Genomic DNA, 57,671 nt, shown 5'->3' with positions numbered 1-57,671 from the left:
CTCCGGGCAGTTTCTTTCCGTCTGTCGCGACCGCGGCTGGCAGGGTTACATTGTCAGTTCACACCCACGGCAAGAGCGAATTGAGGAAGGATCTTTCCGATCGAGCACCGGCCGGACCCGTCGATCAGGACGCGCGGGGTTCGCTACCACCTCTTCAGTGCGGTGTACCTTCTGCGGCTCATGGCTTCCGCCCTCCGTTGGCGTGCGGACGTGGTGGTCGTGAGCAACGCGAACTACTGGTTTCTTCTGAGCCTTCTTCCGATTTTTGGCACCAAAGTGGTGCCGACGCCTCACTGCGTGCTTTGGCCGAAGTACCACAAGCCGAGACGAATCCGAGCTGTGATCGCGTACAGCCCCTCGGTGTTCTCGCGAACGACGATCAGATCGATCTTCTTGTAGGGCGTCTTGATGCCGGGCAGCGTGTTCACCGGGCGCGCGCTCCCGAACAGCCCCAACTTTCGACAGTGGAATCCGATGACTCCGTTACTCCCGCCCACCGAATCGCCTGCTGGAACCGGTGCCCGAACGCCCGCACCCGACGAAATCGTCTCCTGCACGCGAGATGGAGGCAGTGCCCACTCTACGGACGGGCTCTCGCTTAGAAACCGCGCACTGACCGGGGCAATTTGGGTTCTTGTAGGTCACCTCGTCTCGCAAGTTCTGCGGTTCGGCTCGAGCCTGATTCTCACCCGCCTCTTGTTCCCCGAAGCGTTCGGGTTGATGACCTTAATCACCACGTTCTTGGTCGGTCTCCATATGTTCTCGGACATCGGGATCGGGCCGAGCATCGTTCAGAATAAGCGGGGCGAGGAACCGTCGTTTCTGAATACCGCTTGGACGATTCAAATTGTTCGGGGTGTGGTTCTCTGGGCGTGTTCGTGTTTTCTTGCTTGGCCGCTTGCGGCGCTGTACGGGCTCCCCGAGGTGGCCTGGATACTCCCCGTCGCCGCGTTGACGGCCGTGGCCCAGGGATTCAATTCGACCGCCCTGTTCACGAGTAACCGCCAACTTTCATTCGGCCGCGTCACCGCTATTGAGTTAGGAACACAAGGCGCTGCGACGCTGTTAATGGTAAGTCTTGCCTGGATCTACCACTCCGTTTGGGTCCTCGTGGCTGGGAATCTGTTCGCAGCCGTGGCGAAGGCGATACTCAGTCACGCGGTATTGCGCGGGGCGCGCCACCGGTTACATTGGGACCGGGAAGCAGCAGTTTCCTTGGTCCGATTCGGCCGGTGGCTCTTCTTCGGAACCCTGCTGACGTATTTCTGCCTGTCGGCGGACCGTCTCGTGCTCGGTTACTTCATGACTAGTACCGAGTTTGGGGTATATTCGCTTGCCTTCATCCTCTCGCAAGTCGTATTTAGTATGGTTCAGCATCTGTCGGATAAGGTCGTGTTTCCGGTTTACGCTCGACTCGGGAATTGTGGCCCGGAAGAATTGAGGGCCAAGGTGTATCGCTTGCGGCGGACCGTGCTCGTGGGAGCACTACCTCCCCTTTGCGTGCTCGCAGTCGGGGGCCCGGGTATCATTAACTTGCTTTACGATACTCGCTACCAGAATGCCGGTTGGATGCTCCGCATCTTGGCCATCGGTTCGATCATTCCGATCTCCACCGCCACGCTCAGCCCGTTGATTCTCGCGCGCGGTGACTCGTTTCGGCACTTGATCGTCTTGGCCTCGCGCTTGGCTCTAACAGTGGGAGCCATGATCACCGGGGGACTGATTGCCGGGTCCGCCGGCCTGATTATAGGATATGCCTTCTCTCCTGTACTACTCTATCCCGTGTTGGTCGTAGCGGCTTTCCGACCCTACGGCGTCTGGATGCCAGTGTTGGATCTGTGCGCCGTGATCGTTCCTGTCAGCTTTATTGCTTTGGGGTTGTGGATTTTTAACTGAAATGAGTGACCTCATCCCACACACACGTGAACACACCGCCTGGCCCCGGAGGGTGACCCTCTGCGGTTCTTTTGGTTTTCACAACGCCGGTGATGAGGCCGCGCCACTGGCGGTCGCGGATCTCGCGCATTCGATCGGGGCGGACATCGGATTCGATGTTGTGGGGCGCTTCGACCGTCCCGACATGCCGGACGTGATCGGACTGGGCGCACACGACAAGGCTCGCCAGGAACGCCTCCGCGGGCAGCCCGTCCTCTTCGTAGGCGGCGGTGTGGTCGAGTCAATGCCCCACTCCGTACTCGCCCGCTGCCGCCGGCTTGTCCGCGACTCTCGGCCGGCGCGAGTCTCTCTTTTTGCTGCGGCAGTTGAAGCCGACGTAAAATACCGCATGCTGGTGCGGTGGCAAATTCGTCGAGCATTAGGAGGGATGGCTCAACTATACGTTCGGGACGTTCTATCGGCGGAGGTACTTCGTCGCCTCGTTCCCAAGCGGACTGTCACGGTGACAGGTGACGTGGTTCTTTGGATGCAGGCCGAGCCAGAACTTCCGATCCCGGTTCGGTCGATTGGCCGGTACATTGCGGTGTCCCTGGCAGATGTCTGGAAAGGAACGCCGGGTTGGTGTGACTGGCTCGCGGCTCAACTCGCCCGGATCGCCCGCCGGCTCGACGCGGCGGTGGTCTTTGTCCCCTGCTCGGCCCGATTCAGTGACGATTGCGGTGAGCACGACCGCGTCGCCGGCCAATTAGCTGCTTTGAACCCGAACATACCGGTTGTCCGCATAGGGGACGGACTCGGCCCCCGGGGGGTTGCGGCGGTCCTCGGAGGAGCGGTCTTAGCGATCGGTATGCGGTTGCACGCCTGCGTGATGGCGTATGCACAGCGGACCCCTTGCGTCGGCCTGGCCTATCATCCTAAATTAATTGGCTTTGCCCGCACTACCGGGTGCGACCACTGGTTTATACCCACTCGCACCTTGGGGAAGCAAACGGCACCTTATGGTTACACTTTCGCCGATACCGGCCTTGCAACCACCGACCTCGAGTCCGTGGCGATGGACGCCCTTGAAAATACCTCGTACGAGCGCCTCGACGAACTACGTGGTCAGCTCGTCGAAGCGTTCGTTCGGTCTATCGCGAGCTAAATTTGTCTTCGCCCACTCGTTGGTCTCACAATGAGAATTACGTTCATCTGCCCGCCGTTCGACCTCAGCGGCGGGCAACGTGTCATAGCCACCTATGCGGAACACCTCCAGCGACGGGGACACCACGTTGTCGTGTTGGCACCACCACATCGGCGACGGAGCATCCGGGAGATCGCCCGTTCGCTATACTACACCCGTCGGTGGCCGGCCTATTCGATTTCGGCTCACATAAATCAGGTCGCGGTGGAGCGCCGCACCCTCGACCGGCATCGACCCGTCACGGATAGCGATGTCCCAAACGCCGATGTCGTGATTGCGACTTGGTGGGAGACGGCCGAGTGGGTGATGGCCCTATCCCCATCAAAGGGGACAAAGGCGTACTTCCTTCAACACCACGAGGTCTTCGACTATCTTCCCGTCGCTCGGTCCGAGGCGACCTGGCGGCTACCGATACAAAAAATAGTAGTCGCTCAATGGTTGGCCGACTTGGCGCGAGATCGGTACGGTGATCCCTCGGCACAGGTCGTGCGCAATGCGGTGGACCAAGACCTGTTCCACGCAGAGCCCCGGGGCAAAAATCTGGTGCCCACCGTCGGTTTGATGTACTCGACGGCCCCTTTTAAGGGATGCGATGTCAGCCTTGAAGCGGTCCGGATAGCGTCGGCGCAACTCCCTTCGCTGCGCCTCTTGGCCTTCGGATGCTCACCCATCAACCCACGATTGCCCTTACATCCTGGCGCCGAGTACCACCTCCAACCGCCTCAACAGCGGATCCGAGAACTCTACTCGCGTTGTGATGCTTGGTTGTTCGCGAGCCGTTCGGAGGGCTTCGGCCTCCCGATCTTGGAAGCAATGGCCTGCCGCACGCCGGTGATCGGCACGCCCGCCGGCGCCGCCCCGGAACTGCTCGCAGAAGGGGGGGGGTATTTGGTTCGACCTGAAGACCCAGAAGATATGGCCGCGGCGATTGTTCGATTGTGCGGTCTCCCGGATTCGGACTGGCGGATCCTATCCGAACGTGCCCACAGCGTCGCCACGAGATACACGTGGGATGATGCAACTGACCTGTTTGAAGGGGCACTCAGAACGGCAATGGAGAAGGGTTCTTCGCTCGGAGAACTTGCCACCTCCTGATCCCGTGCCGGAACGTCGAGCCAGTTCAGACTCGTCGCTCCGGTTACGCACACCCCAAAGGGGTTATGAGCGAGTTTACACCTTACTTGGTGGTCGTTTGGTTGGTCGTGATGCTCGGGGTGTTCCCGTCCTTCACCACCCACCGGGCCATCCTCGTGGTCGTTTTGGGGGGCACGCTCTTCCTGCCCGAGTTGCGCCAGGAAGTCGCCCTGGGGCCGTTTCACTTCTCGAAGTACCACGCGATCAACTACGCGGCCCTGCTGGGAGCGTTGCTCTACGACTCGGAGCGCCTGTTCTCCGGTGCGCCGCGCTGGACCGATCTCCCGATGGTGGTCTGGTGCCTGTGCCCCCTTCCCTCGGTGCTGACCAATGCCCCCCCCCCGGACGGGAGCCCGGCGATCCGGGACGCCCTCTCCCAGACGTGGGGTCAAACTGTCAGCTTCGGCATCCCGTACTTGTTGGGCCGGGTGTATTTCTCCGACACTGCCGCGGTCCGGGATCTCGCACTCGGAATCGCGTTCGCCGCCGCCGTGTACGCTCCACTGTGCCTCTATGAGGCCCGGATGAGCCCGCAACTCCACGCCAAAGTCTATGGCTACTCCCAGCACTCCTTTGCCCAAACGATCCGGTTCGGCGGGTACCGACCAATGGTCTTCCTCCCACACGGCCTCGCCGTGGGAATGTTCATGGTGTCGGCCGCGCTGATTGCGACTTGGATGTGGTGGACGGGGACACTCCGACCGGTGATCGAGGAGGGAGAAGAGACGGGCCTGCAGAGTTACATTCCGCTCCTCCTCGTGCCGATCGCCATTCTGCTGAAGTCAACCGGGGCACTCGTCCTCGGGTTCGGTGGTGGGCTCGTCCTCTGGCTCGCGAGCGCGACCGGAGCGCGCTGGTGGTTGCTCCTGTTGGCGGTCACACCTCCGGTGTACGCGGCGGTTCGTACCACCGGTGCGTGGTCCGGCGAAGCGCTGGTCGAAAGCGTGGCGGCGAACCTCGATTCCGACCGGGCGGAATCACTCGACTTCCGGCTGACAAATGAAAACCTTCTGGTAAACAAAGCACTCGATCGCCCAACGTTCGGCTGGGGCGGGTGGGGCCGCAACCGCGTGTTCGATGAAAAGAGCGGCAAGGACCTTACGGTTACCGACGGGCTGTGGATCATCGTTCTGGGAGATCGCGGGCTGGTCGGGCTCGTCGCACTGGGTGCGGTTCTTCTCCTGCCCATCGCCCGCTTCGCGCTCCTCTTTCCCCCATCGACATGGTCGACCCGATCTCTCGCCCCCACCGCGGCCTGTGCCGTGGTCCTCACACTTTGGTCCATTGACTCATTGATGAACGCGATGGTGCTGCCCGTTTATCTGCTGCTCGCGGGTTCCCTTATGGGGTTCGCTCTTGACGCTTCCGAAGAGCCAGACGAAGCCCCTCGTGCCGGTGAACTGGTTCCCGCTGAACCTGATGATGGACGCAACTGACAATGCCCGTCCATTCGCCGGACCGATCGCGCCGGCGGTCGTGCGACTCCGAGCCGCTGGGCGGTGCCCGCGGACCGGCCCTCGGCGACCATCGGCACCCGCCGGGTGCCCGCATCCCGAGCCGCCCACCCACCACACGTCGCCCCTGGATCCACTAAGCTCCACAGCACGTCCGCCTCGATTACAACCGGGTCGACTTTTGGGGGGCCGGGGTCATGTGGGATTTGTTCCCGGTACACGGTGTTGACGAAGTTCTGAACCCCGGATCGGACTCGGCCGGTGGCCCGCGCGATGGCCCCGTTCCGCACCATATCCTCGCTCACCCGAGCAACGCGGGCACGACGGGGTCGGAATCCGAACGGGTAGTTGGTTCGCTCATCCCGTTGGGCTAAGAATGTGTCGCCATTAAGGGCCACTACCCCGCCAGAAGCGCCCACTACCAATAACCCGGATGTCTGTCGGCACTTGGCCCGAGCTTCGATGGAGCCGTTCGTGCTCAATTCACGGCGGGAAGCCAAGGCCGCGCAACTGGTGGAAATGTACGACGATTTCCGGTGTGCGCGAGGAGCTGACTCTTCACGACTTGTCCCTCCGAGAATCGCGAATGGGATTCCTGGAGAGTAGGGGCAAAGTGCGGTCAAAATGTGTGCCGAAGCATGTGAATTCCGAAAACATCCTCAATTCTCGCCTGCCACCTTTTTCAAGCGTAATATTAGAGTAAAGCCTCCTTATTCCGAAGAAACCATGCTTCGAATCGTTCTGATTGGAACCCTGTTGACGCCAGCCGTGCTCCGCGCCGATGGCGGGCCGGCGCTAACACCGGACGACGCCGGCTACACCAAGACGGTCGAACCGTTCTTCAAGGCGTACTGCAATTCGTGCCACACGGGAGAGAAGCCGAAGGGCGATTTCCGTGTGGATGCCACCGCGCTCCCGAATAACTTCCTCGATCCCGGTGCCGCGGGGAAGTGGAAGGAAATCGTCAACGTTCTCGGGAGCCACGAGATGCCGCCGAAAAAGGCGCGGCAGCCGCTCCCGGCCGAAGTGAGTGCCGTCGTCGATTGGGTGACCGGGCAAACAGTTCGGGCCGAGTTGGTCACGCGCAGCAGTTCCGTGACGTTGCGTCGGCTGAACCGTGACGAGTACCGGAACACGATTCGCGATCTCGTTGGCGTCGACTTTGATGTCAGTGGGTTCCCCCAAGACCCCGCGGCCGGTGGGTTCGACAACAACGGCGGGGCGCTCACCATGTCGCCGCTGCAAGTCGAAATGTACCTCAACGCGGCCCGCCAGATCCTCGACCGGGCCTTGGTGGAAGGCGACAAACCGAAACCGGTCAAGTGGCGGTTCAACCCGAGAGTCGGGCCTGCCGACCGCACTCGCGTGCGCCTCGACGCGAAAAACAACGCCATCGTCAATGGCGGGCAGAACACACAAGAGGGCGACTGGGTCGTGATCCACCACGAATGGTGGAACAAGTCCGTCGGGGCACGGGAGTTCCAGGTGCCGACCGCCGGCGACTACGTGATCCGCATCCACGCCGCCGGGCGGGCCCCGGGCCGCTCTGAGGTCGTGAAGACCGCTGAAACGTACCTGGCCCAGCGCCGCGATGAAGCGGACAAGAAGAACCCGAAAGGGGCACAATACAACAAACTCGCGTTCGAGCGCGACCTCGAACACTTCAAGACGGACCGGATGTACGACTACGGCCCGCCGCGGGCGAAGGTGGTCCAGCAACTCGGGCCGCAACCGCGCACCCTGGCCGAATTCGACGCGAGCGGCACGAAGGACAAACCGAGAGTTCACGAGTTCACCACCCGATTCACCACCGAGACCGCGGGCGTCAGCCTCGAATACGCGTACCGCATTCCCCGCGTTCTGGAGAACTTCTGGTTCCAGGAGAAAGACGATTTCCCCCGTCCCGAGCTGATGATCGACTGGTTCGAAATCGAGGGGCCCGTGTTCACCGCCTGGCCGCCGCCATCTCACACGGGCGTCCTGTTCGACTCGCCCACCCGCCGCACGAACGAACGCGGGTACGCGTCGGAAGCCCTGGAACGGTTCATGCGTAAAGCGTACCGCCGACCGGTGGCCCCGTCCGAAGTGGCCGCGAAAATGGCCCTCTACGACGCGGCCCGCAAAGGGGGCGCCACGTTCGTCGAGGCCATGAAGCGCCCGCTCACCGCCGTCCTGGTGTCGCCGCACTTCCTCTTTTTGGTCGAACCGGCCGGCCCGTCGGTCGGTGCGGCGCGCCCGCTGACGGACCACGAGATCGCGGCCCGCCTCTCGTACTTCCTCGGGTCGAGCGCGCCCGACGCGGACCTGACGAAACTCGCCGACGCGGGCGCCCTCCGCGACAGGGCCGAGCGCCTGAAGCAGATCGATCGGCTGCTGGCCGGTCCGCGGCGCGAAGCGTTCGTGCGAAATTTCGCGGGCCAGTGGCTGAACCTCCGCGAGGTCGGTAACAACCCGCCGGCCCCGGACCTGTACCCGCAGTACGACCGGCACCTCGAGGACTCGATCGTCAAGGAGAGCGAGGCGTTTTTCCGCACCATCCTGGACGACGACTTGGACGCGCGGAACTTCATCAAGTCCGACTTCGTCGTAATCAACGAGCGGCTCGCCCGGTTCTACGGCATCCCCGGGGTCCGGGGGGACGAGTTCCAGAAGGTGCCCGTCCCGAAGGGCGTCCACCGCGGGGGCATCGTGACGCAGGCGTCCGTACTGACGACCACCTCGAACGGCACGCGGACGTCCCCCGTCAAGCGCGGAACGTGGGTACTCAAGACGCTCCTCGGGGTGGACCCGGGGCTCCCGCTGGCGAACGTCGGTGAGATCGCCCCGAAGGTGCCCGGGATCGATAAGGCGACCGTGCGGAAGCGGCTCGAGATCCACCGCCAACTCGACCAGTGCGCCCGGTGCCACAACAAGATCGACCCGCTCGGGTTCGCGCTCGAGAACTTCAATGCAGCCGGCGAGTGGCGCGAGCAGGAGGGCTTCGGGTACAAGGGCCGGGTCGGACAGAACGACCCGAAGATCGACGCGAGTGCCCGGATGATCGACGGCACGAAGATCGTCGGGGTCGACGGGCTCCAAGCCGCGCTGCTGAAGCAAGAGGACCTGTTCTTACAGTGTCTGGCCGGCAAAGTGCTGACGTACGCGCTGGGCCGCCAACTGGGGCTCGCCGACCAACCGACCGTGAAGGCCGCCGTCGCGCACATGAAGCGGAACGGGCGCACGTTAAAATCCTTGATCCGCTTCGTCGCCACGTGCGACCCGTTCGAGACGAAATGAGACGGGCCGCGTGCGCCGCGGGTTCACCTTCCACCGGAGCCTTAATCGTGTACCAGCAGCCCTTGTCCCGGCGCACGGTCCTTCGCGCCGCCGGCGCCGCGCTGGCGCTGCCGTTCCTCGACGCCATGCTGCCGCGGCTCCAGTCGGCACCGTCCACGTTCAAGCCGTGGGCCAAATCGTCGGTCGCCGCAGTGCCTCGGATGATCTGTTGCTACGTGCCCAACGGCGTCAACATCCTCGAGTGGGTGCCAAAGGACAGCGGCGAGAAGTACACCCTTTCGCCCACGCTCGAGGCGCTCAAAGACTTCCGCTCGGACGTCACCGTCGTTTCGGGGCTCGGGCACCCCGCGGCGCAGGGCGGGCACAGTGGGGCCGACACGTGGCTCACCGCCGCGAACCTGAAGGCGAAGCCCGGGGCCGACTACACGAACGGCGTGTCGGTCGATCAGCTCGCGGCCCAGCTCCACGGCAAGCAGACCCGGTTCCCGTCGCTCCAGCTCTCCGACATGTCCGGCACCGGCGGGGCCGGGCACAGTAACACTCTCTCGTTTGACGCGAACGGTACGCCGCTCCCGGCCGAGAACTCGCCCCGGCGCCTGTTCGATCGACTATTCGTTCCCGATACCGTTGGGGACCGGGCCGCAGCGCTAAAACGGCACGCCGAGCGGCGGTCGATCCTCGACGACGTCGCGGCCGAGTCCGCCGCGCTCAACGGCAAGTTGGGGGCAACGGACCGGCGGAAGCTGGACGAGTACCTGAGCAGCGTCCGGTCCACCGAGAAACAGGTCGAGCGGATGCAGAGCTGGGTGGACCGGCCGAAACCGAACGTCAAAGATACCGGGTTGCAACTCGGCAGCAAACCGATGGACGGCCACGACCGCCCCATGTGGCTCGACGTCATGCTGGAGCTGTCGTACCTCGCGTTCGTGACGGACGTGACGCGGGTCGTGACGTTCGAGTGGAGCCGCGAGGCGAGCGGGTACGGCGGGAGCGGGGAGAACCACCACGAGTTGTCGCACCACGGGGGGGACGCGGGGATGCTCAGCAAACTCGCGGCCATCGACCGCTTCCACCTGTCGAAACTCGGGCGGTTCTTGGGCCTGATGAAGGCCACCCCCGAGGGGGACGGCACGGTGCTCGACCGCACCGTGGTCGTGTACGGGTCGGGGATGAACAGCGGGGCCGGCGGAGAGCACTCGCCCAAGAACTTGCCGCTCCTCGTGGCCGGCGGGCGAAAACTCGGGCTGAAACTCGGTTCCCATTTGGCCCACAACCCGACCAAGTCCCCTCCCCTTTCGAGCGTCCTGCTGTCGGTGGCGCAAAAGATGGGAGTCGAAACCGACAAGTTCGCCGACAGCGCCGGTACACTCACCGGGTTAGTGTGACACCCGAGGCCGGCCCCCCGGTGCTCCTGCCGGGCAAGAATTTATTGAGTTCGTGACACCGTGGGTTTTCGTGATATTCTTTCTGGGTTCCGCTCTTCGGGAGCGTTCCTTTCGGAGCGAGATTCCGAAGAGTCTTTCGCAAGAGACGAGCCGCGTACCAGACACCGGGCTCCCGGGTAAGAACCCGGTGTAGTGAGATCCAGAACCGGATCGACCGGTTCGCTATTAGTCCAAACATAAAATCCAAGATGCAACAACACTTGCGACGGACGGTACGGTACGACTTGCCCCGAATCGGGTGGGGCGTATGAGCGCGGTGCGAATCATCATTGTCAACTACAGGACCGCCGGACTGACCGTAGATTGTCTCCGCTCGCTGGCCCCCGAGGTCAAAACTCTCGCCGACTGCCGCGTCGTCGTTGTCGACGGCGGGTCGGGGGACGGGTCCGCCGAACGCTTGGCGGCTACCGTGCGCGACGAGGGCTGGGGGGGCTGGGTCGAGGTGCTCCCCCTTCTCGAAAATCGCGGGTTCGCGGCCGGAAACAACGCGGCCCTGCGGCCCCTGCTCACAACCGCCCGCCCCGCGGATTATTTCTTGCTTCTCAACCCCGATACGGTCGTCCGCCCGGGCGCGGTTCGGGCGCTCGTCGATTTCATGGACGCGCACCCGACGGTCGGGATCGCCGGGAGCCGGCTCGAGGAGCCGGACGGAACCCCCCAGCGGTCCGCGTTCCGGTTCCACACCGTCGCGAGCGAATTCGAAGCGGGGGCACAAATCGGCCCCATCTCCCGCCTGTTGAGCTCCCGTCTCGTGGCCCCTCCGACCCGGGACGAGAACCATCCCACGGACTGGGTCGCTGGTGCCAGCGCGATCGTCCGGCGGGACGTGTTTGCCGCGGTCGGGTTGTTGGACGAGGGGTATTTCCTCTACTACGAGGAGACCGATTTCTGCCTCCGGGCGCGGCGGGCGGGCTGGCGGTGCTGGTACGTACCGGCGAGTCGGGTCGTCCACTTGGTCGGCCAGAGCTCCGGGGTCACGAACCCGAAGGATCCCCCGAAACGTGTCCCGCGGTACTGGTTCGACGCCCGGTCCCGTTACTTCCGCAAGAACTACGGCCTTCTGTACGCGGGGATGGCGAGCGCGGCGTGGCTGATGGGCTTCGCGCTACGGCGCCTTCGCGCGAGCGTCCAAAGCAAGCCCGATCTGACACCCGCTTACTTCGTCGGGGACTTTATCCGGTTCAACTTCTTACCCGTCTGAGTCGCGAGGAGGACACTTTGCCCCCGACACCGTCGCCTCCGAGCCCGGCCCTGCCGCACGGAAACAAAAACGAGAACCCGACCGGTATTGGTTTTCTCGGCCTGCTCGCCGAGGATTTCCGCACTCACGATCGCAACCTGTTCGAGCAAGGGTTCTGGGCCGTTGCCGTTCATCGGTTCGGGAACTGGCGGATGGGGGTTCCGCGGCCGTTTCGTCCCCCGTTCACGCTCGCCTACCGTTTCCTGTTCAAGTGGGTCGAGTGGACCTGCGGGATCACGCTGCCGTACACCACCAAGCTCGGGCGGCGGGTCCGGATCTGGCACCATAGCGGGATGATCCTCCACGCGCGATCGATCGGTGATGACGTCCATATTCGGCACAACACCACCTTCGGGGTCGCGCGGCGCGGCGAGAACTTGGACATCCCGGTAATCGAGGACCGGGTCGATATCGGGTGCGGCGTTTGTGTGCTCGGGGGCGTGCGGGTGGGTTGCGACAGCGTCATTGGGGCGAACGCAGTGGTTCTCACCGATGTCCCCCCGAGCGCCGTGGCGGTCGGGATCCCGGCCCGAGTGGTGCGCACCGACCGGGTGCCGGCGGGCACCACCGAACTCCAACAGAGCGGCGCCCTGATGACCGGCGCCCCGGACCCTGCGGTGTGACCTTGCCCGAGCCCCGTCCGCGCCTGAGTGGGGCGCGAGGGCGTTGAATCAGTCGGTCTTCATTTATGGTCAAACTTGGCGTCGTGATCATCGGGCGGAACGAGGGGGAGCGCCTCGTCCGCTGTATCAAGTCCGTGCTCGGGACGGCCGGGGCGGTCGTGTACGTGGATTCCGGCTCGGTCGACGGCAGCGTCGACGCCGCGCGCGTGCTGGGCGCGGACGTCGTACTCCTCGACACGTCCGTCGCGTTCACCGCGGCCCGCGCGCGGAACGCGGGTCTTGCCCGCCTTACGGAGACACACCCGGAAGTGGAGAGCGTCCAATTCGTGGACGGCGACTGCGAGGTAGCAGCGGACTGGATCGAGACCGCGCAGCGGGAACTGGACAAGCGGCCGGACGCGGCCGTGGTGTGCGGCCGGCGCCGCGAACGGTTCCCCGACCGCTCGATATACAACCGCCTGTGCGACGTGGAGTGGGACACGCCGGTCGGAGAGGCGTCCGCCTGCGGCGGGGACGCGCTGATGCGGGTTGCCCCGCTCCGGCAGGTCGGCGGGTTCCGCGGTGCGCTGATCGCCGGCGAGGAGCCGGAGTTGTGCGCCCGACTGCGGGGCGCGGGCTGGAGGGTGGTCCGTCTGGGTGCGGAGATGACCACCCACGACGCCGCCATGACCCGGTTCGGGCAGTGGTGGCGGCGGACGGTCCGGGCCGGGTACGCCTACGCCGAGGTGTCCCGACTCCACGGCTCCAATCCAGACCGCATGTGGGTTCGTGAGTTCCGAAGTAACTGGTTCTGGGGCCTGCTCCTACCACTGGTCGTGCTCAGTGTAGCACCCTTCTTCCCCGCCGCCGGTCTCCTCGCCCTCGGGTACGTCGTTCTGGGGGCGCGCGTCTACCGCGGGCGTCGGCGGCGCGGGGACGCGCCGCCCGCCGCACGGCTCTACGCCGTCTTCTGCGCGCTCGGCAAATTTCCACTCGCGCTCGGACAGGCACGGTACTACCGCGACCGGGTGCTGGGGCGCCCCCAAACGCTGATCGAGTATAAGGGAGCCCAAATGACCGCGGGTCCGCTCTGTGTCGCCTACCTTGTCAACCAGTACCCTCACGTCAGTCACAGCTTCATCCGGCGGGAGATACGGGCCGCGGAAGAAGACGGCTTGCGGGTGCTCCGGGTCTCCATCCGCCGCCCCTCGGTCACTCTGGTCGACAAGGGGGACCAGGAGGAGCAGTGGCAAACACAGGTGCTCCTCGACCGAGGGCTCTTGGGGTTAGCCGCAGCGTGCGCGTGGACCGCCGGTACGCGGCCGGTCCGGTGGGTCCGGGCGGCGGTGCTCGCCTGGCGCTTGGGCCGGCGCTCCGGGCGCCGCCTCCGGGCGGCTGTTTACCTCGCGGAGGCGTGTCTACTGGTTCGGTGGCTCCGCCGGGGGGGCGCGGAACACCTGCACGCGCACTTCGGCACCAACCCGACAGACGTTGCCGTTCTCGCCCGCGTGCTGGGCGGCCCGCCGTTCAGCTTCACCGTCCACGGACCCGAAGAGTTCGACCGGCCCGAAGCACTGTCTCTGGGGGACAAGATCGCGCGGGCGGCGTTCGTAGTCGCGGTCAGTTCGTTCGGACGGAGCCAGCTCTTTCGCTGGTGCCGCCCGAACGACTGGCCCCGGGTGCGGGTCGTCCGCTGCGGGGTCGACGCCGCGTTTCTGGACGGGGGGCCGATCCCGCCGACCGCCGAGCCGCGGCTCGTGTGTGTCGGCCGACTGGCCGAACAGAAGGGGCAATTGGTGCTGGTCGATGCCGCGGCCCGCCTCGCTAAGAGCGGTGTCGATTTTCAGTTGGTGCTGGCCGGCGACGGCCCGATGCGCCCCCAGATCGAGTCGGCGATCGCGGCCCACGGCCTGGGTGACCGGGTGCGCATCACCGGGTGGCTCAGCAACGACGCGGTGCGGGCGGAGATGGTGGCCGCTCGGTTGGTCGTGCTGCCGAGTTTCGCCGAGGGGCTCCCGGTGGTTTTGATGGAAGCCCTGGCCCTCGGCCGACCGGTGGTGACCACCTACGTCGCGGGCATCCCGGAACTGGTTCGGAACGGGGCAAACGGTTGGCTCGTTCCGGCCGGCGATCCCGTCGCCCTGGCCGAAGCGCTGGCGGAAGGATTGCGGACCGGAACGGCCCGTTTGGAAGACATGGGACGAGCCGGCGTCGAGGCCGTTCGCGCCGCCCACGACATCCGGCGGGAGGCCTCAAAGTTGGTCGAACTGTTCACGGAGACAAGCGGCCGAACCCCGGCCGCGCGTCCCGATAGTGTGGTTGCGACCGCTGGGGGGAAATAATGGGCTGGCTCGAACCGGTCGCCTGGGTCGTCGTCGTCGTCCTCGCGGTCCCGCTGATCGTGCTGGCCGTTGAGTGCTTCGCGGCCGTCCGCCGGGTGCGCCCCGCCCCGCTACCGGACGCATCCGCCCGTCCGCGGTGCGCGGTCCTCATCCCCGCCCACAACGAGGAACTGGTGATCGCCCGCACGCTGCTGGACATCAGCGCCCAACTCCGACCCGGTGACCGGGTCGTCGTCGTGGCCGACAACTGCACCGACGGGACCGCCGCGATCGCCCGCGCGCACGGGGTCGAGGTGGCGGAGCGAACCGACCCGACGCGCCGGGGTAAGGGGTACGCGCTGGCCTTCGGCCGCGACGCCTTGAGCGCTGATCCCCCAGAGGTCGTCGTCGTCATCGACGCGGACTGCACCGCGGGCGACCAAACTCTTCACCGACTCGTGGCCGAAGCGCGCGCCCGCCGGCGGCCGGTTCAGGGGAGCTACCTGATGGTCGCTCCCCCACAAGCCGGCCCGAACCGACAGGTCGCCGCGTTCGCCTTCCTGGTAAAGAATTTCGCCCGACCGCTCGGGCTCCGCCGCCTCGGTCAGGGGTGCCTGCTGATGGGCACCGGCATGGCGTTCCCGTGGGACGTGTTCAAGGGCGCGCCGCTCGCCCACGGTCACATTGTTGAGGATCTCGGACTGACCGTCGATCTGGCACTACTCGGTCTGGCGCCGGTGTTCGCGCCCGATGCCGAGGTCCGCGGAGAGTTCCCCATCGACGACCGGGCCGCGGGAGTGCAACGGCGGCGGTGGGAGCACGGGCACCTCCGGGTGATGCTCGCCGGCATCCCACAACTCCTGGCGACGGCGGTGTTCCGCCGTCGGTTGGGTCTCGTGGCGCTCGCCTTGGACGTCGGGGTACCGCCGCTCTCGGCGCTGGTGCTCACGGTCGGTGCGGTGCTCGCGATCCTGGGAATCTGGGCCGCCCTCGGGGGGCCATGGGCGCCGGTGGCGGCGCTCGGTGGCGCCGGGCTCTTCGCGGGCGTGGCCCTGGCCACAGTGTGGTGGAGATACGGCCGGGGCGTACTGCCCGCGAAGTCTTTGCTCCGCGTCCCGCTCTACGCGGCGCGGAAGATCCCACTCTACCTAAGATTCCTCGTCAAGCCGCAGCGGGACTGGGTCCGCACGGCGCGGGATCAACCGCACGACAAGACCTGACCCCTGTTCCCGATCACAGCGAACGCGGTCAACAAACGACCCACCGTACCTCAATCCAGTTGGTACGGGCTGTTCGGGTCTTTCTCGTGGCGGATCTCGTCGACGGGTTCCTGTTTAAGCCACCCGGCGTAGAGTCGGTTCGCGCCGTTGAACACCCACCCGTCCTTGTCGCCGACGTTCTTGTAGGCGTGGACCACCCCGGGGGGCACGATGAGCGCGAACGGAGCGTTCTCGCCCACTTCGCGCACCTCCTTCGCACCGAACGTGGGCGAACCCGTGCGCGCGTCCCACAGGTACACCCGGAACGCGGACGGCCCGGTGAAACAGAAGTAATCGGCCTGATCGATGTGCTCGTGCGGCCCGCGCGCGACGCCCGGCTTGGTCATCGACACGTAGGCCATGACCGGGTGGAATTGGGGCGGCACGAGGTCGTTGCGGAACAGTTCGACGAGCCACCCGCGCGGGTCCGTGAAGAACTTCAGCGGGATCCACGCGACGTCGTGGATCGGGCCGCGCTCGACGTACTTCGGCAGGGGAACGTTCATGCACTGGTCCCGTACTGGTTCACGATTCGTGTATGGTAGTCTGGTTTACGGGCGCCGGTAGCCGTCGGCGATGAGGGCCTGAATTCGCGGTTGGGCGGGCCGGCGCTCGGCGGGCACGGGGCGCCGGGGCCGGGGTCAAGATCGGGGCGAACGCGGTGCCCCTCACCGACGTCCCGCCGGGGCGACCATCGGCGTGCCGGTACGGGTTCTGCGGCACACAACGGAACCGGCGCGGCCGTGATCGAACCCCCGCAACCGGTCCCTGTCAACCCGGCCCTCACGAACCTGCCCCGACGCTCTCAGATGGGCATTTGCACCCGGAATGGACCTCCGTCATGGACGCGATCGAAGCCTTTACCCGAGCGCACGGATCGGCCCTGCGATGGATCATTGTCGCGGCTTGGGTCGCTGCGAGTCTGGGCGCGTTCCGTCTGTCGTTGGACAAGCGTTGCTCCGCCCGCGAGGGGTGGCTCGTGGTCGCGATCTTGTGCCTCGGGTTCGCTCTGGAGACGGCTCACCCCCTGCGCTTTGCGCTCACGGGCTGGCTCCGGGAGGAACTCCGGACCTTGGGCGGGGATGAGGCCGTGCGGAATCGGCGCCCGCTCCAACTCGTGGTGATTGCCAGTGTGATTGTTCCCCTCTTGGTGCTGGTGACCGTTCGGATCGTGCGAACCGAGGGCATCTCGCGCCCGGGGAAGATCGGGTTGTTGGGGGCAGGAATCGGGTCGACCGGCCTCGTCCTTGAAACGATTTCCTGGCACTACCTCGATCAAAATTACTTTTATCGGGCCCTCCGGTTCGCGGGATTGGGGTTGGTGCTTTATGGTGTTGGAAGCGGGTTGATGCGCACCCGGTCGCGGCTCTCTTTACAAACCCCTCGCTGGGTAAGGCCTATGACTGTCTCGGATCCGTTGCCCGCGCAGGTCCCGGTTTGGGTGTGGGGAGTGCCGTTCGTCCCCTGGACCCTTTCGCGGACGGTCGATGAGGTCGAGCGCCTGATCGGGGCCGGAGGCGCGCGGTACTTCATGACGGTCAACCTGCACACCGCGATGCTGGTGTCCGAAGACCCCGCCGTGCGCGCGGCGGTGGACGGGGCGGCCTTCGTGGTCGCGGACGGGATGCCCCTGGTGTGGGCCTCGCGCGTCCGCGGCCCCCGGCTCCCTGAGCGGGTGACCGGGGCCGACCTGTTCCCGGCGCTGTGCGCGCGGGCCGCGCAAAAGGGGTACCGGGTGTTCTTCCTGGGGGGGCCGCCCGGGGTCGGCGCGGCCGCGGCCGAGAACCTATCGGCCCGGTTCCCCGGGCTCCAGGTGGTCGGCACCGAGTCGCCCCCGTACCGCCCCCTGACCGCGCGGGAGGAGGGCGAACTGTTGGACCGGGTCCGGGGCGCGCGCCCGCACCTCGTGTTCGTCTCGTTCAGCCAACCCAAGGGCGAACTCTGGACCCACCAGAACAGTTCCGCCCTCAGCGGGGCTGTCTGCGTGAACATCGGTGCCGCCCTGGACTTCGCGGCCGGTCGAATTCGCCGCGCGCCGCGGTGGATGCAGCGGACGGGGCTGGAGTGGATGTACCGGCTCGCGCGCGAGCCGCGCCGGCTCTTTACCCGGTACGCCCGCAATGCCGCGTTCGTCGCCCGCATGCTCCTGACCGAGCTCACGAACCGGAACCGGCGGCGCAATCGCCCCGACACGTGAGTGAACGTTCTCCGTGCCACCGGTTCTGTCGCGGAAGTGCCGATCCCAGTAGGCGCGTTGAGGCACAGTGGGACCGGCGCAGAACGTGTCACATTCAGTTTCGTGCGCCACCACGTGCACCCGAACGGACGCCGCCCTCCCGGGCCGACTCACACGTGATCGGTCCGCAGAACCTACCGTGCCGCCCGCTCCATAGAGGTTACTGCCCGGGGAGCGTGTTGGTACACTCGGTGGCGGTCCACATCCGGCCCCACACTTGCTGGCCCACGAACGACGACACCGCTTCGTACACGAGTTCGACCTTCCGCCAGTCGGTCCCCACTTCGTTGGTTCTCATCAGGGTGTAGATCCCTTCGCCCAGCGTCAGGTTGACAGTCGGGAAATCGCGCGCGTAAGTCGTGTCGCAGTGGTGGCGGATGAAGTCCCAGTCGTGAACCAGGTACGCCTTGATGTAGGTCCACGGGTTGATGTCCGGGATCACCCAGGCGACGCGGGGAACGCTCCCGCCATCGGTGACCATGCGCCCGGGCTGAATGATTTCGCCGCTCGACCGCCGGAACCGCAGCGGATCGTTGCGGTCGGGAGTGTAAAGGTAGTCGCGCTCGCCGATTTGTTGCAGGTGCGTGGCGGGATCGTAGCTCCCCAAAAATTCGCCCTGTTGATCCCACTGGACACCGAAGTTCGCCTTGTACCGCCGGAACCACCACCCGTCGAAGCTGCTCGGGTCGGTGAACCCGCCGGCCAGCAGCGCCGTTTCCGGCCCCGCGCGCAGCGCACTCATGGGGGCCGGGGCCGTTCCGCGCTCGGACTCGGCGGCCAGCACCCGGCGCTGCAAGTCGAGTGGAGTGGGAGTGACTTGGCGCACGAGTGGTGCGAGTTCCGCGGGCGAAACGCGGGGCTGTTTCAGCACGTTGGCCAGTCCCGCGACCATTGGCCGCGCGGGTTCGGACGGTATCGAGCCGACGTCCGGGGTCGGCCGAAGTGGGACGCATCCGGGGACCGCGGGCTGTTGCTCTGTTGATTGCCTCGTTGGTGTGACCGGCGCAACGGGTGCGGGATGCTGGATGGTGACGTCGAGGGTGATCGCGTTCGTTTGCGTATCAACGGTGATATTCGAGAGACTAATACCAGAGCGCTGGCCACCCGGGAACGAGGTCGAAACGATTCCCGTGTCCCACGCCGTTACGACCATAACGGCGCCCGGGAACGGATCACCGGGATCGCCCTGGTTCAAGTTCGCGGACAGCTCCAGGTCTTGCCGGCCGTCGGCTTGAACGAGCTGGAGCGCCGGGCGCGCGGGGCCGTTCTGGTCGCTCGCCAGATCCACACGCCAGACCAGCAACCCTTCGCCGGGTAGCCGGTCATCGAAGCCCGCCCGTCGGCGGTTCTCCAGCAGCAGGAATTGGGTCGGGCTATACGCCGGGCTGACCACTTTGACGACCGTTCCACCGGTCGCATCATACGGTTGCACCGTCACGCTTTGAGTGGACGTGACCGTTTGGACAGAAACCCACCCGTGTTGGGACTTGTGCAGTCCCATCGGGTGCGCGGGCCGGTTCCCGAGGTCACCGTTCCACGACCCGCCGGCCATCAAATCCCAGCGCCCGGACCCGGCCCACTGCACCCCGTCGTCCCCGCCGTTCGGGTCGTAGAAGTCTTCCCACTGGAACGCCAGGTGGCCCAGTTCGTGTGCGCACACACCCATCCGGCAATCTTCCGGAACCGTCAGGTACGTTGCGGCGGAAAGGCCCGGAGCCACGGTTAGAGGCGCCGGTAGGTTCCACTTGTGGGACCAGATCGCGCCTCCGGAGATCGCCGGATCGAGTTCCTCGGCCCCGCGCCCGGCGTGAACGATGAACAGCCCCGTCACCGTTCCGGTTCCGAGCGCGTCGAGTTCGGGCGGGAACACCACCCCAGCGCGCCGGGCCGCGCGCACGGCGTCTTGGGTCATGCGCTGGGCGTTCCGCGGGTAGGTGCTCAGTCCGGACTCGCCCGCCGCGTAATACCGGAGCCGTTGCGGGAGGCGGAACCACCCGTGAACCGTCCCGGACACGTCCACGCGCCCGCCGCTCACCTCGCGGTAGTAGTCGCGCATGCTACCGGTCGGGTAGATGCGATCGGAAAACAGCAGGTCTTCAATCTGCCGCGCGGGGCGCCTCCCCGGTGCGTCCGGGAAGTCGACGAGGAGCACGATGATGCGCAGCGGCCCGACGACCGGCCGGCGCGGGACCGACACCATCATTGGCCCGGCTGCCGGCACCGCGACCTGTGCCCCATCATCCATCCCGTCGGTGTGTGCGGCCGGGTCCGCGTACCCGACCGCGCGGAGGTACTGGCGGAACGTCAGGCCGTTCGCTTTGCCGTCGCGAACGTAGTCCATGAACAGCCCGCCCATGACGTGCGGGGCCGGGGGAACCAAGCGGGGGCGCGACATCGGGCGCTCCTTTTAGGAGTGAGTGAAGACAAACAGGCTCCGGCGTCCGGCCCCGAATAGCGGAACCGAGCGAACGACATTGAGGAATCGATTGGTCGCAACAACAAGTGCTACGCGCTGAGGAACCGCCGGACCTCAGCGGCCACTCGTTCGGGCTGTTCCTCGTGAACAAACAGGTGCGCGCCTTCGATCGCGCACACTTCGGCTCGGCTGGGTCGGAATTGCTCGGCCATCGTGTTGGCGAGTGCGAGCGGAAACGTTCGGTCCGCAGCGCCCCAAATCAAGAGGACCGGCGCGGAGATTCGAGCGTGGAACTCACGCCAGTGGTCCAGAACCCTCCAGCTCCACCCCCGCAGAAACCGGAGGTGCCCGCGCGCTCGGTACCGTGATCGCACTAGTGGGCGGATGATGTGATCGCGGAATTCGCCGTCGATCAGTTCGGGATCGAGTGAGGCGCCGAACCCCAGATCCGACCGCAAGAACCAACCCATCGCCAGCGAAATGCGGGTGGACAGGCTCGCGCCGGGGAGGTAAGTCAGCACCCGGTACGCTGGCAAGTAAGGGGGGCGGTGACCCGGTACCTCCGTGTTGGTCATCACGAACTTCCGGATGCGCTGCCCGTCGAGCAGACACAGGTGGCGCGCGATCATCGCGCCCGAGTCCTGGCCGAACAGGAAATATTCCCCCAGTGCCAGTTCCTCGAGCAGCGATTTCACGCTCGCGGCCTGACCGGGCCACGTGAAATCGGTGTCCCGGGTCCAGACCGTGTCCCCGCCTCCGGGGAGGTCGATCAAGTAGCACGTGTAGTGGTCAACGAGGTGCGGCAAGAGCTTCCGGAACGTGAAACTCCAGAGCGGCCACCCGTGGAGGAACACGAGCGCCGGCCCGCGCCCGATCCGGCGGTACGCGATCCGCGCGGTCGGGGTTTCGTGCCACAGCACTTCCGCGCTCAGGAACAAACCAGTTCCGTTTTCTGTAGCTCTCGTGTCACCCATTACGCCCTCGCATTCGGAACGGGTTCGTTTCACGGGTGGTTGAGCAGAACCAGGCACTCGGACGGGCCGAGGGCGCGCACTTCGATGAACGCCGTTCCGTCACCGGCGCGCTTCACCGGGAGCTTCGATCCCACTGGGTGATTCGCGGACGCAACTCCGGCCGCTTCTGCGGTGTTTAGCACGACGGTCAGGAAGCTACCGGGTGGGTTCAAGACAGCGTCGACGATCACGTCCGCGCCGCGCGGGGCCGTGCCGTGGCCATTCAGCACACACGCGGCTTCTTCGTCGTCTAGCACGCGGCTCCACGCAACGATCTCGCCCGGTCCGTGAACGGCAAAGCCGCTCCCGAGGAACGCGGTGTCACGGAGGTACTGCCGACCGACCCTAAGAGAGCGGTATTTCTTGCGCGCTGCGGCCATCGCCGCGATTCGCAGGTAGGTCGAGAAGCGGGGATCGAAGCAGTGCCGGCCGCTCGTTCCGAACGGACCGAACCCCGGTTCGTCGGGGTCTTGCGCTCCCGTAGTGGCCAGTCCCGCCAGCCCGGACTTGCGCGGGTGGCTCGGCCCGAACATCGCTTCGCGTAAGTACCGGTCGGAGCCTTTCCAATCGGGGAGGAACTTGCGCTCGCCCGGTTCGGGACCAGCCAGCGCCTGTTCGGTACCGGCGTAGACGCACGGGATACCGAGCGTGAAGAGTTGGAGCGCGACGCCGGCCGCGACCTGATGGTCGGTCGATGCGTCCGCGGAGAACCGGACCTTCTCGCCGAACACGTGGTCGTGGTCGTCCAGAATCGAGACGTGGCGCCGACCGAGGTTGCGCGTGGACCCGAGTACCGCCATTCCGGGATCGAACCCTTTGAAATACTCGTTCGGGTGGATCAACCCCTTGGCCACGCCGGTGAGGGTGAGGCGCATTTCTCCGATGTCGAGGGCCGCGTTCAGGTTCATCCCCAGCACGTCGAGGTACCGCTCCTGGGCGAAATCCCCGCCCGCGACCTCGCCGACCAGGAAGAAGTCGTGCTTGCCGAGCCGGGCCGCGAACTCTTTGATCGCGCCGCAGAAGTTCCGCCCCTGCTCGAACGAAACGTGTTTGAGCGTGTCTAGGCGGAATCCGTCGCAGTCGGTGAGGGTGATCCAGTAGGCGTAACAGCGCACGAGCAGATCGAGCGTTCGCGGGTTCTCCATCCCCGGCCCGGGCGGGTCGAAGTTCAAGTCACGCAGCGTAAGGAAGTCCGTGCGCTTGTGCTCGGCGTGCGGATCATCGAGAGCGCCGGCCCCCAAGCTCCCGCTCCCGGCGCGGGTGTAACAGTCGTGATCCTGGAGTTCCGCCGGCCAGACGCCGTCGTCGGGACCGGCCGCATCGTCGCGCAACCCACCTGTACGGTCGACCCAGGCGGTGTCGGGGTAGAACCCCGGCCACGGGCGGAACCCGGGCTGGCTCTGGCGATCACCGTTCACCCGGTAATCGAAGTTCGAGCCGGAGTGGTTGAAGATGATGTCGAGGATGACGCGCAGACCCTGCGCGTGTGCGGCCGCGACGAGGTCGACGAGATCCTGGCGGGTGCCGAACCGCGGGTCGACGTCCAGAAAATCCTGGATGCCGTACCCGTGGTACGAGTTCAAGTGCCCGCGCTGCTTGAACACCGGCCCGACCCAGATCGTGGTCGCCCCGAGTTGCTTGATGTAGTCCAGCTTCGACGTGATCCCCCGAATCGTCCCGCCCTGCCAGCGGTCCGAACCGGACTCCGCCCACCGGTCCCAGCGCCAGGTCGTAGCGCCGGTGGGTGCCGGGCGCGCCGCGTTGCGGTCGTTTCGGTCGAGCAGCGGCCGACCGGCTTCCCCGCCGTCACTGAACCGGTCCGGGAGCAGGAAGTAGAGTACCTCGTCGCGCCAGTCGCTCGGTGAGGGGTGGGCGCCGCCCGACGGGACGCGCGGGACGTTCCGGACGCGGTCCGGGCGAGCGTGGGCGAGCAGTTCGTCGCGGACCGCCATGAGATCCTCGTGTTTGTGGGCAACGAAAGTTTGTGCGGGGTCACCGGACCCGGCGCCCGCCCTGACGGAGCGCGGTCGCCGGGTCGTTTCGGTCCGTGCGCCAGCCGGGGTGGTGGAAGTGAACGACGAAGTCGCCGTTGTACGACGTCACTGCTTCAGTGAAGACGAGGCGCCCGATGCGCTTCCAGTTCGAGATCGTGCGCCGTTGGTAGAACGCCGGCCCGCGCGTGTATCCCGTGTCCGATACCTCGATGTGGAAGACCAGTTGGCGCTTCGGAACGGGGTCGCCGCCGTCGTAGATCTGCGCCAGGATCTCGTCCCGGAAGTCGAGGCCGTCGCCCGGGATTCGGGGCTGGTCCTCGTGGACCAAGAAGCGAAGGAACTCCGGCGCGCGGGTCGGCTCGCTCGGCGGTTTGCCGAGTTCCGCGATCTCGTACAGTTGGCGAAACGTGGGGTGCGTGTCCGCGCGGCTGAACACGAGTCCGGTGACGCTCAGCATCGCGAGCACGACGATCCCGCGGCGCCAGGCGTGCGTATCGGGCGCGTTCCGAAGTTCCGCGTCGTTGATGTGCGAAACGCCGGTGCCGCCGAAATCTTCCTGCGTAATGAACGCGGCCGGGCGCACGCGGTCCGGGCTGTTGGGGTCGGCGGTGGGGTAGAGCTTCCCCACCATCGCGAGCGATCGCGGTTCCCCGCGTCGAATCCCGCCACCGACCGAGTACCGCGCGATCACCAACCCCTTGCTACCTTGCCGAAAGTAGCCGGTGTGATCGTTGGGTTCGGTGATTTCCCAGGTGCCCGTGAGACACACGCCGTTCGGGTGCAAAATGCGGCGGACGCCCTTTCGGTCCGGTCCCCATCGCAGATCCGCTTTGGAATCAACCGTCCGTTGCGCGGCCTGGAAGAACGGGTACTTCTTGGAATTCAGAAACCGGCGGATCAGCGTACCGAGCGTGAGCGGGTAGTTCGGCAGCAGTGCCTTTCCCGGTCCGGGCCACACCTCGAAGTACCGCGGTTCAGCAAAGACGGCGTCGCGGACCTCGCGAAAAGTCGAGCCTTCGTAGGCCCGATCTTCGGAGCCGAACGCCTGGTCGCCCTGGAACGCGGTGAGCGAGTCGTCCTCGGCGGCACTCATTGCACTCCTCCCGCGGGTTTGTAGTTCTCCCCGTCCGAATGGGGCTTCTCGAGATCGAAGCGGCTCGACGGGCGCCAACCGTCGCGGTTTTTGCGGTACTCGACGTGAATTTTGCCCCCGGGCGCGGGACGGTCCGTATTTGTGCGCGCTAGCGCCTCGTCGGGAGATGTTGCTCCCGCGGTTCCCCAAAGGGGACTGACGTTTCTCGGCCGTGCCGATGGGCGCCCACTAGTACAAGCGATACTCGCGCTCGTTTGGACCAAGAAAAGTTGACAATTTTTTGAAGGATGCGCCTACCGGTACCTACTCGGTGTTCGACTCGAACCCACCGTATGTTGCCCTTTGCCGCCCTCATACTTCTTGCTCACCCGGAATGACTCCGGGTACACTGACGCATCTCCCCGCAACGTTTCGTCCCACCCCAGCGCAGGCTCCCATGTTTGAAGTCGGTAGCTTCCGCGCGTCACTGCACGGCGTGCCGTCGCGCCGGGCGTTCCTCACAGGCGCGGCATCGGCACCGTTCGCGCTCGGGTTGTCCGGGGCGACGGCCAAAGAGCACGCGAAGGCCAAATCCGTGATCGTGCTGTGGCTCTGGGGCGCACCGAGCCACCTCGACACCTTCGACCCGAAGCCGAACGCGCCGGCCGACATCCGCGGGCCGTTCGGGACCATTCAAACGAAGACGCCCGGAGTGCGCTTCACCGAACTGTTCCCGAAGACCGCGGCGCGATCCGATCGCTTCGCCCTCGTTCGCTCCCATGTCAACTTCGACGGCGACCACCTCAAAGCCGGGTCCATTGGCCTCACGGGAATGCTCGAGGGTAAAGACGCGGCCGCGCCGAACTTCGGCTCCGTGCTCGCCCGGCACCGCGGCGCGAGAGACCTGCCGTCGTTCGTGACGGTCGGGCGCGGGCACCCGCGCGACGTCGTGGGGCCGATGCGCGGGTACGGCGGCGGGAACTGGGGACGCAACTACGACCCGTTCCTCGTCGGCTGCACCGATACCGGCGACATCGATATCCCCGCGCTGAAACTGCTCGACGGGCTGTCGCCCGCGGCCCTCGGCGATCGCAAGAAGCTCCTCGGCGAACTCGATGCGCTGAACAAGCGGACCGACGCGCGCGACTTCGAGAAGTGGAACGCGACCGAGAAGCGCGCCTACGCGCTGCTCACCACGCCCGAAGCGCGCAAGGCGCTCGATCTCACGCAGGAGAAGCCGGCCGTTCGCGAAGCCTACGGGCAAACGTCGTTCGGTCAGTCGTGCCTGCTCGCGCGGCGCCTGGCCCAAGCCGGGGTACCGTACATCCAGGTGAACTGGAGCCAGTACGTCGAGGCGATGACGCCGAACTGCGACTTCGGGTGGGACACCCACATCTTCAACTTCGACCTCCTACCCGACCGGCACGGGCCGATCTTCGACCGCGTGTTCGCCGCGCTGCTCGACGACCTCAGCGACCGCGGGATGCTGGACAGCACGCTCGTACTCGCGATGGGCGAGTTCGGCCGCACGCCGCGCATCAACGGGCAGGCGAGCCGCGACCACTGGCCGCAGTGCTACTTCTCGATGTGGGCCGGGTGCGGCGTGCGCGGCGGCGCGGTCATCGGCGACAGCGACAAGACCGCGAGCGCCCCGCTCACCGAAGCCGTCACGCCGGGCATGGTCGGGGCGACGATCCTGGAACTCGCCGGCATGGACGCCCAGGCGCGGGCCGAATTGCGTGTCCTCCCCGAAGCGCGGGTGATCCATGAACTCTTCTGAAGTTCGCCTCACGACCGACGGCACGCTGAAGCAAGACCCGCTGTTCGTGCGGGACGAGCTCATTTACACCGTGCTCGAATCGGCGGTGCAGACGCGCCTCGTGCGCCTGAAGCCCGGCGACAAGGCCGCAACCAAGCTCCACCCCGCGGCCAACACGTCCGAGTTCGAGGCGACATTCACTGCCGACGCGAGCACCTGCGCCTTCGTGCAGAGCCGCGGGAACCTGAACCTGCGGCTCGTCATCCGCGACACCGCGACCGGCAAGGACGCCGCGTTCGAGCCGGGCAGCGGGTTCGCGGGGATACGCCGACCGAGCTTCCACCCGAAGGGCGAGCGCGTCTGCTTCGCCCTCCCTGCGCAGACCGGGCAAGAGATCGCCTCCGTCGGGCGCGACGGGAAGGACCGCAAGACGCTGACGGCCGGCGGCATCAACAACTGGCCCGCGTACTCGCCCGACGGCGCGCGGATCGCCTTTTGTTCCAGTCGCGACGGCGGTTTGGCCCTCTACGTGATGAGCGCGGACGGCACCAACGTGAAGCGCATCGGCAAACTCGAAGGGATGCAAATGCGCCCGTGCTGGTCCCCGGACGGGACACGGTTGGCGTTCACCTGGAACCGCGACGGCACCTACGACATCTACGCCATCAACCTCGACGGAACCGGCCTCGCGCGCCTGACGGAGAGCGGCGAGCGCAGCGACTACGCGACCTGGTCCCCGGACGGCAAATCGATCGTGTTTGTCGGCGAACGTCGCGGAAAGTTCGACCTGTACCGTGTTGAGGTATAGCCTTCTCAGGGTGGTTTTGAGGGTCGGCTAACAATTGCTAACATTTTCGGGTTGGGGACCGCGTGGACGCGCGGTTCGTCACCAATCGCTGACAATTCCAGTTCAACAGCACTCCGCGCTCATCCGACGAGGGCTGACAACGGCTAACATCCGCTAACAATTCCGGCCGGCTGGTGCTCGATCAGGGCACGAGCCTCCTTCTACGTGTGGTCGCAAATGACGCCACATCTCGCGATATTACCACACGATCACATGTGAACACAAGATCACATGGAAATATTTACCAGATCCGCCGTCGCTCGAAGGGAACCGAATCGTGCCGATTGGCGCGATTCGGTAGTCGGTCGCTGTCAACGGATTGCAAACGTGGGCCGCGGACGCTCGGCGCCAACGGCGATCGGGAACCGGTAGGCGCGGGATCGGTCCTCAGTTCTTCGAGGGACCAACTCTGATACCCCGTTGCCGGTCGTAGGTGCGGTGGTCGATCGGGTATTGTGACAGCCCGAGCGGGCCGTTGAGCCAGGAGTGCGTCTCCCCGCTGACGAGCAGGCCCCGCTCGAAAAACTGGCGCACGATGAACTCGCTCCCGGCCACACCGAACCGCGTCAACCGGTAATAACCCCGCTGGAACTGCGGGTCCATGTCGGTGACGGCGTGGATGCAGTCGCACCCGGTGCCGTCGGCACCCGCGCCGATGGTATCGATGCACTGGTACCCGATCTGGCCGCTCTCCATGAACTCCTTCTGGAGCAAGAACCGGCGGTACCCGCGCGGCTGGATCTCATACGGCCCCCACGACACGACGTGCTCGCGGAGCCCCAAAGCCATGCGGACCGTCTCGTGGAGTTCGAGGTTGTGCCCCGGCTCCGGGGTGAACTTCCACGGATGAATCTTTAGAGTGGCTGGCATCCAACTGATGGTGTGAGTTTCGGTCACTTGCGGCGCGGACCCCGGCACTTCGACCGTCTTGACGAGTGTTGCCCAGGTGTGCGTGTACCGCGGCGCCCGGAGCGTCCGCTCGGAACCGAACACGATGATGTAGAACCGCTCACCGGGAGCGGCGTCGTTGGAGATCTCCGCTGGAGACAGTTTGTGAACCGGGGACAACGACTGAGCGCGACCGGCGCACCCCGCGACCGCGCACGCGAACAGCACGAACCCCAGGCGGCCGAGCGCTGCGAAGGCCATGATCCTCTCCCGCCAGTAGTTCGTTGTGAGCGCAGTTCGCCCCACAGTTAGAATCGCCCCTCTAACGGTGAGTGGGGCTAAGGAAAGTCGCCGAGACGTGTCGTGCAAGCCCCACGCTGGCAGCGCGACTCGCAAATCCCGCCCGGTTTGTCTGGTTTCACACGGCTTGGTCGAAACAGATGGGGTGGAACGAGCGCTGTCAGCAGCTCGAATCGCGGATAACGCAGGGGCCGGCTACAGAAAGCAATCCGAACGAGGTGGAACCAAAATGGGTCGAAGCTAGATCGAACGAATCACCCGGCACGTAATCGCTCGCCCAGTCGCTTCAAACCTTCTTCAACGGACACCTTCGGCTCGTAGCCCAGGTCGCGGCGCGCGGCGGAGATGTCGTACCAGTGGGACGTGGACATCTGGCTCGCAACGAACCGCGTCATTGGCGGTTCGCCGGGCAATCGGAGGCCCCAATACACCCACTCCAGTATCCGGCCCGCGAGCTTGGCCTTCCACGCGGAGATGCGTTTCGTGACGGGCGGCGCGCCGGCCTCGACCAGCACGCGATCAATGAACGGCCACAGCTCCACCGGCTCGTTGTTCGAGATGAAATACGCCTTGCCCGCGGGCGGTGTACCGAGGTCGAGCCGGTCGGCCGCGTCGAGCTGCGCTTGCGCCGCGTTGTCGATATAAGTGACGTCCACCTTGACCGGGCGCGAGCCGATCCGCTTGAGCTTACCGGCGCGCGCCGACGCGATGATGCGCGGGATCAGGTGCGGGTCGCCGGGTCCGAAGATCAGGTGCGGGCGAAGGGATACGGTCGCTAGGTCGGAACCGTTCGCGGCGAGAACCGCTTTCTCCGCCTTCGCTTTCGTCTCGGAATAGTACGTATAGAAGTGTTTGGAATACGGTAGCGACTCGTTCGCGCCCTCGTTGTCCTTCCCCTCGTGAACGACGCTCGGCGTGGACGTGTAGACCAGTCGGCGAATCCCGAGTTTTTTGCACGCGGCGATCACGTTCTGCGTACCGGTCACGTTCGTGTCGAAGTAATCGGAGTAGCGCCCCCACACGCCGGCCTTCGCCGCGACGTGGAACACCACATCGCAGCCCTCAACCGCGCGCTCGACGGCTTCGGTGCTCGCCAGATCACCGAGCACCTGTTCAACGCCGAGTTCGTCGAGCCACGGGTACGCGGAGCGGGTGAACGAGCGCACGGAGTCTCCCCGCTGACGGAGCAGGCGCACGACCGCCCCGCCGAGAAAACCGCCGCCACCGGTCACCACTGCCTTCACGCTTGCGCCTCCGGGGTCCACTTCGGGCCGAGCGTCTTGTCCGCCCACACCGCCAACTTCTCGCGGAAGATCTTCGAGTTGTGCCGCACGTCCACAGGAAAGGCGCCGGAGTGCCCGGAGAGTAGGAACGTGCGGATCGCCCGCGTGTGTTCAAACTCCTGTGCGCGTTCCCTCAGAACGTTCTGAGTGTGCTCCCAACCGCATTTGAGAAACGCCAAATTGGTCCATTCGACACAAAGAACCGGGTGCGTTATTCCGTTCCGCGCCACGCCCACAAGTGCCGATCGCTCGACCAAGAGACTTGTGTTGAAGATCGGTTCCACCATGTCGGTGAACAGCGTACCGCCCGGGGTCACGACGCGGTGCGATTTGCGGCCGCAGAACCACAGCCGCCCTTGCGCGTCAAGATAACCGACGTCGCCCATGCGGTGCAGTACGTCCCCGGTCTTTGGGTCGCGAATCTTCGCGAGTTTGGTCGCGTCGGGCCGGTTGTAGTATTGCCGCGTCACGACCGGTCCGCGGACCACGAACTCGCCAACCTCACCCGGCGCCGCGAGCAGCGAATCGCTCCACTCCGTGATCGGCTCGTCCGAAATGCGGATGACATACACTTCCATCCCCGCGACCGGGCGCCCGACGCACACGCCCCTTCCCTGTTCGGTGAGGTACCGTGTCTCGGCGAGGATCTCACGGCTACCGATATTCGCAACGGGTAGCGCTTCGGTCGCGCCATACGGCGTGAACACTTCTGCGCCGTCGGGAAGGAGTTTGACGAAGCGCTCGAGGGACGCCGCCGAAGCGGGAGCACCAGCGGAGATGACGCGCCGAAGCGAAGAGAGGCGACCTCCGGGGGAACCGCAGGTTGAACCTACCCCCCCGGCCCCCCTCCCTGAAGGGAAGGGGGAGCTGGTGTGCGAAGCCGCTGTGTTTGAGGCAACATTTGCGGACAATTCTTTCTCCCCCTTCCCTGGCAGGAGGGGGTTGTAGGGGGAACCCACGAGGGGGTCCCCCTCATGAGGAGCGAGGGGGGCCGGGGGGGTAGGTTGTGGCTGTAACCCCTCCCCAACCCCTCCCCTAAACGGAGAGGGGCTTAAAACAGCCGCGGACTGCTTCGCGCCTGTTGCATTTGGTTCTGTTCCCCCTTCCTTCTTAGGGAAGGGGGTTAGGGGGTTAGGTTCTTCCCCCGCCATCTCCCCCAGCCGCCGAATCACCGCGGGCGAGCCGAACATGTTCGTCACGCCGAACTGTTTGATCTGCGCTACGGCCTTGTGCGGGTCGATTTGCGCCGGGCGGCTCGCGTTCATATCCGGGATCACGCACGTCATCCCGAGCGCGGGGCCGAACAGCGCGAACAGCGGGAACGTGCAAAGGTCGATTTCGCCCGGCTCGATGCCATAAGTGGCCTTCAGCAACTCCACCTGCGACGCGAAGATCCCGTGCGTGTACACCACGCCCTTCGCGACGCCCGTGCTCCCGCTCGTGAAGAGGATCGCGGCCGGTTCGGTCGCCTCCGATTCGGGGATGTGATACGCCCCGCGCGTGCGCCCCATCTCGCGCAAGCGCTCGAGTGACGTGTGGCAGTAGAACCGCCACTGGCCGACGTTCACGGTCGTGCGCAGACTCTTCCGCGCCCACCCCAGCACGCGGCGCGCGAAGTGTGCCTTCGCGATCCCGATGAACACTCCGGGTTCGGCTTCCGCGAGACACTTGCCCAGATTCTTGACGCCCATGCCGGGGTCGATGAGGACCGGCACCGCGCCGACCTTGAACAGCGCGAACGTGAGCGCGAAGAAGTCCGGCGCCGGCGGCACCATGAGGGCCGTGCGCGTGCCGCGCGCGATACCGATGGAGGCCAGTCCGTGCGCGATCGCGTCGGAATCGGCGTTGAGTTCGAGGAACGTGATCGCGCGGTGTTCGGTCGGGCCGTCCGCGTTCACCCGACCGATCGGCGCGTGAATGGCTACCTGCGCCGGGTGCTGCACCGCCATGCGTTCGAGGTGCGACGCGACGTTGAGAGAAAAATTGGTCATATCGTCGGCGCAGCGCGATCTCACTTCGGAATCGTCGCATCGATCTAAACGAGCCGCGACCGCAAGGGAGCGGGAGGCGCCACCGCTCCCTTGCGGTCGCGGCTCGTTAGAACAAGAGCCCAAATCAGCTCAGCGGGTACCGCTGCAAGAACTCCCACACGCGCATGATGGCGAGCTCGCCCGCGTCGTCCAGGAGGTAGTGCCCGCAGTCGGGCCACGTGTGGGCCTCCGCGTGCGGGAAGTGCCGCTTCCATTCTTCGAGGAAATGGTGGTCGAACACGAAGTCCTTCATACCCCACAGCAGCAGCGTCGGGGTGGTGCGGAACTGGTCGAGCGCGGCCGCGGTGTTCGCGACGATGTCGTACCCCTCGTCGCCCGGCGCCAGCGGAATCGTCTGCACGAACTTCAGGACCGCGACGCGGTGCGCCGGGGTGTCGTAGGGCGCGAGGTAGCCCGCGCGCACGTCGGCCGGGAGCGGCCGCCGGGTCGCGCACCATTTCGCGGCGTACTTGCAGAACGCATTGCGCCGGGTGATGAGCCACGCGCCCAATTTGGTGTTGCGCCCCCACCACAGCGACCGCGGTAACTTCTTCCCCGGCGGGAGCGGGAACGCGCCCGTGTTCGACGCGACGATGCGCTTGATGCGGTCCGGGTGCCGGGCCGCGAAGCCCATCCCGATCATCCCGCCCCAGTCGTGCAGCACGAGCGTGAGGTCTTTGGTCAGCCCGCGCTCTTCGAGGAGCCATTCGAGGTCGTCGATGCGGCTCTTCAGTGAGTAGTCGTACCGGTCGAGGGGCGGCTTGTCGGAGAGCCCGCACCCGATGTGATCGGGCACGACGCAGCGGTACGATTCCCGCAGCGAGAGCACGAGGTTGCGGTAGTAGAAGCTCCACGTCGGGTTGCCGTGCAGCATCACCACCGTGTCGCCGGCGCCCTCGTCGAGGTAGCTCATCCGCAGCCCGTGGCGCGTCGCGACGCGCGGGAGGAACGGGTACAGCGGCATCGCCGGGTTCGGGAACGGCGGCGCGTCTTCATCGGCCGACGGGCGCGTGGTACGAAGTGGCGGGGGGGCGTCGGAACCGGGAGCCGCGGTGTTACTCATAGAGATCGGGGTCGTCCGCTCGCGTCCGTTGACGAACCGCGCGGGGACCGACGCGGCTCACATGAAATACAGGTCACCATTCCAGCCCGAGCATCAGGCAGTTCAGCCCGCTGCCGATGCCGAGGAAGCCCACCCGGTCACCGGGGCGGAGGAACTCGCGCTCTTCCGCGATCGCCGCGGTGATGGGCAGCGATACCGTGCCGATGTTGCCGAGGTACTCGAACGTGCTGAAGTCCTTTTCCGGCGGGATGCCGATCCCCTTCAGGACCGCTTCGCGGTGCCCGGCGCCCACCTGGTGGCAGATCACCTTATCGAGGTAGTCCGAGCGCCAACCGAACTTGGCGAGGAACTTCTGCCACGTGCGGTTGCCGAGTTCGACGCCGTACTTCAGCACCTCGCCCGCGTGCGTTTCCATGAAGGGGATCATGACGTGCCGCAGGCCGAGGTCGAGGCCCCGCTGCACCAGCGCGTTGGCGTTGTCGACGCTCTTCTGGACCAGCCCCGCGGCGTTGTGACCGAGGACGCGCTCCACGGTGCCGACCGCGGCCGGCAGGACCGATTGCAGCCCCCACCGGCAGAGCGAGTGGTGCTGCGGGGCGTTCTGCGTCACGCCGCCGAGCAGCTTCCGCCGCTTCTCGCGCGACATCTCCGCGCTCACGACGAGCACCGCGACCGCGCCCGACCCGCCGGTGAGCGTGGCGATGCTCTCGCGGAACAGCTCGACCGATTTCGTGCGCACCATGCGGTCGATCACGTTCTCGTTGATCTCGCGCGCGGTCTCGGCCGAAACCACCAGCCCCGCCTCGGCCTGTCCGAGTTCGATCTTGTTCGCGATCTCGACGATGCCGTTGAGCACCCCGAGGCAGGCGTTGCTCAGGTCGAAAATGGCCGCGTTCGGGTTGATCTTCAGCTCGTGGGCCACGGCGCACGCGGTGGCCGGCTCGAAGTTCTCGCGGCACACGCCCGCGTAGATCAGCACGTCGATTTCAGAGGCCGACATGTCGGCCGCGGCGAGCGCCTTCTTCGCGGCGGCGGCGGCCCCGCGCGAGAGCGGGTACCCCGGCTCCCACCACCGGCGCTCGTTGATGCCGGTGAGCAGTTCCAACTGCCCGGGCGACATTTTGAGCGCTTGGTACACCGGCGCGAGGCGCGACTCCAGCTCCGCGGTGGAAACTACCACCGGCGGGAGCTCGTACCCGATCGCTTCGAGGTGAACGCGGTTGTATTTCATGCGAGGGTCGGCACTGGGTGTTTTTTGGTGGCACGAGCGGTCCTGCCCGTGCCCCGCGACGCATGCGAGTACCGACCGCTACTCTAGAGTAAAGTCGGTCATCTGGTAGATGACGCGCCCGTCCACGGTGAGAAATCCGTGCGCGGTCAGGCGCCGATGATCGTCGTCCGCCGCGACGATTTCAAGCACAACTGTCACCTCGCCGTCGGTCGGGAGCACCTGCCCGCGGTAAACCCAGGTGTGCGGGGCGTTCCGCGCCACCGTGTGCCACGCCTTTTCGGGGTTCCCCCAGCGCTTCCACGCCGCGAACTTCAGCAACTGGAGGAACGACTCCACCCCCAGCGACCCGGGCCACACCGGGTCTTGATAGAAGTGGGCCTTGAAGAACCAGAACTCCGGGTCCACCTTGATCGTCCCGACCACGAGCCCCAGCCCCTTCGCCCCGCCGTCCGGGATGTACGCGGTGACGCGGTCCACCATGCGGAGCATCGGCCCGGGGAACGGCGACACGTGCGACAGGGTCTCACTCTGCGCCCGCATCAGTTCTTGCTCGCTCGGCCACGGCACCTTCGCGTCGCGGATGCCGACCTGGTTCGCGAGCGCCGGTTTCGAGAAGAACCCGAAGTACGTCGTGCCCTTATAAACATCCCCCTGATCGTCCCGCACGAGCATGTCGTAGTGCTGGATAATCATGCCCGCGGAGTTCGAGACGTTCGTCATCTTCACGGTGGTCGTCAGCGTGCCGGTGCTCGGCGTGACCGCCCGGAACTGCGTCCCCTTCCCGCCCAGGTTGCGGAAGCTCAGGTCGTCCTTGCTCGTGAGTGCCGACCCGCAGTACGCCGCGAGCCACCCACACGGCTGAAGCGCTATCTCCAACAGGACGCTGAACGGCATGTTCTCGCAGCGATTCGCGTCGAAGTACCACTCGTAGGGCGGGACCGCGTACTTCGCCTCGCAGCTCGCGCCGGCCCTAAGTACGAACGGCTCGCCGGTCACGGCCGTGATGCAGTCCAGGAACTGGTACGGCGGCCCCGGGAGCCGCGCGATGACGCGCCCGGAATCGAAGATCGTGTACGGCGCGCCGAACGCCTCCGACGGCTTGCCGTTGGAGTACGCCATGATGGAAGCGGAATCGTACAGGGGGGAACCTCCCCCCCCGTCCCCCCTCCCTGAAGGGAAGGGGGCGGAAACCACCCGCTCGTTAACACTCGCGGTTCGCCCAAAGGCATCGGCCCCCTGCTCCCCCGCCCAGATCGCGCCCAATCGCTCGCGCGTCAGTCCGGTCATCCGCAGCGTCATGTTGGTGATTTCGACGATCGGCTTACCGTCGGCGTACATCAGCGCGTCGGCGATGCAGAACGGTTCGGGCCGGTAGCCGAGTTCCTTCACCGTCACCTCGTAAGTCACCGTCTTCGTGGACGCGATCACCTGTCCGCGGCACTTCAGCCGGCTGTTCACGCCCGGCACCGGTTCGTAAACGACTTCATTCGCTTCGCCGACCCACCCCATGCGCATCAGCAGCACGCGGAGCGTGTGCAGGCAGCACTCGTACATGAGCGTGCCCGGCATCACCTGATCGTCCACGAAGTGGCACGTCAGGAACCAGTCGTTCGGGTGAATGTCGAACTCGGCGCGCACGAACCCGATCCCGAAGCGCCCGCCGGTCGGGTCGATGAGCGGCACGCGGTCCACGAGTCGGAGCATTCCGCCGGGGATCGTCGCGGGTCGGCGCAGGCTTGCTCGCGCGAAGTCGCCCCCGAACGCGGTCGCGAGGTCGCCGGCCCGGAGCGCGTCGACTTGTGCCGGGTCGAGGGCACATTGAGCCTGCGGCACGAGGTCGGTCCAGTCGCTCGGCTTCTTGCCGGGCAGCCGTTGTTTGTCGAGCGTTGTTTGAACGACTCCCTTCCCTGCCGCGAGTGCCTCCGCGGTGAAGAACCCGGCGACGCCGTTCCGCATCGTGATGAGCGGTTCACCGTTCACGGTGCCGTCGAACCAGAAGTGGAACAGCCACGCGCCCGCTTGCTGCACGAACTTGTCGATGTGGATGTCGTACACGATCGTTTCGCCGACCTTCGGCAACCCGCGGTGGAACGACACGACCGCGTCGAGCAGGCGGTACACCGCCAGCCCGCGGGTCTCGAAGTCGATGCCGAGGTACCCCGAGAGGAACAAGTCCGCTTGACCCGACTCGACACAGATCGCGGTCGGGATGCGGTCCGACTGCAGGTACCAGCGGTCGGGCCGAACGGTGTGCTCCGTGACGACGCGCCCGGTCGTCATCGACTTCGGCTCGCCCTCAATGAGCGTGATTTGGTCCACGAGTTGGAGCGGGCCGTCCGGCAACCGCACGCGCGTCGGGAACGAATCGACCTCCGCGAACACCGGCCCGAGCGCATCTGCCACTCGCCCCGCGGCGAACGCACAGCACTGCTCGTAGGTGAGCGCGCGAGGAACGGAAGCCAACCCCTCCCCAACCCCTCCCCCAAAAGGAGAGGGGCTTAAAACCACCGATGACTCTTCCTCCCCCTTCCCTTCAGGGAGGGGGGCCGGGGGGGTAGGTTCTTCCACCCAACGATCCCCTCCCCCGGGAGCGAAGAGAGCCTGCGAAGCAGCGCCACCGCGCATCCACGCTTCGAGTAGCGCCGTTTGGAACCGCAGCACGCCCGCGGTCGATTCCATCAGCTTCCCGTTGACCCGCAGGAACGCTTCCTGGGCCTGCATGTTCAGCACTTGCACGTTGGCGGCCGATTCGATGACCGGCCCAATAGCCGTTGCGAACGAGGTCGCGTGAGGGGCCAACTCGTCGCGCACGAGGAAATTGGGGTTCAGCTTGGGGGCCTCAACGAACGCGGGTTTCAGTCTCGCTGGCTCGGCGACGACGGCCGGCGCACGAGGAACATCGACCTTCGGGGCAACCGGGCGCACGACCGGCTCGGGCATTGCGGGCGCACGCTCCACCGGGCGCATCCCGACCGGGATCACCACTTCGTTGCGCCGATTCGCTTCCGGCGCCCGGTGCCCGACGCACCGCGTGTCCGTGCCGTAAAGTGCGGCGAGATCGACCGGCAGACGCTCCGCGGCGAGGTGCGCGACCAGGCGCAGCACTTGCGAAACGGCATCCTGCTTCGCGGCGTGTGCAGCGCGGGCGAAGTGCGGCCGGTCGCCGAGAATCGCGCTGGTCATGCGCGTACACGAGTTCCCGGGGCCGATCTCGATGAACGCCCGGACGCCGTCGCGGTACGCGGCCTCGATCACGCGCGGTACGTCGATCACGCCAACTAACCCGGCCGTGATCGAATCCGCGCACGCCAGTTCGCCCGGCTTGTAGCTCCGCCCGCGTGCGCCGCTGTAGATCGTCACCGACTGCGGCGTGATGGGCAGCATGTGCAGTTCGCGGTACGGCCCCTCGACCGGGCGCCCGGCTTCGCAGTGTGCGAGCGTCACGCCTTCGAGTAGTAACACCGATTTGCCGAGATCCGCGGCGACCTTTTCCACATCGGACCGGCGCCCGCCGATCACGCACTCGTTCGGCGTGTTCACGATCAGCAGGTACGCGAGCAGTTCCGGCCGCAGCGCCGCGGTGACGTCGGCGGCACTGGCGCCGATGACTCCACTCACCCAGTCCACCGGCTCGTTTGCCGGGGTTCTCCAATACGATCGCGCCGAAGCATAGGGCGGCGCGAGATCGGACGTGAACAGCGTCGAGCGCTGCATCCGGCGGTACATTTCGTCGCGCGCGCGCCACACGCGCACGCCGAACAGCCCGGCCGATTCACCCAGGCTCAGCCCGACCATCGCATCGGGCCGAATGCCCAGCGCCACCGCGACGTCACTGACCAATGTGCCGACCGTCACCTGACCGAACATGAGGTCGCGCGGGACCGCGTCCGCCGCGCGATCGGCCCAGAAGAAGTGCGGCGCGAACTGGTCGCGGAGTTGTTCGTTCTCGGTGTGCTGCTGGCGCAGTACCTCGGGCCAGTGCGCGCCGAGGTCGCGCCCCATGCCGTCGAACTGGTTGCCCGACCCGGGGAATACGAACGCGACCTTCCCCTCCGGGCCGAGCGGCTTCGGGCTGTAGAACACGCGGTCCCGGAGTGCCGCCCGTGCGGTTATTGGAAACGGCGCGTTCGGGTCGGCGTGGAGTGAACCCGCGGCGAACGCGAGCTGCTCCGCCAGTTCCTCCGCCGAGCGCGAAACGAACGTGACCGCCCGTGCGCGAGCGCTGGTCAGCGACGAAGCCAGGAACCATGCGCGTGCGACGGCTTCGATGTTCTGCTCGCGCCGCGCCCCCACGAACGCGGAGCACTTCTCGATCCCCGCGAGCAAGTCGGCTGGTGTGTCGCCGTCCACCACGAACACGGCTTCGCCGCGCGCGCCGAGCGGTTGGGCGCGGTCGGGTGCGGGGGCCGGCACCTTCGCCGCGTGCTCTTCGAGGATGAACGCGAAGTGCGAACCGTCTGCACCGCTGGAGCCCACCTGCGCGCGACGCGGGCCGGCGACCCGGTTATGGAGCCAGTACGCGGGCTCTTCTTTCCCCGATCCCCCCACAGAAACGGGCCGCATTTCCTGATACAGCGCGAGGCACGCACGTAGCACGCCCACCGCGCCGGACACGGCCCCCGTCTCCCCCACCAGCGCGGGCGAATCATCAAACGCGAGCGCCGAATCGCGCGGCACTCCGGCATCGGTCGCGGCGCGGGTCAGCGCGGTATCCGCGTCGGCCGCGACGCCGGTTCCTCGAATCACCGCGTAGACGCGATCGCCGTCGCGTTCGGCATCGGTCAGGCGCTTCAGAACAAGCGCCACCGCACCTTCGCCGGGCACATCGATTTCGCCCGGGAGCACCAAACGCGGATCGCCCGCGAGATCAACGCCGCCCACCAGCGCGCGATCGAGTTCGTGTGCTTGCAACGCGCGCACACCGAGTTCGATCGCGCGTGCGGCGGAGCCTTCTTCGCTGCAAACGGTGTGGCTCGGCCCGCCGAAGTGGAACGCCCGCGCGATCCGGCTCGCCGCGATGCTGCCCAGCGCACCCATCGTGCGGTTCGCGGTGAGCGGCGGAGAGGCCTCGTCGGGGTTCGTACCGGCGGCGATCGCGCTCCACCGGAGGTGGAAGTTCGTCGTGTTCGGGTCGAGCCCGAGCCCGATGAACACGCCGGTCGTGGGGTCGCCGTCCCCGAGCGGTTGGGGGCGCCCGTTCGCTTGGTCGTCGAGTGCGGCCGCGGCCACTTTTAGCGCGAGCAACTGCTGCGGGAGCGTCTCTTCGAGTTCCTTCGGCGGGATGCGAAACTTGTCGATCGGCAGTTTCAACTCATCGATGTAGAACCCCGGCGGGCACGGTTCGGGCGCCAGCGCCCAGCCGTTCGTCTTCGTGTACGCCTCGTCCGCTTCGCCGTTGAGCAGGTGCTCTTGGATCGCGCGGGCATCGGCCCACGGCCCGACGTGCGCGGCCACGCCCACAACGGCGACCGGTTCCGTCGAACGCACTTTCTCCGGCGCCACACTTCCGTTTCGTCCGTTCACGGCGACGAGTTTCGGCAGGGGCGGTCGCGCGGTATTTGTAACGTCGGTCCCGGTCCACTCTTCGACGAGCAGGTGCGCGTTAACCCCGCCGAAGCCGAACCCGCTCACCGCGGCGCGCCGCGGGAGCCCCGGCGTCTGGCCCCACCGCTCCGGTTGGCTCAACACCTTGAACGGACCGTTCGCGTACCGCAGACCGGCAGCCGGTTCCGCGAAGTTCGCTTGCGGCGGGAGGTGCCCGGCGCGCATCGCGAGCAGCACCTTTGTGAGTGCGGCCGCGCCCGCACCGGTGAGCAGGTGCCCCACGGTGGACTTCACCGAACCGATCACGGCCTGCCCGGGCGCCCACCCATTCTCGCCCCACAACTCGCGCAGGCTGTCGAACTCGATCGCGTCGCCGACCGGCGTGCCGGTCGCGTGGCACTCGATCAACTGCACGTCCTGCGGGTGCCACCCGGCCCGCGAATACGCCGCGCGCATCGCCCGGAGCTGCCCCTCCTTCGCGGGCGCGAGCAGGTTCCCGTGCATGTCGTTCGACAGCCCGACGCCCGCGATCACGCCGTGAATCGTGTCGCCGTGGGCGCGCGCGTCCGAGAGGCGTTTCAGCACAAAAATGCCGGCCCCCTCCCCCACCACGAGCCCGTCCGCGCGCGTATCGAAGGGCGAACACCGGCCGCTCACGGCGAGCGCCCGGAGCTGCGCGAAGCCCATCTGCGTGTACTGGCAGTCCGGGCGCGAGCACCCGCCCGCGAGCATCGCGTCCGCGCGGCCCGCGAGCAGTTCGTCGGCCGCGAGTTTGATCGCGTAGAGCGACGAGGCGCACGCCGCGTCGAGGGTGAAGCTCCCGCCGCCGAGTCGCAAACCCTTCGCGAGAATCCCCGCCGGCAGCCCCGCGACGAAGCGGTTCAGCGGGTGCGTCGGCGCGCCCGCTGGTAGCCCCACCTTCGTGCCCAGAATTTCGCGACACAGGTCGTTCGCGCGGTCCGTGGGCAAACAGATGTTACCGAGCACGACACCGACGCGGGCGCGCTCGACGCCCTCCGTCTTCGCGCCGCGCCAGGCCCGGTTGCCGACATCGAGAACGAGGTGGAACAGCGGATCGAGGGCGCTAACGAGACTCGCGTCCAGATCGAGGCCGGTGAGGTCCGGGTCGAAGGGATCGAGGTAGTACCCGCGCGCGGAGTAGACCGTATCGGGGTTCGCGACGCGCGGGTCCGCGCACCGGTCCGGCGGGAGGGCCCACCGGTTCGCGGGCACCTCGCGCGAGCAGTCCGCGGCCGCGGACACGTTCGCCCAGAACCGGTCCAGGTCGCTCCCCGCGCCGGGGAAGCGGCCGGCGAAGGAGACAATGGCGATGCGTTCGGTCATCAAAGGGGTCTCAAGTCATCAAGTCGTAAGGTCGTAAGGTCAAAACCAAGGAACCGATGGGGCCTCGACTTTACGACCTTCGACCTTACGACTCGTGACTACTTCAAGGCGAGTTGGTTCTTGCGGAACGAGGCGTTGAGCGACGGCTCCATGACGCACTCGTAGTCCTGCATCTGGGCGACCACCTGACCGTCCGCGGCGAGGAAGTCAATGTCCGCTCGCGCGAACCGGGCGTCGTCGCGCGTGACGCGGACGACGATCGTGACCGGGTCCGCGGGGTAGGTCTTGCGGAACTGCCGGTACCGCCCGACGAAGCTCGGGAGCGACGCGGAGTCGTGCGCGCCCTGGGTCCAGAGGATCATCATCTGGAACGCGACGTCGAGCACCAGCGGGTCGGCGACCCAGCCGGAGCGGAGCGGGAACTCGAACCAGTCGGCCGGCGCGGGCGCGGGGTACGACGTGCCCACGAACGCCTTCTCCGAGCGCCCGGTGAGTTGCGCGATGCCCTGCAGGTCCTGGCCGTGGAACAGGAACTCGCGGTACGCGCGGGCCTTGTCGTAGGGCACCGGCGCAACGGCCGGCGGGCGGTCCGCGGGCGGCGGCTTGGGCAGCCCGGACGCGAGCACGATCTCGGCCCGCGAGTAAATCACATCGCGCCCGTCCTTCTTCTTCCCGCGCAGCTCCACCGGCACAACGAGCAACTTGTCCTGCTTCGTGGCCTTACCCGCCAGGGCACGAACGGCCACCGGCGCACCGGCCTCCACCTTCACGCCGCTGGTGACGCGCAAATCGTTGAACCCGTGGAACTGGAACCCGGGGTTGCCGTGTAGGGCGGCGTGGGCGAGCCACTCCAGGTGAAGAGCCACGGGAAGCACCGCGAGCCCGTCGAGGACGTGCGACTTGAGGATCGGGTGCGTCGCGACGTCCACCGCGCGCTCGAACGCGACCGTCATGTCGGCCGACGGGAGCGGGTTGGGCGGGGACATCACGGGCGCGGCGGGGGGAATCGGCAGCGGCGTGTGCGGGGCCGTCGCGCGCCCCGTTCCTTTGACCAGTGCGACCACTTCCACCGCGCGGCCCGCGGCGTTCAGTTCCTGAACCAAGAAGGTCGCGCCCTCGATCAGCGGGATCGTGCCCACGCCTTCGGACTCGAACATCTTCCGCAACCCCGGCGTGACCATCCCGCCGTCCCACGGGCCCCAGTTGATCGCCGACACGCGGGCGCCGGGGCGCCGGCGGGCCTCCACCTGGGCCGTCTTGTTCAGCACCTCGTTCGCACAGGCGTAAGCCAGTTGCCCCACGCGCCCGAGCCGGGCCGTCGTGGAGCTGAACAGCACGAGCGCCTTCAGTTCGTCGTGGCCCAGGAGGTCGAGCAGCGTGCGCAGCCCGTCCACCTTGGTGGCGTAGACGTGGTCGAAGCCCTCGCCGGTGAGGTCCTCGATGCGCTTGTCGGCCAGCACCCCGGCCCCGTGAACGAGCGCGGACACCGGACCGAACTTGACTCGCACCTGGTGCAACATGTCGGCTACTGCACGACCATCGGTGATGTCCACCGGGAAGTACGCGACCTTCGCCCCGGCTTGTTGGACGCGCTCGATCGTGTTGCGCACCTCGCGCTGCGCGACCACTTTCTTGTACAGTTCGCCGACCGTGCGCGGGTTCCCATCCACCCCCAGTGCGGTCGCGATCGCCTTCTTCATCTCCGGTTCGGCGGTCACCCCCGCGAGGTATTCCGGTTCCGGCGTCGGGGTCGGCGTGCGCCCGGTCAGGATCAGTGTCGGGCAGTAGGTCTCGGCCAGTGCGACGGACACTTCGGCGGTCACCCCGCGGGCGCCCCCCGTAACCAAGATCACGTCGCGCGAACCGAGGTTGATGAGCTGGCCGCTCGATCGACGTGCGGCACGGGCCAACTCGATCGTGCAGCGGTGCGTGGGCGCGATGCCGACTTCCGGCGGACCAACGGACAGCACTTCATCAACGACCGCAGCGGCCGCGGCGCCGGTGTCGGTGACGGCCGGCGAGAGGTCCAGCGCCCGGCAGCTCACTTCCGGCCACTCGTGGCGCGCGGTTTTGGCGATCCCGGCGAGTCCGCCGGCGGTCGGGTCGGCGTCCGGGGACAGGTCCGCAAGACCAAACGCACCGTCCAGGCGCGCGACGGTGGCGAACACCGCGCCGCCCGCGCGTCCCGCTTGTCGCAACTTGCTCGCGGCGGCCTTGAGCCAGTCGAACGCCCGGCGGTTGAAGCCCGAATCCGGTCCCGGTGCGACGGGCGCGAGCAGCACCAGCCCGCCCAATCCCTTGGGCAGTGTCTGCGTGCCCGGCGCATCGGCCCAGCCAAAGGTTTGGGGGCGGAACCCGGCCGCACGCAGGCGCTCCGCTACGGCGCCCGTCAGCGCATCGGCCGCGCCCACGACCCAGAACTCGCTCGCCGCAGGAAGCGGGAGCCGCGCACGCGGGGTGCTCACATCGAGGTCGACGACCTTTGGGACGCTGCGCTCGATGCGATCGGTGTTAACCGACGTGATCGGTTGGCGATGACCCTCCCCCGGAGCGGCCGGGACCGATCGCGGAGCGCCCCCGGCGACCCCACTCGGCCGCGTGTCGGTCAGGTCGGGGGCCTTGGCGGGAGTTTGCGCGGACACGGGGGCCGGTACCGTGCCCGCTTCAGCTTTTCCCACGGATAACGTGCTGCTCACATCAAGGAGCGAGATTTTGGCCGTGGCCGGCGCTTGCGGCCCGGCGAGGAAGTCGGCCACGTCCTTGAGCGTGTGCAGCGCACCCAGGTGCTCGGGCTTCACCGCCGGGGCCTCCGGCAAACGCTCCTGCAGCGCCGACAGGATCTCCACCCGCTTGATCGAGTCCACACCCAGGTCCGCGTCCAACGACATCGACAGGTCCAGACTGTCCGCCGGGTAACCCGTCTTCTCCGACACCACCGACAACAACGTCGATGCGATCTTGTCCCGAGCTTGCGTGCTCGCGGCCGGCGCGGGTGGTGCGGCAACGATCTTCGGTTGTGGCACGGGAGCCGGTTGCGGCGCGGGCGGAAGAACCGACGGCTTGGACGCACGCGGCGGCAGCGGCGCGAACGCCTCTTTCGGAAGGGCCGACGCCGGGAGAATGGTCGTCGCGGGCGGTGCGGGCCGGGCAGCGGGCGGCGGTGCTACCGGCGGAAGCGCGGGCGCCGGTGGCGGGGCGGCCGGAAGCGTGAACGCGACCGGAGCCGAGGTGATCGGCGCGCCCGCACCGAGGCCCGTGAGCAGCAGCGTCTGTTGCTGGTCCACGAGCGTCTGCAGCGTGCGCTGGGCCGTCTCCTGCGATTCTAAAAACTGCTTGTGGAGCGAAGCCGTCTGCTCCTGCATCCGCTGGAGCGCGGCCAGACTCTGCTGCGTCATGAAGAGCGCTTGGGCTAGCGCGTTCGGGTCGGTCGGGCCGGAAGCGGCGTCGGACATTACAGAACCCTTCGGCCGTGTCGGAATTGCGAGTGCGGGACCGTTGGCGTGCGGCTTGCCGTTCCCGTTCGCGGAGGACAGATGTTGTTGGGGGCGGGCCGGGCGCTTCTCGCGCGGGGTCACCGAGTTCGCCCCGCACACGCTCACAGTAAGGCCCGGCTTGCCGGTCGGCGGCGCGGGCGGGCGGCAGCGGCTCTCCCGCTCCCAGGCCGCGAGCGCGACCGCGTGCCCGGTGGCCGCGATCCGCGCCAGGACGTTGCCCAAATCGAGCGCCCCCGGGCGCTTGCCGCCAGAAGCATCAAGCGCGAAAGCGGTGGCCCCCGCGACCGGCGCATCGGCCAGGATCGCTTCGACCAAGCGTGTGAGCACCGAACCGGGGCCGACCTCGACGAAGGTCCGAACGCCGGCCGCGGTCATCGCGCGGATCTGTTCCACGAACGCGACCGGGCGCGCGAGCTGGTTCGCGAGCAAGTCCTTCGCCGCGCGCTCGTCGGCGGGGTAGGCATCGGCGGTCGTGTTCGCGTAAACCGGAACCGCGCCGGCCGCGAGCGAAACGTTATCGAGCGCGGCCCGGAACGGCCCCGCGGCGTCTGCAACGAGCGCCGAGTGGAACGCCGCCGCGACCGGCAACCGCGTCGCCTTCATCCCGGCATCGGCCAGCAACTTGGCAGCACGCTCAATGTGGGCCGTCGAGCCCGAAAGCACGTTCTGCTTCGGCGCGTTGCGGTTCGCCACGACCACGTCGAGCTTTTCACGCGCGAGCGCCGTTTCGATATCCGCGAGCGGCGCGAGGACGGCCAGCATCGAGCCCGGATCACCGGCCCGGTGACTCGCCATGAGTTGCCCGCGCACGCCGGAGAGCGTGAACAGGTCGCGTGCGCCGAGCCGCCCGGCCGCGGCAAGAGCAACGAGTTCGCCGTAACTGTGACCCGCGAAGGCATCGGCCACCACGCCGAAGCGGTCCGCGAGTGCGCGCCAGGCGCCGAAGCTCACCGCGCCAATGGCGGGCTGCGCATTCCGCGTGTCGCGGAGGTCGCGATCGTTGTCCTTCTTACGCTCCGCGCTGAACGTGGTCGGCGGGTAGATGTAATCGCTCAACCGGCGCGAGTTGGTCGCTTCGTGCGTCAACGCGGTGACGACTTCGTTCGCGGACGCGAGCGCGTCGAGCGATTCCGGCAGCAGGCACGCGAGATCGCGGAGCATCCCGACGGACTGTGAGCCCTGCCCCGGGAACAGCACCGCAAGTTTGCCCGGCGCGGCCCCGCGCCCGAAGTGCGCGCCGTCCGGGGTGTGCCAGCTCGTCGCATCGGGTTCGGCGACGAGACGCGCCTTGGCGCTCGCGAGCAACTTCGGCAGGTCGGTGAGCGTGCGGTGAACCGCAAAGCACAACCGGCACGCGCTCGCGGGGTCGAACGACGCACGTGAAACTTCGGCCGCCCGCGCGAATGCGCTCCAGGCGGAAGAACCGCCCGCCTGCGACGACAAGCGATCGATTTCTTCGACCAGTGCCCGCGTGGTGCTCGCGCCGAGGGCCACGATTTCGACCGAACCGTCCCAGTCCGGCTCGAACTTCTCCGCGCGGTGTTCTTCGAGTACCGCGTGGAAGTTGCTCCCGCCGAACCCGAACGCGGACAGCGCCGCGCGCCGCGGGTGCTCGGCACGCGGCAACCACGGTCGCATCTCGGCGTTCACGTAGAAGGGCGTATCGGCCGTGAGCAGCGGATCGACCGGGCGCGTGACCTTCAGCGTCGGCGGCAGCACCTTGAAGTACACCGCCAGCGCCGCCTTGATGAGCGACGCCGCCCCCGCCGCCGCTTTCGTGTGCCCGATCTGCGACTTCACGGACCCGATCGCGGCCCACGGGCGGGGCTTCGGCGCCCCCACGGTACGGGCGCTCGTCGTGTACACGTCCGTCAGCGCGGTGATCTCGACCGTGTCGCCGACCTTCGTGCCGGTGCCGTGCGCTTCGACCAGTTCGATGGTGTCCGGCGCCACCCCCGCGAGGTCGTATGCGGTGAGCAGCGCCTTCTTCTGCCCGGCGGCGCTCGGGGCGTAGATCGCGTTGCCCTTGCCGTCGCTCGACGACCCGACGCCCTTCATGACCGCATAGATCGTGTCGCCGTCGCGCTCCGCGTCCGCGAGGCGCTTCAGCACGACCATACCCAAACCTTCACCGAGAATGGTGCCGTCACCGTCTTCGGCGAAGGGCTTCGCGTCCCCCGTCGGCGACAGCGCCGGGGTCTTGCTGAAGCACATGTACATGAAGATGTCGTTGAACGTGTCGCACCCGCCGGTGACGGCCACGTCGCAGCGCCCGGCCTGCAGTTCCAGCGCGGCGAGGTGGACCGCGGACAGCGAACTGGCGCACGCGGCGTCGACGACGCAGTTCGTGCCGCCGAGGTCGAGCTTGTTCGCGATGCGCCCCGCGACCACGTTCCCGAGCAGGCCCGGGAAGCTGTTCTCCTGCCAGGGGACGTAACTCTCGGCGATACGAGCAGCGGCGTCGTCGGCGAGGTCCGCCGGGATGCCCGCATCACGCATCGCCTGTTTCCACTTCGGGTGGCCGAGCCGCGCGCCGAGCGGGATCACGAGTTCCAGCGTGCCCGTCACCCCGAGGATGACCGAGACGCGGTTACGGTCCACGACGGGGCGGTTTTGGTGCTTGCCGTTGAGTGCGGAGGGCTTCGCATCGGCGAAGCGCACGCCCGCGTCCACGAGTGCTTGCTTCGCGGCGACGAGGCCCAGGAGTTGTGTAGTATCGGTGGCTTCGATGTCGCGCGGGGCGATGCCGAACTCGAGCGGATTGAACTCGACCGCGGAGAGGAACCCGCCGCGGCGCGCGTAAGTCATGTCCGGCGCTTTGGGGTCCGCGTCAAAATACTCGGCCGGGTTCCAGTGCGTGGCCGGCACCTCGCTGATGCCGTCCACCCCGTGCTTCACGTTCGCCCAGAAGAACCCCGGCCCGGCGGCCTTCGGGAACAGGCACCCGAGGCCGACGATCGCGAGCGGCTCGAACCGCGTTTCGCGCTTCGGGCGGGACGTATCGGGTTGTGCGTCGGCAGTTCGTGTCATCGTGTCTCTGTCTTCGGGCGTGAAACGTTAAGCGCGGAGCCGCCCGGCCACCTCGTCCGTGGCGAGCGGGGCCAGCGGGAAGCACTCGTCCGGCAAATTCACGCCCTGCTGCCGCAGCGCCGCGCGCCGGGTCACGACGCAGGCCCCGTACAGCAAGTTCAGCGCGACCCCGACCACGGTCCGGTTCTTCGGATCTTCCAGGTGCGAGCCCTTCGCCCACTCGTTGAACGCGCCCATCGCCGGCCCGCACCACACCTGGTAGTCCACCTGGCGCCCGGGCTCGCCCGCGTTCGCCCACCGGCTCGACAGGCCCAGGTACCAGCGGAACACCAGCGCCATGCGGTGGCGCGGGTCCGCTTCGGCCCGCTGTAACTGTCCGGGTTCGCGCTTGGCCCAAAATTCGCGAGTCAGGGCCCACACGTCCGGGAACGCGGCGCGGAAGTGCGTCTTCTCAACCTGGACGCGCTCGGCCTCCGGGATCGCTTCCCAACTGGTGTACCCGCGGTACAAATCGAACAGCTTTTGCGCCCGCATTGCGAACATCGTGCCGCGCTTGAGCACCTGGAGCTTCACGCCCATCTCGAACATGTCCGCGGCGGGGGCCATAATCACGTCGGCTTGCCCGGCCTCGGCGAGCATTTTTCGCACCGGGTCGGAACTGCCCGATTCGACGCACGCCTGGTTCACACTCCCGGTGACGACGAAGGCCGCGCCCATCGCGAACGCACCGGCCACGCTCGCGGGCGTCGCGATGCCCCCAGCTAATCCTACGCGCGGAGGGTTCTCGTACTGGAACTGCGCCTGGAGCCGATCGCGGAGTGCTAGAATTGTGGGCAATAGCGTGATCGCCGGGCGGTTGTCCGTGTGCCCGCCGGAATCGGCCTCCACGGTCACGTCGTCCGCGACCGGGAACTTGGCCGCGAGCGCCGCCTGCTGCTCGGTGATGTGCCCGGCGGAGACCAATTCGCGGAGGATTTTCTCGGGCGGCGGCGAGAGGAACTTCGTTGCGACCTCGACGCGCGAAATCTTCGCAATGACCCGGTTCGTCGGGACCGTGGCCCCGGTCGCGTTGGCCCGGAACCCGGCCGCGCGGTACCGGACGATCGCGGGCGTGAGGTCGAGGTACGCACTGGCCTCGACGAGCGGCGCGCCCTTTTTCAGCAGCAGCTCGGCCGTGGCCATCTCGTGGGCCGGTTCGTTCGGGCTGTGAATCAGGTTGATGCAGTACGGCAGAGTACCGAGATTGGCCTTCAACCGGTCGATCGCCACGGTAATGCGTTCGAGCGACTGCCCGGCGGCCCCGAAGCTACCGAGCATCCCGGCCCGGCCCATCGCTTCCACGATCTCGGCGGACGCGATGCCGTTGGCCATCGCCCCGGTCATGTACGGGTAGCGGAGCGACTGGTCCCGCAGGAACGCGGGGTCGCCGAGGTGTTCGGGCGGCAGCGGCGGAAGGTACGCCGCGATGGGGTAGCCGTCTTTTGCGCCCGGTTGCGCCCCGAGGGAGGCCGAACCGCCCCGCGCGACCGCGAAACCGGTGCCGGTGCGAACGACCACGACCGGTGAGTGCAGGTCGCTGATCGCGTTTCGGACCGCGTCGGGCGTACCGGATGGGGGCGCGCTGGTCGGAGTCCAATGTCCGAGCGCGGGCGGGCTGCCGAGAGTGCCGGCCGAATGGGTCATCGCGTAGTCGTGCGCGTCACGGGTGCTTGAGGCGATACACGTTATGGCATATAGCTTTTCGCGCGCCGCGAACAGTGGCCGGGGGTGGCACGGAACTCCCCGAACCGGGGAAATCCCTCGAGTTCAAGACGGGAATGAATTGATTGGTTTTGCGGTCCTACATGCCCCCCGCCAAATGTGGAAGTGATACCGGCTGGTGGGATTGAGCGGGACAAACGAACAATCTCGGCAGTCGCAGGGCGCGGAGCCCTGATTCGCAGAAGCGCTACGTGCCCCCGCGGTCTGCTGCCGCGCCTGGTTCGGACCGAAGTGGATCCGATTCAATACCCGGCGCCGATTGCGGTTCCGGTTGCTTTGCGCCTTCCTCCTCGCCACCGTTTGCCGGCTCCCCGCGCAGCGCCAGCCACGCGAGAATCCCGCCGTGGAGGTCTACAAGGGCGTGCAGCGCGATCGCCGGCCAAAGGGAGTTGAAAATCGCCACGACCAGTGTGAAGAACACCCCGAGGATTCCGACACGCAGGACGCCGCTCCATCCCTGATAAGCGTGCAGCCCCGCGAAGACCAGAACAGACACCGCCGCAGCACCCCACCAGCCGATCCACGGCGCGAAGACCCAGATGAAGTATCCGCGAAACAGGAACTCTTCACAGAACCCCGCGGTCAGCGCCACACCGCCGAACCAGTACAGTTCCGCCCGCGTCCGCGGCATGGTGGCGGCGGTGAGTTTTCCGATCTGTTCCCGCACGCTCGCCCTTGCCGCAGGGTCGCGCGCGACCGTTACGATCGTCAGAGCGACATAAGTCACCAGCAACTGGACCAAAGCGACGGACGCCCACAACCGCCAGCCGCCGGGCACTGAGAATCCGAGCGCCGCCCAGGATCGGTCGTTGGACAGCCAGAGCGCGGACCCGATCGCGACCAGCGCCCAGATCCAACCGATCGACATCGCCCAGAACCGCGTCTTCGCTCGGGTTGGGTCAGTTTGCAACCGGCGGCGGAACGCGGGCCAGGAGACGACGTAGTCGTACAGCGGCACGGCGGCCGCGAACAGGGCCACGTAGAGCAGGTCGAGAGGCGTGGCCATCGGCACCCCGCTGGCTGTCTGGAACCAAACATCCAACTCCGGAGAGCTACCCCGGTGCCGCCGAACGACTGCGTTCACCTGCCGGGCCGGTTGGAACGAACGCGACGCCGGCCCGGTCAGGTGCGACGCTTGGTTATCTCGCAATCCGGCGGTACTCGCTCAACCTTGGCGCCGCACCATTTCGTTGATCCAGATCGGGGCAAATGGCGATGTGCATCCTTTGGAACAAGGATAGTCGCGATAGATTCCCAATGTCTCTCCAATGGAGAGAGCCCGCTTGCGGAGTTTTGGGAAGTGGATTCCGATTTCCGCAAGAGTGCTGTTCATCGTCCACTGCACCACGGGATCGGCACGGCCCATTTCGGACTCGATGCGATCCAGCAGCGCTGCGAGATCGAGCCCCCCGGGACTCTTCACAACCCGCTCCGCGGTGAGACTCCATCCGGCACGTGCGGCCCAGCGGTCGTCCGCGGCCATCCATTCCCGGCGCAGAGCCTCCTTGTCGGGGTGCTGCTTGACGACATAGGAATTGAACCAGTCCGCCGCGTGCGCAAAGGTGACGGACCGCACCAGCCGATCCACCTCTTGGGCCGACAGCGTCTTGGGTTTGAGCAGGAGGGTCGCCAGGAGCTGGGCGTCGACGTTACCCGTCTCCCAGAGGGACGTGGCCAGCTCGTGGTTGGTCTTGATCTTCTTCGCCAGCGCGCGAATGTCTCCGAGCTTGACGCCGAACTGATTGCCGCCCGCACCGTACTTGGTGTTGTGCGCCCGCGTCGTCGCGTTGCCGAGCACTTTGAGCTGCTCGAGAGTTTCATTGAGGGTCATGGGTCGTGATTCCACGGGGAGCCCGGCTGAGAGTGCGGGGCCTCTCGAGCGGGATAATCCATGATTCCGCGAGCCCGCCGGTCGGCCTCACGCGCAGGGTACCGCCCCCGCCCCGCTCCCCGCAACTCCTTTCCCCTCCAACCGCCCTGGAACCCGCGACTCGGTCGTTTCGCCCCGGCCTGACGTGTTAGCCCGCCCGGTCTATCCCCACGCCTCCCGCAATACCACGTCCGCATTTGCTGGGAGCTGTGTTAGGAGGACCACCGGGAATAGCCCGGGATGAAATCGCGGAGGGCTTCAAAGTAACTCGATGCGGTCACCGAACGTCTGCACCAAGCGCCGGCGCAGAGCCGCGCTGAAATTCACGCCCCGAAGGTCCAGGCGCTCGATCGCACTCGCGGGGGCGTTCGCGAAGTAATCGGCGCTCGCGTCGGTGAGCGCGTTGTACGACAGATCGAGCCGCCGGAGCCGGCGCCAGAGCGGGGACGCGACCAGGCGCCCGACGCCTTCATCACTAATTTCGTTCCTGTGTATGTTCAGGTCGATTAGGGCGAGCAGAGTGTCGCTATACGCGAGTGCTCGCAGGCCCGAATTCCCGATGGCGGTGTTCGGCGGCACGAAGGTGAGCACCTCCAGGCGCGTGAGGTGCGAACACGTCGCGAGTTGGTGCGCCCCGCGCGCGCCGACCTCGCACGTGGCAATGAACTCAACAACCAGCCCCATCTCGGGGCAGTGGAGCAGCTTCACGAACTTGGCCGCGCTCGCGGTGTGGACGTGAATTCTCGGCGCGGGGCGCAACTCGCCGATGGCTGTCGCGCGTTGAAGGAACAACAGATCCGTGATGTTCAGTTCCGCTGCGAACCCGCGGTCGAATGTGACGTTGAAGATCGTGAGGTCGGCCCCGAGCGGGCCGAGGATGTCGCGCCTGTGGTTCTCGAGGAGGTACCGCTGCCGGGCCGAGAGCTTCCACTTCTCTTCCGGCGAGCGGTTCCCGAGTTGCGTCAGTGCGCACTGGATGCGGATGAATTCCGCGCGAATGCCCCGGTCGTTTTCGTCGAGCCAATCGGCGAACGCGAGGCGCGGGGTGTCCTCGTCCGGGTGCGCGGAAATTGCGGCCAGTAGCGCCTCTTCGTCGCTCACGGCGTCACTCTAGTCATCGACTTTGGGCGGCGGGTTCGGGTCGGGGTACTTTCTCCGCAGGTCGCTCCACGGTTCCTGGTTGAAGGCGCGGCGGAAGTCCTCGTCCGAATAGAACCACAACTTCCCGCCCCGCTTGGTCGCCTCCACGAGCAGGCGCTCCAGTTCGGGACGGTCGCTCGTGGCCGCTGCGATCGCGGCGCGGAGCGCGGGGGCCACCGGCTCCTCGAAGTCGGCCAACAACTTCGCCGCATCCGCCGGCTTCGTGCGCAACGTGGCACGAACGTACTCGTCGCGCGCCATCCACCGGTTTTGTGTCTTCTCATCGTTATCTAGCAGGAACTTCTTGAACAGCACCGTTGCGGCCGCGTAGTCCCGTTTGCGGAAGCTCAAGTGCCCCTGCCAGTACACGGTTTGCGGATCATTCGGGGTGCGTTTGCGGTGCGCGGCGAGGAGCGCGGCGAGCCCGTCGAAGTCTTCGCCCTGATCGTACAGGCGTGCGAGCTGCTGAAACACGTCCGCCGTCGGCTCGACCTTTTCGTAAGCCTCGAGGCCCTTCTTCGCTTGGAACAGGCACTCGACCCGGCGCCCGCGGAACTGGCTCGCGTCGTCCGCAAGTCCGTCCGGTCCGTCGGGGTCATCGACTTTGGCTTTCGGCAATCGCGCGCCGCCGGTGGCGAACGCTTCGGCCGCCTTGTCGTACTGTTTCTCGTACTGAAGGATCACCCCCTGGTAGAACCAGCCCCACGGGTCGTTCGGTACGCGCGTCCGGTGGGCCGCGACGAGTTCCTTCAGCCGCACGAGGGCACCGGTCGGTGCCCCGCCCTCGCGGTTAGACTCCTCGTCGTCGAGTCCCAAGGCCCACGTGCGGAATGCCTCGGATACGTACTCAGTGGGAACGCTCGCGTAGGCCCCGAGGAGCTCTTTTGGCCCGTCCATCGCGAACAGGTACGAACTGAGTACCTCCGGTCGCTCCTTGGGAGCGACGACCTTCAAGCCGTGCGCCAGCAGTTTTTTGGCGTCGTCGAATTTTTTAGTCTTCACCTTGCGGCGAATGTCGTCCGCCAGCCCGCGCGGGTCGTCGGGCCGGGCCGTCCGCAGCGCGTCGAGCAGCACGTCATCGGCGGCCTCGTTGGGCTCGCCCTGTAAAACTCTGTCGTAGGCCCTTCGCGGGTTCGACGCCCGCGCCAGGCGCGCCCCGAGCTCCTTCAGTTCTCCGGTCGACAGAACCCGACGGAGAGCGATCAGCGACTCGACGTCGTCTGGGTCGAGGTCGTGTGCCCGACGGTACGCGGCCTTGGCCTCCGGGAGCCGCTTCAGGCCCTCCAGGGCACGTCCGCGGAGCACTTCCGCCTCCTCGTCGGCCCCGAGTTGAGCGGCGTAAGCGTCGAGTGCCACGAGCGCATTTTCGTGCTCGCCCGTTGCAAGGAAGCAGGTCGCGCGGAGGTGCTCCAGGATCGGCATACCGGGCGACAATTGTGTCGCCCGGTCGATGAATTCGTGAGCCGCGGCCGGGTCCCCGCGCCGGATGCGCAACATGGCTTCGGTCACGCACACCCCCGTGGCGACCGGGGCCGGGAGCTCAACGTTGCGGCACTCGGCCAGCGCGTCCTCCGCGCCCTCGAGATCGTATCGGGACAACGCGATCGCCGCGTCCTGGGCCGCTCGGACCGCGGGCAGACGCCCGGCCGCTTCGCCCGCGAACAGCGCCCCCGTGAAGGCACTCAGCCGCGGCCCCTGCTTCAGTTCCTCGAAGTCGTACACCTGCCACCCGGCGGCCCCGCGGACGAACCACCAGCGCACCTTAATTTTCGCGCGCCCCATCAGCTCCGAATCGTTCGTGTGGGTGGCAATCGCGACCGCTTCGTTGCGGTCGGCGGACCAGCGCACGTGGCGCACGTCCGCGTGCTGCCAGCGGAAAGACGGGGGGAACACGGTCTTCGTTGCCTTCTCGCGGAACGAACGGACGAACTCGGACCGATCGGGCGGACCGCCCCGCGCGGGCGCCGCCCGATCGAACGCACCGCTCCGACGCAGCTCGTCGAACAGGCGGTCGGCGTCGAAGGTTAGCGCCATCACCGCCCCGTCGTCCTTCTGGAGCGCGCGGCCGAGGTCGTCCAACACGGCTGCGAACTCGCGCGCCTCGGCCGGCGCGGGCGCCTGCGGGTCGGCGAACGCGGCCGCGGCCTCCGCGCGCCCGGTCTCGCGCTCGCGCGCGAGTTCCCGGCCGACCTCGGCGCGCTCCCGGGCCTGTTCTTCGGCGCGGCGCGCGTCCCGGCGCTCGCCCGCGGTCTTCATCAGCACGATGAGGCCGATGAAACCGGCCGCGCAGAACAGGGACGCAACGATAATTAGCGCCGCGACGACGCGCTTGCTCATAAATCCGCCTCGTGTCCGGCCGAACAGGTGGTGAGTAAATTGGACCCGATTCCGCACGAACGAGCAAACAGAAACGAACAAACCCCCGCAAAATGCGGGGGTCGGGTGTGGTTATTCGCCCCACGAACGGGGCCGAACGCGGTGCGGATCAGTTCGCGGCCGGGGTCTCGGGCGCGACCGGAGCCGGTTCCGGTGCGACGGGCGCCGGGGCCGCGGGCGCGACCGGCTGCTTGGCCTTCTGTTGCACCTTCTTCTCGCCGGCCTTCAGCAGTTCGATGACCGCCGTTGGGCTGGCGTCGCCGAGGCGCCGGTAGTGCTGCTTGAGGATGCGCGTGTACCCGCCCGGACGGTCCGCGTAGCGCGGCCCGATCTCGCGGAACAGCTTCTTCAGCACCGTGTCGCCGGTGCTCTCGTCCTTCTTGTCCCAGATGCCGGTGCCGTGGGTCGGCCCGAGCAGCGCCATCGCTTGGCGGCGGTAGTGCAGGGCCTGGACCCGGGCCGTCTTCTCTTCGGCGTCCCCCTTGCCCGACGCGGCCGCGGTGACCGCGTTCGCTTTCTTGGCGAGGGTGATGATCTTCTCGACGATCGGGCGCAGTTCCTTGGCCTTCGGAACCGTGGTGACGATCTTCTCGTGCGTGATGAGCGCGCGGGTCAAGTTGCGGAACAGGCTCCGGCGGTGCGAAGCGGTGCGGTTCAGGTGACGACCGCGCTTACGGTGGCGCATGGCATTCCCTCAGTTGGGGGGTTAAAAAACAGGAACCGCGTGCAAGAACCCCACCCCGTGCCAAGGAAGGTGGAGGTGACGAAACAGCGACCGGAACTGTCCGGCCGCTGTTCCCCGGTCCCGAATCAGCGCGGCACGTGCCGCGCGATGGATCAACCGCGGCGCGGCGGGATACGCATCCCGAGCGCCAGACCGCGTTCTTCGAGCTTGGACTTCACTTCGCGCAGCGTCGTTTCGCCGAAGTTGCGGACCTCGAGCAGTTCCTCCGGCGACCGGATCACCAGGTCGCGGACGGTCTGGATGCCCTCGGTCTCCAAGCAGTTCGTCGCCCGTACCGAAAGATCGAGTTCGGCGAGGCTCATGTTCAACTTGCGATCGAGTTCCGCGTTCGCGGCGTCCGCGACGGACGTGTTGCCGCCGATCTCGATCGGGCCCTCGTCGAGTTGCAGCTCCGGCCCCGGCTCCGTGTACTGGACGAACGGGTTCAGGTGCTTGCGGAGGATCTTCGCGGCCTCGACCACCGCCATCTGCGGGGCGAGCGTGCCGTTGGTCCAGATCTCCATCACGAGCCGGTCGTAGTTCGTCTTCTGACCGACGCGGGTCTCTTCGATGTCGTACTTCACGCGGACGACCGGCGAGAAGCTCGAATCGACCGGGATCACGCCGACCTCGCGCTCCTTACCGGCGTTGTCCTCGGCGGTGCGGTACCCGCGCCCGTTCTCGACGGTCATCTCCATCACGAACGGCACGTCGCTCGTCAGCGTCGCGATGTGGTGCTCGGGGTTGATGATCTGGATCGACTCGTCGTGCTGCACGTCCACGCCGCGCACCGAGCCGGCCTCGTGCTTCTGAATGCGGATCGTCTTCGGCTGGTCCGAGAGGTTCTTGACCACGAGGCTTTTGACGTTCAGGATGATGTCCGTCACGTCCTCCACCACGCCGGTGATGGTCGAGATCTCGTGCTGCACACCCTGGATCTTTACCCGGGTGATCGCGCTCCCCTCGAGGCTCGAGAGGAGGATGCGCCGGAGGCTGTTGCCGAGCGTCATCCCGAACCCCTTCTCGAAGGGCTCGGCGTGGAATTTCCCGTAGACGTCGGTGAGAGTGGAACGGTCGGCCTGGACCCGACTCGGCAGTTCTAATCCGCGCCAGCGAACGCGCATGGTCCGTTCTCCCTTGCCGTCGGCTTTCCGCCCCGCTCCGCGACCGAAGAGAGGGGCGAACCAAACGGCGAACCGTCGAAACAAAACCGGTGGTCGCGACCGGAAGGCGAAAACAAAACAGGATTCACCGCAGAGGGCACGAGAGGGCGCGGAGAAGAATTACATCTCTGGTCTCTTCTCCGCGCCCTCTCGTGCCCTCTGCGGTGAACTCGGCCCGCGAATTAGCGCGTGGCGATTTCGATGATGAGTTGCTCGCGGATGTCGGTGATCCGCTCGTCCACGTCCTGGCGGCTGGGCGTGCGGGTCATGCGCCCCTCGGGGGCGTCCTGGTTGCCGGTCAGTTCGAGGAAGTCCGGGATGCGAACCGCGCCCTTCGCGAGCGTCTCGCGGGCCATCTTCAGGCTGCCGTCGCGGGACTTCACCTTGATGATGTCGCCGGGCTTCACCAGCATGCTGGGGATGTCGCACTTCACACCGTTCACCAGGATGTGCCCGTGGGCGACCATCTGGCGGCCGGAGTTGCGGTTGATCGCGAACCCGAGCCGGTGGACGACGTTATCGAGCCGGCGCTCCAGAATCGAGAGCAACTGTTCGCCGGTGTTCCCCGTGGCCCGCGTCGCGAGCGTGTAGTACCGGCGGAACTGGGCCTCGAGCACGCCGTAGAACCGCTTGAGCTTCTGCTTCTCGCGGAGCCGGATGCCGTACTCGGAGGTCTTGCTCCGGCGGGCGCCGTGCATACCCGGCGGCAGCGATTCGCGGTCGATCGGACACTTCGGGCTGAAGCACCGGTCGCCCTTGAGGAACAGTTTCATCTGTTCCCGCCGACACATTTTGCAAACGGGGTCTGTGTTACGAGCCATAGTCAGAAATCAGGGTCAGAGACAGGGGTCAAAGTCGCCGATTAACGGCGACGGTCATTCGGTACCGGCCCATCGCCCGCTATCGATTCCGTGGCGAACCCCAGCGTCGAAACACGGAACACTAATAACAGACGTGGTCAGTGGTCCCGCGCTATCCACGAAGGACCAATGACCACGAACTCGGTAACGACGAAGATTACACGCGGCGCTTTTTGGGCGGGCGGCAACCGTTGTGCGGGAGCGGGGTGACGTCTTCGATCGCCTTGACGTTGAGCCCGGACGCCTGGAGCGCGGTCACGGCCGATTCGCGGCCCGCGCCCGGCCCCTTGACCCGCACTTCAACTTCCTTGACGCCGAACTTGGACGCCTTGGACGCGCACTCTTCGGCGGCCCGCTGCGCCGCGAACGGCGTGCTCTTACGGCTGCCCTTGAACCCGACCGCACCGCCCGACGAATGGCACA

Annotated in this window: 35 protein-coding genes and 1 pseudogene (1 of these 36 running past the window's edge); 14 read left to right on the top strand and 22 right to left on the bottom strand. The window is 66.6% G+C overall.

The annotated features are described in order from the left end of the window. Positions 1-290: 290 nt before the first annotated feature. On the bottom strand, positions 291-428 hold the full coding sequence (locus J8F10_RS40465; protein ID WP_315854205.1) for a hypothetical protein: 138 nt from the start codon (positions 426-428) through the stop codon (positions 291-293). Between J8F10_RS40465 and J8F10_RS32970 the strand changes: the two genes are divergently transcribed. From J8F10_RS32970 to J8F10_RS32920, 11 genes and pseudogenes are all read left to right on the top strand, one after another. After that, positions 409-1,896, top strand: a complete 1,488-nt coding sequence (locus J8F10_RS32970; protein ID WP_315854204.1) for an oligosaccharide flippase family protein — start codon at positions 409-411, stop codon at positions 1,894-1,896. The genes J8F10_RS40465 and J8F10_RS32970 overlap by 20 nt on opposite strands. Position 1,897: 1 nt before the next feature. Then, the gene (locus J8F10_RS32965; RefSeq protein ID WP_210661076.1) at positions 1,898-3,040 is read left to right on the top strand and encodes a polysaccharide pyruvyl transferase family protein; all 1,143 of its coding nucleotides are present in this window, start codon (positions 1,898-1,900) and stop codon (positions 3,038-3,040) included. A gap of 30 nt (positions 3,041-3,070) precedes the next feature. Then, positions 3,071-4,174 carry a glycosyltransferase family 4 protein gene (locus J8F10_RS32960; protein ID WP_210661074.1) on the top strand — a complete coding sequence of 368 codons (1,104 nt, stop codon included), beginning with the start codon at positions 3,071-3,073 and terminating at the stop codon, positions 4,172-4,174. A gap of 65 nt (positions 4,175-4,239) precedes the next feature. Continuing rightward, complete coding sequence (locus J8F10_RS32955; RefSeq protein WP_210661072.1) at positions 4,240-5,649, top strand: hypothetical protein; 1,410 nt, start codon at positions 4,240-4,242, stop codon at positions 5,647-5,649. A 744-nt stretch (positions 5,650-6,393) separates the two neighbouring features. Further along, on the top strand, positions 6,394-8,943 hold the full coding sequence (locus J8F10_RS32950; RefSeq protein WP_210661070.1) for a DUF1592 domain-containing protein: 2,550 nt from the start codon (positions 6,394-6,396) through the stop codon (positions 8,941-8,943). 47 nt (positions 8,944-8,990) lie between these two features. Then, entirely contained in the window at positions 8,991-10,328 is a 1,338-nt protein-coding gene (locus J8F10_RS32945) for a DUF1552 domain-containing protein (protein WP_210661068.1), read from the top strand. A 307-nt stretch (positions 10,329-10,635) separates the two neighbouring features. After that, the gene (locus J8F10_RS32940; RefSeq protein WP_210661066.1) at positions 10,636-11,589 is read left to right on the top strand and encodes a glycosyltransferase family 2 protein; all 954 of its coding nucleotides are present in this window, start codon (positions 10,636-10,638) and stop codon (positions 11,587-11,589) included. A gap of 17 nt (positions 11,590-11,606) precedes the next feature. Continuing rightward, the gene (locus J8F10_RS32935) at positions 11,607-12,251 is read left to right on the top strand and encodes a serine O-acetyltransferase (RefSeq protein ID WP_210661065.1); all 645 of its coding nucleotides are present in this window, start codon (positions 11,607-11,609) and stop codon (positions 12,249-12,251) included. A 65-nt stretch (positions 12,252-12,316) separates the two neighbouring features. Further along, positions 12,317-12,685, top strand: a pseudogene (locus J8F10_RS41160) (glycosyltransferase family 2 protein); the annotation flags it as partial. Positions 12,686-13,303: 618 nt separating this feature from the next. Further along, entirely contained in the window at positions 13,304-14,572 is a 1,269-nt protein-coding gene (locus tag J8F10_RS41155; RefSeq protein WP_210662288.1) for a glycosyltransferase family 4 protein, read from the top strand. Further along, on the top strand, positions 14,572-15,771 hold the full coding sequence (locus tag J8F10_RS32920) for a glycosyltransferase family 2 protein (RefSeq protein ID WP_210661063.1): 1,200 nt from the start codon (positions 14,572-14,574) through the stop codon (positions 15,769-15,771). Before J8F10_RS41155 ends, J8F10_RS32920 begins: the two co-directional genes overlap by 1 nt. 50 nt (positions 15,772-15,821) lie before the next feature. Here J8F10_RS32920 and J8F10_RS32915 read toward each other — a convergent pair whose 3' ends face one another. Beyond that, complete coding sequence (locus J8F10_RS32915; RefSeq protein ID WP_210661061.1) at positions 15,822-16,316, bottom strand: dTDP-4-dehydrorhamnose 3,5-epimerase family protein; 495 nt, start codon at positions 16,314-16,316, stop codon at positions 15,822-15,824. A 335-nt stretch (positions 16,317-16,651) separates the two neighbouring features. Between J8F10_RS32915 and J8F10_RS32910 the strand changes: the two genes are divergently transcribed. After that, positions 16,652-18,007, top strand: coding sequence for a WecB/TagA/CpsF family glycosyltransferase (locus tag J8F10_RS32910; protein WP_210661059.1), 1,356 nt, complete (start codon positions 16,652-16,654; stop codon positions 18,005-18,007). A gap of 199 nt (positions 18,008-18,206) precedes the next feature. Here J8F10_RS32910 and J8F10_RS32905 read toward each other — a convergent pair whose 3' ends face one another. The 4 genes from J8F10_RS32905 to J8F10_RS32890 form a co-directional block, all read right to left on the bottom strand. Further along, on the bottom strand, positions 18,207-20,441 hold the full coding sequence (locus J8F10_RS32905; RefSeq protein WP_210661057.1) for a M6 family metalloprotease domain-containing protein: 2,235 nt from the start codon (positions 20,439-20,441) through the stop codon (positions 18,207-18,209). 110 nt (positions 20,442-20,551) lie between these two features. Next, positions 20,552-21,436 (bottom strand): alpha/beta fold hydrolase, encoded by an 885-nt coding sequence (locus tag J8F10_RS32900; protein WP_210661055.1) that lies wholly within the window; start codon positions 21,434-21,436, stop codon positions 20,552-20,554. Between the two features lie 29 nt (positions 21,437-21,465). After that, complete coding sequence (locus J8F10_RS32895) at positions 21,466-23,427, bottom strand: alpha-amylase family glycosyl hydrolase (RefSeq protein WP_210661053.1); 1,962 nt, start codon at positions 23,425-23,427, stop codon at positions 21,466-21,468. Between the two features lie 40 nt (positions 23,428-23,467). Then, positions 23,468-24,562, bottom strand: a complete 1,095-nt coding sequence (locus J8F10_RS32890; protein ID WP_210661051.1) for a hypothetical protein — start codon at positions 24,560-24,562, stop codon at positions 23,468-23,470. Positions 24,563-24,998: 436 nt separating this feature from the next. Between J8F10_RS32890 and J8F10_RS32885 the strand changes: the two genes are divergently transcribed. Next, complete coding sequence (locus J8F10_RS32885) at positions 24,999-26,321, top strand: DUF1501 domain-containing protein (protein ID WP_210661049.1); 1,323 nt, start codon at positions 24,999-25,001, stop codon at positions 26,319-26,321. Next, a complete protein-coding gene (locus tag J8F10_RS32880) occupies positions 26,308-27,108 on the top strand; it encodes a TolB family protein (RefSeq protein ID WP_210661046.1) in 801 nt (266 codons plus the stop codon). Before J8F10_RS32885 ends, J8F10_RS32880 begins: the two co-directional genes overlap by 14 nt. 426 nt (positions 27,109-27,534) lie before the next feature. On the opposite strand, the gene J8F10_RS32875 is transcribed toward J8F10_RS32880, so the two are convergent. The 16 genes from J8F10_RS32875 to rpsK form a co-directional block, all read right to left on the bottom strand. Beyond that, positions 27,535-28,296, bottom strand: a complete 762-nt coding sequence (locus J8F10_RS32875; protein ID WP_210661044.1) for a hypothetical protein — start codon at positions 28,294-28,296, stop codon at positions 27,535-27,537. A gap of 293 nt (positions 28,297-28,589) precedes the next feature. Then, positions 28,590-29,579 (bottom strand): NAD-dependent epimerase/dehydratase family protein, encoded by a 990-nt coding sequence (locus tag J8F10_RS32870; protein ID WP_210661042.1) that lies wholly within the window; start codon positions 29,577-29,579, stop codon positions 28,590-28,592. Then, a complete protein-coding gene (locus tag J8F10_RS32865; RefSeq protein WP_210661039.1) occupies positions 29,576-31,609 on the bottom strand; it encodes an AMP-binding protein in 2,034 nt (677 codons plus the stop codon). The genes J8F10_RS32870 and J8F10_RS32865 overlap by 4 nt, the downstream gene beginning before the upstream one ends. Before the next feature lie 124 nt (positions 31,610-31,733). Continuing rightward, positions 31,734-32,711 carry an alpha/beta fold hydrolase gene (locus tag J8F10_RS32860; protein ID WP_210661037.1) on the bottom strand — a complete coding sequence of 326 codons (978 nt, stop codon included), beginning with the start codon at positions 32,709-32,711 and terminating at the stop codon, positions 31,734-31,736. A gap of 73 nt (positions 32,712-32,784) precedes the next feature. Further along, a complete protein-coding gene (locus tag J8F10_RS32855) occupies positions 32,785-33,942 on the bottom strand; it encodes a 3-oxoacyl-ACP synthase III (protein ID WP_210661034.1) in 1,158 nt (385 codons plus the stop codon). A gap of 78 nt (positions 33,943-34,020) precedes the next feature. Beyond that, a complete protein-coding gene (locus J8F10_RS32850; protein WP_210661032.1) occupies positions 34,021-40,830 on the bottom strand; it encodes a beta-ketoacyl synthase N-terminal-like domain-containing protein in 6,810 nt (2,269 codons plus the stop codon). Positions 40,831-40,928: 98 nt separating this feature from the next. After that, positions 40,929-47,354 (bottom strand): type I polyketide synthase, encoded by a 6,426-nt coding sequence (locus J8F10_RS32845; protein WP_210661030.1) that lies wholly within the window; start codon positions 47,352-47,354, stop codon positions 40,929-40,931. 27 nt (positions 47,355-47,381) lie between these two features. Beyond that, positions 47,382-49,037 carry a PfaD family polyunsaturated fatty acid/polyketide biosynthesis protein gene (locus tag J8F10_RS32840; RefSeq protein WP_210661028.1) on the bottom strand — a complete coding sequence of 552 codons (1,656 nt, stop codon included), beginning with the start codon at positions 49,035-49,037 and terminating at the stop codon, positions 47,382-47,384. Positions 49,038-49,302: 265 nt separating this feature from the next. Continuing rightward, positions 49,303-50,121, bottom strand: a complete 819-nt coding sequence (locus tag J8F10_RS32835) for a CPBP family intramembrane glutamic endopeptidase (protein WP_210661025.1) — start codon at positions 50,119-50,121, stop codon at positions 49,303-49,305. 159 nt (positions 50,122-50,280) lie between these two features. Beyond that, positions 50,281-50,946, bottom strand: coding sequence for a DNA alkylation repair protein (locus J8F10_RS32830; RefSeq protein WP_210661023.1), 666 nt, complete (start codon positions 50,944-50,946; stop codon positions 50,281-50,283). Positions 50,947-51,243: 297 nt separating this feature from the next. Further along, a complete protein-coding gene (locus J8F10_RS32825) occupies positions 51,244-52,086 on the bottom strand; it encodes a TIGR02996 domain-containing protein (protein ID WP_210661021.1) in 843 nt (280 codons plus the stop codon). A 9-nt stretch (positions 52,087-52,095) separates the two neighbouring features. Then, entirely contained in the window at positions 52,096-54,462 is a 2,367-nt protein-coding gene (locus tag J8F10_RS32820) for a tetratricopeptide repeat protein (protein WP_210661019.1), read from the bottom strand. Positions 54,463-54,610: 148 nt separating this feature from the next. After that, positions 54,611-55,186 (bottom strand): 50S ribosomal protein L17, encoded by a 576-nt coding sequence (gene rplQ / locus J8F10_RS32815; protein ID WP_210661017.1) that lies wholly within the window; start codon positions 55,184-55,186, stop codon positions 54,611-54,613. A gap of 152 nt (positions 55,187-55,338) precedes the next feature. Further along, positions 55,339-56,349: a DNA-directed RNA polymerase subunit alpha gene (locus J8F10_RS32810; RefSeq protein ID WP_210661015.1), complete on the bottom strand. Its 1,011-nt coding sequence runs from the start codon at positions 56,347-56,349 to the stop codon at positions 55,339-55,341. Between the two features lie 221 nt (positions 56,350-56,570). Further along, entirely contained in the window at positions 56,571-57,209 is a 639-nt protein-coding gene (rpsD, locus tag J8F10_RS32805) for a 30S ribosomal protein S4 (RefSeq protein WP_210661013.1), read from the bottom strand. 196 nt (positions 57,210-57,405) lie between these two features. Then, on the bottom strand, positions 57,406-57,671 hold the 3' portion of the coding sequence (gene rpsK, locus J8F10_RS32800) for a 30S ribosomal protein S11 (RefSeq protein WP_210661011.1). Its footprint extends 115 nt past the window's final position; only the last 266 of its 381 coding nucleotides appear in the window; the start codon falls outside the window, past its right edge; its stop codon occupies positions 57,406-57,408.

The sequence above is a fragment of the Gemmata palustris genome (genome assembly GCF_017939745.1).
Lineage (GTDB): Bacteria > Planctomycetota > Planctomycetia > Gemmatales > Gemmataceae > Gemmata > Gemmata palustris.
The sequence above is the reverse complement of the archived record's forward strand: the minus strand, read 5'-3'. Positions and strand labels throughout refer to the sequence as shown.

Bases quoted from the DNA above. Each gene is read 5' to 3' on its own strand.
- J8F10_RS32970 (WP_315854204.1), top strand. From the start codon at position 409: ATGCCGGGCAGCGTGTTCACCGGGCGCGCGCTCCCGAACAGCCCCAAC.
- J8F10_RS32965 (WP_210661076.1), top strand. From the start codon at position 1,898: ATGAGTGACCTCATCCCACACACACGTGAACACACCGCCTGGCCCCGG.
- J8F10_RS32960 (WP_210661074.1), top strand. From the start codon at position 3,071: ATGAGAATTACGTTCATCTGCCCGCCGTTCGACCTCAGCGGCGGGCAA.
- J8F10_RS32955 (WP_210661072.1), top strand. From the start codon at position 4,240: ATGAGCGAGTTTACACCTTACTTGGTGGTCGTTTGGTTGGTCGTGATG.
- J8F10_RS32950 (WP_210661070.1), top strand. From the start codon at position 6,394: ATGCTTCGAATCGTTCTGATTGGAACCCTGTTGACGCCAGCCGTGCTC.
- J8F10_RS32940 (WP_210661066.1), top strand. From the start codon at position 10,636: ATGAGCGCGGTGCGAATCATCATTGTCAACTACAGGACCGCCGGACTG.
- J8F10_RS41155 (WP_210662288.1), top strand. From the start codon at position 13,304: ATGACCGCGGGTCCGCTCTGTGTCGCCTACCTTGTCAACCAGTACCCT.
- J8F10_RS32920 (WP_210661063.1), top strand. From the start codon at position 14,572: ATGGGCTGGCTCGAACCGGTCGCCTGGGTCGTCGTCGTCGTCCTCGCG.
- J8F10_RS32915 (WP_210661061.1), bottom strand. From the start codon at position 16,316: ATGAACGTTCCCCTGCCGAAGTACGTCGAGCGCGGCCCGATCCACGAC.
- J8F10_RS32910 (WP_210661059.1), top strand. From the start codon at position 16,652: ATGGACGCGATCGAAGCCTTTACCCGAGCGCACGGATCGGCCCTGCGA.
- J8F10_RS32905 (WP_210661057.1), bottom strand. From the start codon at position 20,441: ATGTCGCGCCCCCGCTTGGTTCCCCCGGCCCCGCACGTCATGGGCGGG.
- J8F10_RS32900 (WP_210661055.1), bottom strand. From the start codon at position 21,436: ATGGGTGACACGAGAGCTACAGAAAACGGAACTGGTTTGTTCCTGAGC.
- J8F10_RS32895 (WP_210661053.1), bottom strand. From the start codon at position 23,427: ATGGCGGTCCGCGACGAACTGCTCGCCCACGCTCGCCCGGACCGCGTC.
- J8F10_RS32890 (WP_210661051.1), bottom strand. From the start codon at position 24,562: ATGAGTGCCGCCGAGGACGACTCGCTCACCGCGTTCCAGGGCGACCAG.
- J8F10_RS32885 (WP_210661049.1), top strand. From the start codon at position 24,999: ATGTTTGAAGTCGGTAGCTTCCGCGCGTCACTGCACGGCGTGCCGTCG.
- J8F10_RS32880 (WP_210661046.1), top strand. From the start codon at position 26,308: ATGAACTCTTCTGAAGTTCGCCTCACGACCGACGGCACGCTGAAGCAA.
- J8F10_RS32875 (WP_210661044.1), bottom strand. From the start codon at position 28,296: ATGGCCTTCGCAGCGCTCGGCCGCCTGGGGTTCGTGCTGTTCGCGTGC.
- J8F10_RS32865 (WP_210661039.1), bottom strand. From the start codon at position 31,609: ATGACCAATTTTTCTCTCAACGTCGCGTCGCACCTCGAACGCATGGCG.
- J8F10_RS32860 (WP_210661037.1), bottom strand. From the start codon at position 32,711: ATGAGTAACACCGCGGCTCCCGGTTCCGACGCCCCCCCGCCACTTCGT.
- J8F10_RS32855 (WP_210661034.1), bottom strand. From the start codon at position 33,942: ATGAAATACAACCGCGTTCACCTCGAAGCGATCGGGTACGAGCTCCCG.
- J8F10_RS32850 (WP_210661032.1), bottom strand. From the start codon at position 40,830: ATGACCGAACGCATCGCCATTGTCTCCTTCGCCGGCCGCTTCCCCGGC.
- J8F10_RS32845 (WP_210661030.1), bottom strand. From the start codon at position 47,354: ATGACACGAACTGCCGACGCACAACCCGATACGTCCCGCCCGAAGCGC.
- J8F10_RS32840 (WP_210661028.1), bottom strand. From the start codon at position 49,037: ATGACCCATTCGGCCGGCACTCTCGGCAGCCCGCCCGCGCTCGGACAT.
- J8F10_RS32835 (WP_210661025.1), bottom strand. From the start codon at position 50,121: ATGGCCACGCCTCTCGACCTGCTCTACGTGGCCCTGTTCGCGGCCGCC.
- J8F10_RS32830 (WP_210661023.1), bottom strand. From the start codon at position 50,946: ATGACCCTCAATGAAACTCTCGAGCAGCTCAAAGTGCTCGGCAACGCG.
- J8F10_RS32820 (WP_210661019.1), bottom strand. From the start codon at position 54,462: ATGAGCAAGCGCGTCGTCGCGGCGCTAATTATCGTTGCGTCCCTGTTC.
- rplQ (WP_210661017.1), bottom strand. From the start codon at position 55,186: ATGCGCCACCGTAAGCGCGGTCGTCACCTGAACCGCACCGCTTCGCAC.
- J8F10_RS32810 (WP_210661015.1), bottom strand. From the start codon at position 56,349: ATGCGCGTTCGCTGGCGCGGATTAGAACTGCCGAGTCGGGTCCAGGCC.
- rpsD (WP_210661013.1), bottom strand. From the start codon at position 57,209: ATGGCTCGTAACACAGACCCCGTTTGCAAAATGTGTCGGCGGGAACAG.